This window comes from Streptomyces sp. NPDC006655, from assembly GCF_040703965.1.
In the GTDB taxonomy this organism is placed as follows: Bacteria; Actinomycetota; Actinomycetes; order Streptomycetales; family Streptomycetaceae; genus Streptomyces.
The window spans coordinates 1-57,671 of the sequence record NZ_JBEYJU010000023.1; the positions used below are offsets into that span (position 1 = coordinate 1).

Sequence of the window (57,671 nt, forward strand, 5' to 3'; positions counted from 1 at the left end):
GGAGCAGCTGCTCCGGGCCGACCCGCCCGCGTCTCAACAGGACGTCGCAGAGAAAGGGACCTGGGCGGGCACGTCGGCCGGCACGTCAGCGGGGGTCTCGGCGGGTTCGGCGGCGCTTCGGGGCTCGGCAGTTCTCATGTCACGGTCTCCGGGGCGCGGTGGTCGTCGGTTCGGTCCTGGAAGGGCAGGCCCGCAGGTGGAGACGGATGCCGTGGAAGCGGATCGCGGCCGACACGGCGAGGGTGGACCACGGGTGGCGCCGGGCCAGGCCGCAGCAGGTTCGGGACGGTCACCGGGCGACGGATGCCGTGGACGGGTGCCTTCAGGGCGCGGCCGTCGGCGCGGTCCGGGTGCAGGGTCAGGTCGAGCCGGGGTCCCGGTCTCGGCAGCCGCATGCGGTAGCGGCCGTCGAAGGGGAAGAACGGCGAGACGTAGAACTCCTCGTCGGCGCACACCGTTCCGGTCCGGGCGAGGAGGGCGTCGAGGCCCGCGGGGAGGGACGGCTGGTCACCGGTGAAGTGGTCGCGGAGTCGAACCGGGCCAACGGGCGCAGTGGGAGCGCCAGTCGGGGCGGACGGTCCCGCGCCGCAGATCGATGAGCCACATGTACGTGCGGTGGCGCAGCGCGCCCCGCCGGCCGAGGCGTGAGGGAGTGGATCACTCGGTGTCGGACTCCCCGCCCACGCCCAGGCCCTGGCGTACCCCACACCCCCCGGGCGGTGTACCAGCCGTCCCGCGCACTGTCCTCACGGCGCCACCGTCTCCGGGTTTCCCCCATGCGGATGACCGGCCGTCTCTCCAGAGGCGCAGCACCGCCCCGCGGGCCGGGCGAGGCGGGTCGCCGCGGCGGCGCGAGGTGCGCTGTCCGCGGGTCGGTCAGGTCACCGGGGTGCCGACCTCACCGGTCACGGCAGGTCTGGGCGGCTCGGCAGCCGCTGACGGCGAGTTCGTAGTCGCCGATCAGGTCGCCCAGCAGGGTGCCGGCGGTGAGGTCGCTGGGGAGGTGGCCGGCCATGTAGAGGCGGGAGTAGAGGACTTCGGCGCGCATCCACTCGTAGTCCTCGGTGCGGTGCGGGGACAGGGCGGAGAGGAGGGTGACGGCCGCGGCTGAGCGGGCTGCGTGGCGGGAGGGGTAGGAGTAGGGCCCCTTGGCGCCGGGCTTGATGTGCTTGTCCGGGCGCAGGGCGGGGTCGAGGACGAACGGGGCCGGCTGCTTGTCCTTGGCCGCCAGTTGGTCACTGATCGTCTTGGCCATCTTCAGGGCCGCCTTGAGCTCGGCTTTCTCCGCCGTGCCCTGCGTGGCGGGGATCAGCTCACGCTGGTCGTGGAGGTAGAGCTTCCAGATGTCCTTCTTGCCGTGGAGCTCCAGCCAGCTGGCAGCCTTCCTGCCTGCGGCGCTGCGGATCTTGGCGAGCGTCTGGACCTGGTGGAGTTCGGCGGTGCGCTGCTTCGCCGTCGGCGGGGCGGGGACCTGCTGCGCGGCCCAGCCGGCGAACGCCTTGTCGTCGCGCGTGGTGCCGTGCGCCGCCTTCCACTGCGCGAAGAGGGCATCGGCCTTCTTGCCCTGGTCCACCGCCTGCTTGCCGATCGTCGCGATCTCGGCGTCGGTGAAGAGAGCGGGCGGCGGGTTCTGCTTGAGCAGGGCCGTGGCGCCGGGCTTCTTCTTCCCCGAGGTGGCGGCGGCGGCCGGGATCAGCTGCGGTCGCAGGAGGCCGATGGCGGCAGCGGCGACGGCGAGCAGCGCGATGACGGCGTAGGGCCATGTGATGCCGCGCGGAGCGTTCATGCGGCTGAGGTCCTTTCGAAGAGGGGTGCGGTGCCCGTCTGGGCGGTGCCCGTCCGTGCGGTGAAGTGGGTGCGGGCGAGGTGGCGTACGTCGTTGTCGGGCAGGCCGGGTGTGAGCAGGGACCGGCCGACCACGTACTTGCTGAGGGAGACGGGCCTGCCGCCCAGACGCAGCAGCAACCGGTCGGCCGGGGCGGGACGAGCGCCCCCCTTGGTCTCGACGAGCACGTGAGCCGGGTCGAGGGCGGCGGTCCGGTCGCCGTGGTGGCAGGTGAGGGCGCCGTCGAGGGTCACGCGGGTGCCGTGGTCCAGGTCGGCGAGGGCCGCCCGGACGTAGCGGACCTCGGCGGCGGGGGCCAGTTCCTCGGCCGTGACCGCGATGCCGGCTTCCTCCAGCACTCCGTCCACGAACTCGGTTGCCTGCGCGTCGAGTTCGCCGTACGCGGGGGCCGGGACCTTCAGGGCGTGCTTGACCGTGGCGCCGCGGCCGTCCTTCGTCTTCACCTCCACCCGGCACAGTCCGTCCTCCGCGTACAGGCGGGTGCGGACCTTCCAGCGCCGGCGGCGGCCTTGGACGTGGGCGTGCCAGGCGGCGAGCTGCTCGGTGTCGAAGTAGGTGCTGAGGTAGCTCGTCGTACGGCGCCCCGCAAGGTCGAGAACGCGGTGGCTGTCGGCGAGCAGGCGGACGAAGGTGCGGGCCTGGTCGAGCGGGAGAAGGTACTTGCGGTCGGTGCGGTGCTGCAGAGCGGCCGCTGCGTCGACCTCGGCCAGCGTCGCGCCCCGCAGCGCCGACAGGCTCAGCCCGGCCGTGAACGAGAAGGCCGGCGTCATGCAGCCATCACCTGCTCGCGCGGTTCGGTCTCCGAGCCGGGAGCGGGCTCGTCCGGTGCCACCGGGTAGCGGGCGGAGACCCGAGTCGTCTCCCGTACGTAGTCGACCTCGTCGACCAGGACGGACAGCGGCGCCCGGCCGAAGCGGTGCTCGACGTCCTGGCGGATCAGGGACGGGTCGTCGTAGATCCGGTCCAGCGTGAGTTTCACGGTACGGGTCGGCGGCTCGTAGGAGCGAGGGTCGTCGACGACCAGCACCGCGACCAGGAGCACCGCGGACAGGGCGATGACGAGCCAGCTGTCGCGCTGCGGCAGCCCCGTGCACAGGGCGATGACCAGGGTGACGAAGGTGTAGGCGACATCCCGCAGGGTGAAGGCCGCACTGCGCAGCCGCACCAGGGAGAGGATGCCGAACAAGCCGAAACCGACCCCGGCGGGGAACTTTCCGGCACTGATGGTGCTCATCGCGGCGAACAGGCCGATGTTGAGCGCGACCAGGACCAGCGGCATCGCAGCTACGCTGGGCCGGCGCCGGTAGAGCCACCCGACCAGGAGCAGCAGGGCGACGACGTCGAGGCCGCCGCGGGTCACTAGGTCCATGGGGGCGATGTGGGTGATGAGGCCCTTGGCGGCGAGCACCGCGACCGCTGCGTGCATGAACTGTCCCTTCCGTCACGGCACGTCGACGGCGGACCGGTCGCGGCCCGCGGAGCACCGCGACGTGATCGACGGTAGGGATGTCACATGAACAGACCATGAAGCCTTCCCGGCGGCAGGGCCGGCCGCGCGGCCGGTTAGCCTGGCCGGCATGCACTACCTGGTCGTCGACGACGAGACGCGCCTCACGGACCTGGTCGTCCGCTACCTCACCGAGTCCGGCCACACCGCCGAAGGCCGCTACGACGGGCCGTCCGGCCTGGCCGCCGCCCGCGATCACCGCGTCGACGCGGTTGTCCTGGACGTCATGCTGCCCGGCACGGACGGCATCGAGGTGTGCCGCACGCTGCGCGCCGACGGCGTCGACGTGCCGGTGATCCTGCTGACCGCCCGCGGCGCGATCGACGAGCGGGTCGCCGGGCTGGACGCCGGCGCCGACGACTACCTGGTCAAGCCCTTCGCCATGGAGGAACTGCTGGCCCGGCTGCGGGCCATCTCCCGGCGCCGCCCCGACGGCTCCGGACGCCTGCGGGTCGGCGACCTCGTCCTCGACCCGGAGCAGCAGCGCGCCTGGCGCGCGGACACCGAACTCGACCTCGCCCGCCGCGAGTTCGATGTCCTGCGGGTGCTGATGGAGAACGCCGGCCGGGTCGTGACCCGCCTCCAGTTGCTGGGCGAGGTCTGGGACGGGGAGACCGACCTGCGCAGCAACGCCATCGACGTCCACGTGTCCAAGGTTCGCGCCAAGGTCGACCGCGCCTTCGACCGTACGACCATCACGACCCTGCGCGGACGCGGCTACCGCCTGGAGACCACCCCGTGAAGCTGCGGGAGGGGTTGCGGCGACTGCCCGTCGTCACCCGCCTCGTACTGGCCGTCGCCCTCACCATGTCCCTGGTCCTGGCCGGGGCCGCCGGACTGGTCTACTGGCGGGTCAAAACCGCCCTGGACCAGCAGCTCAACGACGACCTCACCACCTACCAACGCAGCCTCGACGAAGCCGTCCGCGCCAGGACGCCGCCCCCGCCGGGCCCCAGCGGCAGTCTCCAGCAGATCCTCGACGCACACGGCCGCATCCTGCACTCCAGCGACGCTCTGCGCCACCAGCCGCTGCTCACCTCCGTCGAGCTGGACGCCGTCGTGCACGGTGCCACCGTCCGACGAGACGTCGGCTCCCTGCTGCCCATCACCTTCGACACCCTGCGCCTGCAGGCCAGACGCGTGACGGCCGCCGGGGAGCCCCGGATCGTGATCGCCGCCGTCCGGCGCGGTCACCGCGACGAGGCGCTGCGCGAACTGCTCGCCCAGCTCGCCTTCGCCTCCGCCCTGACCCTGATCGCCGCCTCGTACGTCGGCTACCGCACCGCGCGCGCCGCTCTGCGCCCCGTCGAGCGCTACCGCAGGGGCGCGGCCACCCTCGCCGACGGCGCCCAGCACACGCGGCTCGACGTGCCCGCCGACCGCCATGACGAGATCACCCGGCTCGGGCACACCCTCAACCACATGCTCGACCGCCTCGAAGCCGCCGCCGAACGCGAGCGCCGGTTCGTCGCGGATGCCAGCCACGAACTACGCACCCCGCTGACCCTGATGCGTGCCGAACTCGACGTCGCCCTGCACCGCCCCCGCTCCGCCGGTGAACTCACGGACACCCTGCGGTCGGTGGACACCGAGGTCCAGCGCCTGATCGACCTCTCCAACGCACTTCTCGACCTGGAGGAGCTCGGCAGCAGCCAGCACCTCACCCGGGCCCGCGTGCGCCTGGCCGACCTCGTCGAGGCCGCCGTCGTCCCGCATCGGCGCACCGCCGAACGATCGGGGCGGGACCTGGCCGTCGACGTGCCCGACGTGGTCATCGAGGGCGACGCGCGCTGGCTGCAACCCGCGATCGGCAATCTGCTCGACAACGCCCTGCGCCACGGCACCGGCAGCGTCCGCCTCACGGCCGGCGTCCACCAGGGCAGGCTGCGGCTGTCCGTCACGGACGAGGGGCCCGGCTTTCCGCCCGAGTTCCTGCCCCGGGCCTTCGACCGGTTCGCCCGCGCCGAGGCCAGCCGCACCAGCGAGGGATCGGGCCTGGGACTCGCCTTCGTCCACGCCGTCGCCCTCGCCCACGGCGGCACCGCACAGGCCCGGAACACCGGACACGGCGGCGCAGTCACCCTCGACCTGCCCTGCTGAGCGACGCGCCGGCCCGGACGTGCGGCGCACGGCGCCAGTAGGCGCCGCCCCTGCCCGGCCCGCCGGCCCACGCCCGCCGGCCCCCCTCCCCCGCTGCTCGGCCCCACGGCTACGGGACCGTCGGCACCGTGGACTCCATCGAGGACTTCGTAGGCCATCGTCTGCTGCGGCACCGACACCAGAACTGACCTGACACCCGCCCCCGTTCACCCTTCGGCGCTCGGCCGGTGTGCGGGCGACACCGAGCGGCGGTGGACGAACGCCGCCACCGCGAGGGCCCCGGTCAGCGCGGCGAGCGCCCCGAAGCCGTAGGTGAGCGTGGCGTACGAGGCGACGGCGGCGACGAGCAGCGGGCCGCCCGCGTCGCCGAGTTCCCGGCCCAGTTCGGCGGCGCCCATGGTCTGCCCGAGCCGCTCCGCCGGGGTGCTCGCGGCCAGCGCGGCGAAGCCGAGCGGGGTGATCAGCCCCGTCCCGGCACCGATCAGGGCCGCGCCGAGGAGGATGCCGGTCAGCCCCGGCAGCATCGCGCCGGCCAGCCCCGCGGCGGTGAGCGACAGCCCCGCGGCCAGGCCGGTCCGGGTCGTCAGGCGCCCGTCGTCCAGAGCGCGCCCGGCACGCGGCTGGACGAGGGCCGCGCAGCCGGCGAGCACCGACACCGCCGCCCCGGTCGCCACCGTGCCCAGCCCGACGGCGCGGCCGGAGACCGGCAGGAACCCGACGCCGACCGACAGGGCCGCGGTCGCCGCCGCGAGCGCGGCCGTCGGGGCGAGGAAGACCGGATCAGCCAGTCGCCGGGCCAGGTCGAGGACCGTCTGCCGGGCCTTGGGCAGTGGCGGTACGGCGGGTACGGCGAGCGCGGCCCACACGGCGACCGCCGCGCCCAGCATCGTGAGGACGGTGAACAGCAGGCGCAGGCCGCCGGCCCACACCAGGACGCCGCCGAGCAGCGGGCCCAGGGTGTAGCCGATCGACTTGTAGAAGCCGTAGCTGCCGAAGGCCCGCCCGTGTTTCGCAGCTGGGTTCAGGCGGGCGACCAGCGCGGAGGCGGACGGGGAGAAGGCGGAGGCCGCGGCTCCCTGCCCAAGACGTGCGGCCCACAGCCAGCCCGGGCTGTCGGCGACGGCGTACAGCGCGGACGCGGCGGCGAAGGCCATCAGCCCGCCGAGCAGCACGCGACGGGCACCGATCCGGTCGGCGAGGGTGCCGAAGAGGGGCTTGAGGAGTACCTCGGCGCCGTCGTAGAGGGCGAGCAGTCCGCCGAGTACCAGCAGGGAGGTGACCGCGTCGTCGGTGTGGCCGCCCAGGTTGGCGGCGATCCCGTGCGCGCCGAAGGCGGTGGTGAACCCGGCCGCGTACAGCGGCCAGATCTGCCGGGCCGGGGCGGAGGGTGCGGTCACTGCTCTGCCTCCAGGGTAATTGCGTGCGCTCTTTCGGCAACGGTGGGTACCGTGCCGACCATGGACGTGACGTTCACCGAGGTGCCCGGGCGCCGCTGTCGGATGACCGTCGTTCGGGAACGCGGTCCGCGATTGGCGCCGCGACCGGGGCCAGGGTATGGCGACTGTCTGCCGCATGACGCCGTGCACTTCCTGGTCGAGGCCGAGGCGGGCCTGTCCGGTGGTGTGTTCGGCAGGATTGCAGCCGGACAGAGCAATGTCTTCTGGGCGGCCGACCCTGTGATCAGGAAGCGCCGGGCACGTCGGGAAGCGAAGCGGCAGCCGAGCACGGCCGAGCGCGCCGACATGGCTCGATCCGAGACATTGGCCTCCCTGTGTGAGCCGTTGTGGCAGGTGCGAGCGGGCCGACGGTCCAGTCTCCCTGATCGGTTCTCCTCGGTGGAGCCAGATATCGGCGAGTCGCCGCTTGTCGAGCGCATCCTGGGCCGCGTGGACGACTTCGCCGCGCACTGGCACCCGCTACCGGCGGGCGGCAGCGTTACGTTGCCGTGGCCGTTGCATGCTCGTTCTGCACACACCTCCCGGCTGCGGTGATCTCGCCGCTTCAGACGAGGTGGCCGCGTTCGTAAGGAGCGCCGGCGCGGAAAGACGGATCGGTTCCCGTTCTCAGTCGTGGCGGTGATACGCCTTGTTGGCGATACGCCAGTTGCCGTCGGCGAGGACCAGCAGGAAGAGGTCGGTGAACGTGTCCCCGCCGTGCCGGAGCGTCATGGTGGCGGTCGCGACGGTGCCGTGGACGTCGAGGGCGTCGATGCGGCGGGTGCGGGTCGGTTCGTCCCGGGCCGGCCGGCCCGGGAAGAGGGCGCAGTACTCGTCCAGGCGCCAGGAGACGAACGCGCCGTCGCGGATCCCTTCGATGTGGGCGGTGGGAAGGAACGCGTCACGGAAGTGGGTGGGGTCGCCGGTGGCGTGTCCGCGGATGTAGGCGCGGAGCGGTTCGAGTACGGCGTCCTTCACGGCGGGGACCGTGGCGGCGACGGCGATGTCGGCCTCGGGGGCGGCAGGGGTGTCGGCCAGGCCGGCCGCGCTGCGCAAGGGGGTGTCCGACGCGGCGGCCAGCAACGCCATGTCCTTGGCCGGCGCACCGATGGTGAATTCGGCCGTGGCAGGGGTCGGCTCATCGAGGAGGAAGGGCCGCTTGCGCGCCACGAGGGCGCCGAGCTGGCCGAGTTCGAGGACGTCCAGCGTCTGGGTGCGGGGCAGGCCGAGGGCGTCGGCCTGCCGCAGTGCGTCGCGCAGCGCGAGGACGGCTCCGGCGAGGCTGTTGTTGGCGATCAGCTTGAGCGCGGCGGCGGTGGCGGCGGCGGCCACGTGCCGGACGGTGCCCAGTGTTTCCAGAACGGGGCGGACCCGGTCGAGTGCTTTCTGGTCGGCGGCGAGGATCTGCAGGTCGCCGCCGGCGGCGGCAGGCACCGAGCCGAGCAGGGGCGCGTGGACGTAGGAGGGGCCGAACTGCCGGGCCAGACTCGTTGCTTCGGCGGGGGCGATGGTGCTGGTGTTGAGCACGATCGTGTCCGTGCGCAGCGAGTCACGGACGTCGTCGAGGACCTGCCGGCAGGCCGGGCCGTCGAACAGTGCCACAAGGACGAGGTCTGCCCGGGCCACGGCCTCGTTCGGGTCGCCGGTCGTCTTGACGGTGCCCGGTGTGCGCCCCGAGCGGGTCCAGGCGACGACGTCCCGGTCCTGGGCAGCCAGTCGTGTCGCGAGGGCGCTGCCCATGCGCCCCAGGCCGAGGACGGCGATCGTGTGCGGTGTGGTCATGCGCGCCACAGTGGTGCACCTCGAGGGATGCGACAAGCGCAGATTTCGCATGCCCGCCCTGCGGGACCCGCATACCGTGGGGGCATACTGCCGCCGTGGACCTGACTGTGTGGCGGACTTTCGTGACCGTGTGCCGGGTCGGATCGCTGTCGGCGGCGGCAGCCGAGCTGCATCACACGCAGTCGGCCGTCTCCCGGCAGATCGCCGGGCTGGAGCGGCAGTTCGGCGTGCCTCTGGTGGAGCGTCATGCGCGTGGTGTGCGTCCCACACCGGCCGGTGAGGTGTTCCGGCGCCATGCCCTGGCCACGCTCAACGAGGCCGACCGCGCTGTTCGCGCGGTACGAGATGTCCGCGACGGGGTGGGTGACCGGCCCCTGGCCGTCGGGGCGACGCCGTCCCTCGCCGCGGGGATCGTCCCTGAGGCCGTCCGGGGCCTGCTGAAGCAGGTCGGACCGGTCCGGTGGAGCCTGCTTCCCGGTCTGAGCGCACAGTTGCACGGCCGCGTGATCGCCGGTGATCTCGACGTCGCCGTCGTCACCGACGCTCCGCCGGGGCTGGCCGCCGACCCGCGGGTCGAACGCCGCTTCCTCGGATTGGACGAGATGGTCGTCGTGCTGCCCTCCGGTCATCCGCGGGCCGGGCGGGGGCCTGTGTGCATGGGGGCGCTGGCCGACGAGACCTGGGTCGAGGACAACGACGGCTCCGCGGCGCTGCTGCGCCGGCATGCCGCCCGTGCCGGGGTCAGCGCCCGCATCGACCTCGCCGCGGCCGATCTGCCCGGCAAGCTGGCCCTGGTCGCCACCGGTCACGCCATCGCCCTGATACCCGGGGTGCTGACGTGCGCGTTGCGGGCCGACGTCACCACCCTGCCCCTCGTCGATCCCCCGACCCGTGGGATCTACGCGATCACACCGCGCCGCGACCCCCACCCCTGCGCGGTGCCCCTGCTGGACCAGCTCACCACAGCCTTTTCCTCGGTCCGTCCGGGCCACGTCGAGCACCAGCCGGCCGGGGCGGACGCCCGTGCCGCCGCGTCGCCACTGCACGACGCCATCGGTGAAACGCCCCACGGCAGTTGCGAGCAGCGGCTGGATGCGCACCGCCCCTGATGCAGTCGAACCGCCTGCCTGCGTGCGCTGCCGGCCTCAGAGGTCGATGACGACCTTGCCCTGCACGTGCCGACCGGCCTGTAGTTCGACCGCTGCCCGGATCTGGTCGATCGGGAAGGCCGCCGCGACGGGCACCCTCAGTCGGCCTTCCGCGACGAGGCGGGCGATCTCCTCCAGGGCGCCAGGGGTGGCGTTCGCGCCGTTGGCGGCCGGCACTCCCTCGACCTGCGCGGCGATGGTGCAGATGCGGCCGTCCGGGACGCCGAGTTCTCTCGCCACGTCCACCGTGTCGGTTCCGTGGAGGTCGATGGCGGCGGTGATGCCGTCAGGAGCGAGGGCGCGAACCCGCTCGGCCAGGCCCTCGCCGTAGGTGACCGGCTCGGCTCCGAGGTCACGCAGATGGTCGGCTGACGCCGCTGATCCCGTCCCGATCACGCGTGCTCCCGCGATGCGGGCCAGTTGGACGGCGAACACGCCGACCCCGCCGCCGGCGCCGCCGATCAGGATCGTGTCGCCCGGACCGGGCGAGACCGCGTCGAGGGCGGCGGACGCCGTGCGGCCCGCGATCGTGAGGGTGGCCGCGGTGCGGTCGTCGACACCGTCAGGGGTGTGGTGGGCCTCGTCCGCCGCTGTCTCGCCGGACGAGTCGACCACCACGAAGTCGGAGACCGCCCGGGACAGGGCACCGCCGAACACCCGGTCGCCGATCGCGAAGTCGGTCACTCCGTCGCCGATCTGGTCGATCACGCCCGCGTAGTCGGTGCCGAACCCGGTCGGCAGCGTCAGGCCGAACCTGGCCGCGGTGTCCGCGTCGGTGGTCATGATCCAGTCCATCGGGTTCAGGCCGGCCGCAGTGACCCGCACGCGGACCTGTCCTGGCCCGGCCTGTGGTTCCGGGACCTTCTGGACGTCCAGGTTCTCAGGGCCTCCGAAGGAGTCCATCCGGACTGCCGTGCTGCCGGCTGCGGGCGATGGGGCGTTGTGCATCTGCTTGGCGCCTGTCTCCTCGACGGGGAAGGAAGCAACGAAACGGACTATGCTCCGTTTACATGAACGACCGTAATACAAACGGAGCGCGTTCCGTTTCGGATGAGGTGGAGAGCCGCACGCCGCGGGCGGACGCGGCACGCAACCGCGAACAGCTGCTCACGGTGGCGACCCGCGTGTTCATGTCGGCCGACGCGGAGCCCTCGATGCGCGCGATCGCCCGCGAGGCCGGGGTCGGCATCGCCACCCTCTACCGTCACTTCCCGACCCGCGAGTCGCTGGTCGACGCGGTGTACAAGGACCAGGTCGTACGACTGACGAGCGGCGCCCGCGAGCTGCTCGACCATCTGCCGCCCGCGGCGGCGCTGCGGCGCTGGATGGATTTGTTCGGGGATTGGATCGCGGCCAAGAACGGCATGCTCGACACGCTGCGCGCGATGATCGACTCGGGCCAGGTCGCCCATGCGCAGACCCGGGCCGAGCTTCTGACGGCCATCTCCACGATTCTCGACGCAGGCCGTACGGCGGGCGACCTCCGCGCCGACATCGCGGCCGAAGACATCGCCGCCGCCCTCATCGGCACCTTCACAGTGGCCCCCCGGCCCGAGCAGGAAGCCCAGGCCGGTCGCCTGCTGGACCTGCTGATGGACGGCCTCCGGCCCGCCCATCGGCCGTCCTGAGATCAGACCTGCCCCTTGGAAGGCCGTCACCCGAGCCGCCGTCGGAAGCACTGACCGGGCGGTGGAGTGGTGTCGACCGGATCCGGTGGCGGTCGGCCGGCCCGTCGCGGGGACCGGAATCGCGGTGGTCGACTCGATCACTCCGGCACGGACAAGCACTCGGTGAGCAGGGCGAGAATGTCGTGCCAGGCCCGCTGTGCGTGCCGTGGGTGGTAGCCGACGCCGGGCAGCACGGTGTGGTCGACCGGTGGGTGGTGGAAGGCGTGCAGGGCTCCGCCGTAGACCACGAGGCGCCAGTCGACGCCGGCGGCCTGCATCTCGGCGGTGAACGCGTCCCGTTGGGCGGGCGGCATGATCGGGTCTTCCGATCCGACCCCGGCCCACACCGGGCAGCGCATGCGCGCCGCCTCGCCCGGTCGGCCCGTGGTCAGTCCGTTGACTGTCGCGATCGCGCGCAGGTCGACCCCGTGGCGCCCGAGTTCCAGCGCGATTGCGCCCCCGGTGCCGTAGCCGACGGCGGCGATCCGGTCCGGATCGGTCCGCGGTTCGGCGCGGAGCACGCCGAGCGCCGCGTGGCCGATCCCCCGCATCCGGTCGGGGTCGGCGAGCAGCGGCGTGCAACGGGCCAGCATCTCCTCGGGGTCGCCCAAGTAGCGCCCGCCGTGGAGGTCGAAGGCCAGCGCCACGTATCCCTGGTCGGCGAGCGCATCGGCTCGGCGGCGCTCGACATCGCTGAGCCCTGTCCCCTCGGGCCCGATCAGGACCGCGGGCCGGCGGTCGACGCCGGCGGGGAGCGCGAGGTACCCGATCATCGTGAGGCCGTCGGCCGGGTACTCGACCGTACGCGTGGTCATCGTCACCATGAGACGGGACGGTATGACCGTCGAGTCAGGTCGGGCGGGCGTTCTGCAGTCGGCAGAACAGGCCGGGCGCGCTGGTCAGCGGGCGGGGTCGGGACGCCCGAGTGACCGTGCAGCCGCGTCGGTCGTCGCGAGCCCTGCGCTGTCGTAGGGGAAGGAGGCGGTGGGCGCGAAGACCTGGATGTCGCCGTTCCGGCCGAGGCGCTCGTCGCACTGCGGGCAGTCGGTGGGCACGTCCAGGAAGTTGCCGCGCATGCGGTCGGAACACTCGCAGGAGCCGGCGCGCTCCAGGTCGGAGTGGAGGACGACGGCGCGCACACCCATCGCCGGGTCGAAGCCGTCCGGCTGGCCGGTGATCTCGGCGTAGCGGAACCCGTGGAAGGTGAAGCGCGGCTCGAAGACCTCGATGCCCTTTCCGCGCAGGGTGAGTTGGAGGTGTGGCCGGAGATGACCCGCGCCTGGCGGATCGCCGCGGGCTTCCTCCCCGAGGCGACCGAAGCCACCGCCCGTACGGCTGCTTTCGTCAACCGCGTGGCCGAAGGCCGGGTCGTCGACGGTGCCGCCCTGCTCGGCGGTCCCGCGACCCTCGACGAGGTCTGCCAACCTGGCCGGACAGCACCGTGAGTTGGCGGCGTGGGCCAGGTCGGCAGGGTGCCGTACCTGGCCCGGCCTGTCAGTTCTGCAGGTGCCAGTGCTGGTTCGCTCCGCCCGTGCAGGTCCAGAGCTGGACCTTGGTTCCGTTGCCTGTTGCCTGGCCGCTGGCGTCCAGGCACAGCCCCGACTGGGCCGCTGTGATCGTGCCGTCGGGATTGACGTTCCACTGCTGGTCCGGCTGCCCGTCGCAGTCCCAGATCGCCGCCGGGGTGCCGCTGCCGGCAGACTGGCCGACGCCCAGGCACTTGGTGCCGTAGACCATCAGTTGCTTGGCGGCGGTTGGGGTCCACCGCTGGTTGGAGCCGCCGTTGCAGTCCCACAGCTGTGCCTGGGTGCCGTTGGCGGTGGTGGAGTTGTTGATGTCGAGGCAGCGCCCGGACTGCTGGCCGACGATCTCCTGGCTGCTCGACGGCGGGGGCGGGGGCGGTGGTGTGCTGGAGCCGAACTGGGTGAAGAACTGCCACACCGCCGCAGACGTCCACGTGTGCCAGCCGTCACCGGTGGAACCGTCTATGGGGCCGGGGTCGTGGCCGGCTCCGTCGAACGCGGCCCACACGACGGGGTAGCCCGACCGGCATCCGGAGTAGGTGGTGATGATGTGCGTCAGACTGCCGTAGGCCGGCTCGGGCGGGTTCTGCGGGGTGCAGCCGTTCGTCCGGACGAAGGTGTCGCGCAGGTCCCGTCCCGACTGGATGGGCAGCACGTTGTCCCTCAGGCCGTGCAGTCCCATGTAGGCGATGGGCTGGTTGCCGCCGCTGCAACCGCTGAGGTTGGCGCCGGAGTAGACCGCGACGGCCCGGAAGACGGTCGCCCGGGCGCAGGCGAGGGCGTAGGACATCGCACCGCCGTAGCTGAAGCCCGCGGAGAACAGCTGGGTGGTGTCGACGCACAGCCCTGCTTCGATCTGGCTGACCATGGCGTCGACGAAGGCCACGTCCTGGCCGCCGGGATTGGCCCAGCCGTTGCCGTTGCCCTGGGGCGCGACGAAGATCGTGCTGTTGTTCGCGTCCGCCAGGCGCCTCAGGCCGTAGTAGGACCAGTTGTATCCGTCCGTTCCGCCCGAGTCGACGTCGCCGGCCGTGCCGCCGCGCCAGTGGAAGCCGAAGATCAGCCGGTAGGGGTGGTTGCTGTCGTAGCCGGCCGGCACCCTCAGGATGTAACTGCGGGTCTGGCCGCCGGTCTGGATCGTGTGGGTGCCGCTCGTCAGCGCCGGGGCCTTGCCGCAGCCGGCGGTGGCCGAGGCGGCGGCCACGGCCGGACGGGGGGCAGCGTGGCTGTTGCCGAACGAGGTGCCGGCTGCCGACAGGACGAGAAGCAGCGCACCCGCGAGGGACATCAGGAGTGGTCTGCGTTTCATACGCGCTCCTTGTTGTGTGGTCGGGGAGGATTTCGATGGCACGGGCGGTTCACAGGGCGGTGACGGTCCACTCGTTGTTGGTGCTGGAGTTCGGCGTCCACATCACCGCGGTCGAGCCCACCGTCGTGCTGCCGCTGCCGTCGAGGGCGGTGCCCGTGCCGCGGTTGACGATCTGGTAGCGGTTGCCGCCGAGGCTGTTCAGCGACCACTGCTGGTTGTTTCCGCCGTTCCACGCCTCCTGCCGGGCGGGAGCGCCGTTGGCGGAGTTGCCCCAGCTGTCGGCGGCCATGCCGTTGGCGCGGTTCATGATGCGGTGGTAGCCGTTGCCGAGGTCGATCAGCTGCCACTGCAGGTTGGCGCTGCCGTCGTAGTTCCACTGCTTGAGGTTGGAGCCGGAGGCGACGTTGCCGCCGCTGTCCAGAACCAGACCGCTGGTGACGTTGGCGATCTTCACCCAGGTCGTGGAGCCGCCCGGTGCGCCCAGGACGGGGATCTCGCCGGAGAAGGTGAGCTTGACCGTGTAGGCGAGGGCGTTGAACGGCGGGTTCGCCGAGGGCATGGCCAGGTGCAGGCCGGCGGCGTCCTGAGTGGGTGCGGGCAGGTTGACGTAGGTGCCGGCGGCGTTGTTCAGCAGTTGGGCGCCGGTCAGGGTGCTGAGGTTGATCTGGTTGGAGTTCAGCGTGGTGATGGTCGTGGTGGCGCCCTGCCAGCCCAGTGTGGTGGCGTACAGGACCTTGTTGTCCTGGCTGCGGGTGAAGCGGACGTCCTGAGGCTTTCCTGCCACCGGTCCACTGAAGGAGCCTCCGCCCATCTGGGTGGGGCCCTCGCCGTAGCTGGACCAGGAGCGGGTGCCGTAGACCGCCTCGCCGAAGCGGCCGAGCCAGTCCCCCATGGCGAGCAGGATCGACTGCTGCCCGGAGGGGATGGTGCCGTCGGCCATGGGGGCGATGTTCAGGAGCATGGTGCCGCCCTTGCTGACCCGGTCGATCAACGAGTGCAGCAGCGCCTGCGTCGTGTAGTAGCCGATGCCGACCGTGTAGCACCAGCTGGAGGAGGAGATGCTGTCGTCGGTCAGCCAGTAGGGGGTGAGCAGTCCTGCCGGGCCGCCGCGCTCGAAGTCGAAGACCTCGCCCTGGTTGTCGAGCCCGTCCTTGTAGGTCGCGACCACGTCCTTGTTCCAGGCGACCGCCTGGTTGTAGTAGTGCGCGAGGAACTGCAGCCGATAGGACTCCTGGACCAGGTTGAGGTCGAAGTCCTGCCAGAGCAGGTCGGGCTGGTAGCCGTCGATGACCTCGACGAGCTTGTCGTACCAGAGCTTGTTCTCCGCCGCAGAGCCCTGTTGCCCGTAGAGGATGCGCAGGGCCGGGTCGGACTGGGACGGCACGTGGTCGTAGTAGCCGTTGAAGTGGTAGGCGTGGTGGAGGGAGGCCATGAACTTCAGGCCCTGCCCGCGGATCGCCTGGGCGTGCAGGGCGACCAGGTCGAGTCGGGGACCGTGCTGAACGGAGTTCCACGGGTTGGCGCGGCTGTTCCACATCGAGAAGCCGTCGTGGTGTTCGGCGACCGGGCCGGCGAACCTGGCGCCCGCCGACTTGAACAGCCGGGCCCAGGCGTCCGGGTCCCAGTTGCCTCCCTGGGACACCAGTTTCGGGGCGAACTGCACGAAGTTGCCCGCCTTGTCGCGGGCGCCGTCGAGGAAGTTCTGGTACGGCCATACCGAGGGGTCGCCGTAGGTGGCGATGTGGTGCCGGTTCTCGTTGGAGCCGCCGATGTACATGTTGCGCGGATACCACTCGTTGCCGTACGCGGGGACGCTGAAGGCGCCCCAGTGGTAGTAGATGCCGAACTTGGCGTCCTTGAACCAGGCGGGGGCCGGGGGGTGCTGGTCGACGGAGGACCAGGTGGCGGTGTAGCTCGCGGGGCCGTCGGTGGCGGCGGCCTGGGGGGCGAACCGCAGCAGGCCGGCGGCCGTGGCCGCGCCGGTCACCGCGAGCAGGCGGCGTCGGCTGAGCGGGTGGGGGGAGAACGTCATGTGGGGCCCTTCAGGGTCAGGTGACGGGTCAGGTGACGGGGTGGGCGGTCTCAGCCGGCGCCGGTCACTCGCGCGTCCACTTCTGGTTGCCGGCGCCGGTGCAGGTCCACAGCTCCAGCAGGGTGCCGTTGGCTGTTCCCGCGCCGGTGGCGTCCAGGCAGAGGCCGGACTGGGCACCGGTGATCGTGCCGTCGGCGTTGAGGGTCCACTTCTGGTTGCTGCCGCCGGTGCAGCCGGAGATGTCGACCTTGGTGCCGGGGCTGGTGCCGCTGCCCGCCGCGTCCAGGCAGGCGTTGCCGTAGACCCGCAGTTCACCGGCCGGTGTGCTCGTCCACTGCTGGTTGCCGCCGCCGTTGCAGTCCCACAGCTCCACCTGGGTTCCCGGGGTCTGCGACTGGTTGGGCACGTCCACGCACCGGCCGGAGGCGGCGCCGACGATCGGACCGGTCGTACCGCCTCCTCCACCGCCGCTGCCGGGGGTGAGGGAGAGGTTGTCGAACTGTGCCGTCTCGCCCTGGCTGGTCGCGTAGCCGACCTGTCCGCCGGCCCAGGTGCGGTCGGTGGCGGAGCCGACCGTGGAGCCGTCGATGACGGCGCTGATGGTGCTTCCGGAGAAGGTGAGGGCGAGGCTGTGCCACCGGTTGGTGCCCAGGGCCGTGGTCGTCCCGCGGGCGAGGGTGGCGACGTTGCCGTTGGTGCCCGAGTTCAGGATCGACCAGGCACCGGTGTCGCTCACCCTCAGGTGGTAGGCGTTCAGACCGCCGGTGCTGCTGTAGTCCTGGCCGTTCGCACGGCCGATCAGCTCGGCGTATCCCGGCTGTTCCAGCAGCACGTCCGACGAGACGGTGTAGTTGCTCCAACCCACGTCACCGAGCAGGGCGTGGGGATCGGACAGCGCGTCCCAGGTGATCGGCTTCTGCGGACTCATCTGGCGCACGCACTTGCCGCCGCGGCCACCGCCGCAGGCCGTCACCTCGAAGGCGCCCTGCCAGTCCATGAGGTACTTCGCCTCCGTGCCGGTGGTGTAGCCGTCGAAGGTGTCGCCGTACGGCAGGCTCATGGCGCCCTGCGCGGGGCTGGTGGCGGTGCCCTTGCCCTGCCCGGTGGTGGTGGTCAGGGTGTAGACGTGATGGGGCTGCACGGTCAGGCTGAAGCCTCCGCCGGAGGGGGTGACGTCGGCGGTGTGCACGAAGTAGTCGGCCGGGTTGGAGGAGTTGACGTCGGTCGACCAGACGTGGACGGTTCCGCCGGAGAGGCCACCGGTGACGTCGAAGTTCAGGGTCTGGGCGCTGCCGGCGTCCATCGTCTCGATGACGGTGGAGTAGTCGGAGTTGTTCGGGGACTTCAGCGAGACGTAGCTGCCGTTGTTCCGGTTGCCGCCGAGGTAACCGCTGGAGGAGTCGAGGTACTTCCACCCGGGGGCGGTGAACTGGGTGGTGTGCGCCATCACCCAGGTGTTCTTGCCGATCGCGTAGTGACCGGACCACGGCTGGGAGGCCAGGGCGAGGCCCATGGTGGGGTAGGGCAGGTTCGGGGTGATGGCGGCGACGACCGGCCAGTTGAGGTACGCGGTCATCCTGCCGTCGATGTATCCGCGGTTGATGCCGCGCGCCATGGCGGGGGCTCCCCCGTTGTAGTCGTCCGAGCCGTTCTCACTGGCCCACAGGGGCTTGCCGGACATCGTGGCGGCCGACGGCACCGAGCAGTTGGACTGGGAGGAGCGGTAACCGCAGGGGTAGTGCGTGCCGATGACGCTCACCGCGGCGGCGAAAGCGGAGTTGGAGTTGACGTCGCCTGCCACGGTCCAGTCCGAGTCGGCGGCGACGATCTTGACGCTGCCGTAGCCGTTGGAGTTGAGCGCGCTGCGCAGTTGCTCGTACCAGGAGACGTTGTAGCCGCGCTCGTTCCAGCCGCCGAGGTAATCGATGGTGAGGCCGTGCTGTTTGGCGCAACCCAGCCAGGAGACCAGGTAGTTGACCATGTCTGTGGACCAGAAGTTCCCGCCGCCGATCCAGCCCGGCGCACCCCAGGCGAGGCCGTAGAGCTTGATGTCGGGGTTGCGGGCCTTGGCCTGCTCCATGAGCCACCATTCGTAACCCCGGTCGCAGTTCAGGTCGGAGCGGGTGTGCTGGTGGCTGGGTTCGGCGCCGGAGGTGGAGTTGGTGTCCCCGCCGATCTCGGCCTTGAGGATCTGCAACGAGGCCCCGTAGCCGGGCTTGAAGAGGTAGTCGAGGATCTGACCGCGCTGGGGCTCGGGGTAGTCGATCAGGAGCCTGCTGTTTCCGCCGCCGCCGCTGATCGCGCCGACGCCGTCGAAGGTCCGGCCGCCGGACGCGCCGTCGATGGAGAGGGAGGTGGCGGCGTGCGCCGGGGCGGCGACGGTGCCGACAAGGCCGCCGACGGCCAGGAGAAGGCCCGTGAGCACGGCGGTCGAGGCGCGCAGGCGCCGCAGCAGCCGTCCGATTGCTGACACGGTGGTTTCCTTTCGCAGGTCGGTGGAGTCCGCGTCGGGTGCGGTCTCAGCGGACGATGAAGTTCTGGTTGGTGCCCTGCGCGTTCTTGCACTGCCACTGGTCCAGTTGCTGTCCCGCGCTGCTGCCGGCGCCGTAGACGTCCAGGCACAGGCCGCTGTTGCGGTTCTGGAAGGTGTACGAGCCGTCCGACTGGCGCACGGGCAGCCAGAGGGCGTTGGCGGCGGTGCCGGGGGCCTGCTGCACGATGTCCGGGGTGCCGGCCGTCGTGGAACCGCCCGCGACCGCCACGTCCTGGCCGGAGTGCTGGGCGCGCAGTTCGCCGTAGCCGTCGGCGGCCGGCACGAACAGGAAGCGCTGGTTGTCCTGCCCGTTGCAGGTCCACTGGTCGACGACGGCGCCCACGGCGGTGGAGTTGCCGTAGACGTCGAGGCACAGGTTGTCGTTCGCGACGACGAGTGGGTGGTAGCCGTCCGGGAAGCCCGTACCGTCGGAGGTAGCCGGGGTCAGGTAGACGGCGAACGCGTCGTGCGAGCCCTGGAAGGTGAGCGGCACGGTGACCGAGCCGGCGGATGCGCTGACGTTCTGGTCGTACACGGTCCCCGGCGCACTCAGCGGGGCCTGGTCCGGGATGCGGTGCACGGTGACGTGGACGTTGCCCGCGTTCGTCAGCCAGGGCACCGAGGACAGTCCGTCGAACGTGACGGAGGCGCCCCCGGTGTAGCCGTTGGAGTCGCCGATGAGCGCCACGGCGCGTTTGGCGGCGGAGTCCTCCGAGGCGGCCACGGCCGTGGAGCCGACCTGGCCGGAGGTGTCGACCAGGGTTCCGGTCATGTCGGCGTAGTCCCGCAGCGCCCACCAGCTGCCGGTCGGCTGCCAGGTGCCTCCGCTCTGGGTGAGCACGCCCGTCAGGTTCGGGGTGGTGCAGCACACCCAGTTGCCGCGCATGGCGTTGGTGTACCCGGACTGCGCGAACCGGGCGAGGTACCAGGCCGTCACGCCGGCGGTCTGGCGGTCGGCGGGCTGGTACTCGTTCGAGGACAGCGGCAGCGGACCGATGCCCGCCGAGCTCAGGGCGTTGCGCAGGCTCTGGGCGACGGTGACGGGGTCGTCGACGTCGCCCTCGTTGTGGTTGGTGATCATGTCGGGGACGGTCCCGGCCGCTTTCACGTGTGCGAGCCAGGTCCCCCACTCCCCCGGGTTACGCTGCGGGGTGAAGGCGAGGGACGGCCCCACGATCTTCGCCCCGGGGGCGATGCGCCTGATCTCCCGGTAGGCGGTGTCCCACATCTGGAAGTACTGGGCGCTGTTGACACCCCGGGTCCAGAACACGGAGATGTCCGGCTCGTTCCAGATGTCATAGGAGAACGTGAGCCCTGACCCCTGAAGGGCGCCCACCGTGGCGTCTATGAAGCTGATCCAGTTCGAGCAGTCGCCGTTGTCGCACGGGTATCTGGTGTTCGAGGGCTGGCCGCCGTTGGCGCCGTAGATGTCACTGACCAGCACCTGGTACTGCGCGTGGTACGGCGGCCGGGTGAGTCGCCGGGCCTGCGCGGTGATCGAGTCGAGGTCGGCCCGGGTCGCGGACCCGTACTGGTAGCCGTCCCTGATCCAGCCGCCGGAGAACCATCCGCCGCCGCGGAAGGCGTTGATGCCCAGCGGCTGGAGGAACTGGTCGACGGGCTGGGTGCCGTCCTGGCTGATGCCGTAGAGGAACCCCTCCCCCACGCCGGTCGAGGGGCCCCGGGTCGAGGCCAGGTCGACGCGCAGCGACGTGCCCGCGGCGGCCTGGCTCGGGGCCGTCGTCAGCAGCGCCATGACGAGTGCCAGGACGATGCCGCCCACCAGTGCCGCAAGTCCGGGTCTCGCTCTCATCCTCATCGGGTCCTCCTGGGTCGGGGCGGCGGTGGGAGCCGCCGCCCCGGGGTCGGGCGCATGGGCTCACGGGGTCAGTTCAGCGTCCATTTCTGGTTGGACTGGCCGTTGCAGGTCCACAGCTGTACGGGGGTTCCGTTGGCGGTGGCGGCGCCCGACACGTCCAGGCACAGCCCTGACTGGGCGCTGGTGACGCTGCCGTTGGCGTTGAGCGTCCATTGCTGGTTGCTCTGGCCGTTGCAGGTCCAGGTGATGACCTTGGTGCCGGGGCTGGTGCCCTGCCCGGAGGCGTCCAGGCACAGGCGGTTGCCTCCGAGGGAGACGGTCAGCTCACCGGAGGTGCTCTCGGACCAGGTCTGGTTGGCCCCGCCGGAGCAGTCCCGGATCCCCGCCTGCGTACCCGGGGTCGTCGAACTCCCGGGTACCTCCAGGCACTTGCCCGCGCCCACCGCGTGCAGCGCACCGGTGACACCGCCACCGCCGCCCGACGTTCCGTACCCGGCGGCGGTGATACTGGCCTGGACGGCGTTCTCGGTGGCGTCGGAGGGATAACCCGCCGTCATCGCGCCTTCGAAGAACTCGCCCTGTCCCGAGACGCTGTTGTCGCCGCCGGTACCCAGGAGGACGGAACTGTCGACCTTCATCGGTGAGTAGCCGTTGGGAAGGGGGCCGGAGAAGGTGGTGGTCAGCCCGCCGGCGGCGCCGTCGCCGTACTTCAGGGTGAAGTTGCTGGTGCCGTTGTTCTTCAGCCACGCGCTGACGAACGGGTGGTGCACGCCCTGGTTGTTCGGGTCCTTGTTGGAGCCGGTGTTGGTGTGGAACATGCCGTTCTCCAGGTCGGCCTCGACCCAGGGACCGGTGCCCGTGCAGCCGTTGAACCAGCAGGCGTTGCCCCAGTAGATGGCGTTCATGGTGGCGTTGCCGGTGTCGGTGTGGGAGTTCTCGCCGCTCCCGTAGTCGAAGCAGCACCACTGGTTGGTGTAGTTCGACGACGTCACCATGTAGATGCCTTCGGGCTGGGAGCCGGTGGCGACGCCGCTCGCGTGGTCGATGCGGTAGCCGACTCCGGGTGTGACCTTGACGCCGAAGACCTGGTGGCCGGCCGCGGTCACCGGCAGTGCCATGGCGTCGGCTCCCACGTCGGATCCGTTGGGGCCGGGGCCCTTCCAGTAGCCGCCCCAGGAGATCGGCAGGTCGTTGTGGCGGGTGGTCTGGTCGTAGATCTTCGTGATCGTGCACGAGGTGCCGGCGCAGAACGAGACCTGGGACGCGCCGTCGGCGTATCCGCCGGCGGCGAGCAGCCCGATGTCGCGGTAGGCGTGGTCGGAGGACCTCTGGATCTGGTACAGCGGCCCGTTGTACGCCGCGAAGAGCGCCCTGGTCGTGGAGTGAGCGGTCACACACGGTGTGCCGCCCGCGGCATAGAGGTCGCACGGCAGCTCCGCGGCGGCGGGCGCGGCCGGCGCTGCTGCTTGCGGGGGTGTTGCGAACGCCGGTGTGCCGAGTGCGGCCAGGGCCAGCACCAGGGCGATCAGGAACACGACCGGGAACCGGCTTCGCCGGTCATCGGTTGCCGATCGGGGCAAGGAGACCTCCTTGGTGAGGGTGCCGCCGCACGGCGGTACCGAAGCTGCCCGTGGGCGAAGCGGGAGGCGGTTCATCCCAGCGTCCATCGCTGGCTGCTGCTGCCGGTGCAGGTCCTGAGCTCGACGAGACTTCCGTCAGCGGTGGCCCCTCCGGCCACGTCCAGACACAGGCCGGACTGGACGCCGGTGATCGTGCCGTTGGAGTTCAGCGTCCACTGCTGGTTGCTCTGGCCGTTGCACTGCCAGATCTCCACCTTCGTGCCGGGCGTGGTCTGGTTGTTGTAGGCGTCCAGGCACATCTGACCGGTGCCGGAGTAGACGGTGAGCTGACCCGGGGCGGTGTGCGTCCAGGTCTGGTTGGCGCCGCCGTTGCAGCTCCAGATCTCCACCTGGGTCCCGGCGGTGGTGGTGGAGTTGGGTACGTCCAGGCACTTGCCCGCGCCGACCGCGTGCAGCGGACCGGTCACGCTGGTGCCGCCACCGCCGCTGGTGCCGCCCGAGACGCGGTACATCACGGTGCCGTGGGCGGGTACCGAGGCGCTGATCGTGCCGGAGGTCGCCGAGGACGCGCCCGACCACAGGTCAGTGAGGGTGTAGGAGGACGCCCCGGTCTTGCCGATGGCGGCCGTGTCGGTGGTGATGGTCGCGGTGGAACCCGTCTCGTTGAACAGGGCCACCGACACGTCCCCGTTGGCGAGCGGCTTGGCCAGCACGTCCAGACCGCCCGAGGAGGACACCAGGGTGCCCTGTTTGCCGAGGGGGTCCTGGTCGACCGCGATCACCCGGGAGTTGGTCAGGACGGACAAGGTGGCGGCACTGGCCTGCGGGATGTTGGTGCCGGCGATGAGCGGCGCGGCCATCTCCGCCCAGAGGCTGAACTCGCTGCGGTTCTCGGTCGCCGTCATCGAGCCGTTGCCGACCTCCAGCATGTCCGGGTCGTTCCAGTGGCCGGGTCCGGCGTAGGAGGCCAGCCCGACGTTGCTGTGGAAGATCGACAGCATGCTGGAGAAGGTCGGGCTGATGTCTCCCGTGGTGCGCCAGCTGTTGCCCACGTCGGCGCCCCAGGTCCACACGTTCTCCTGGCCCCAGTTGCACAGGCTGTACAGGATCGGCCGACCGGTGGCCGCGAGCGCGTCCCGCATCGCGGTGTAGCGGGTCCGGGCGGCCACGCCGGTGTTGTTGCAGTTGTCGTACTTCAGGTAGTCCACGCCCCACGACGCGAACGACTGCGCGTCCGTGCTCTCGTGGCCGAGGCTGCCCGGATAGCCGGCACAGGTGGCGGTGCCCGCGTCCTCGTAGATGCCCAGCTTCAGGCCCAAGGAGTGCACGTAGTCGGCGGTGCCCTTGATGCCGTCGGGGAACTTCGCCGGGTCAGGTACCAGGTGGCCGCCGGAGTCACGGCTGTGGGTCATCCAGCAGTCGTCGATGTTGACGTATGAATAGCCCGCCGCCTGCATGCCGTTGGTGTGCATGGCCTGGGCGGTGGATTTGATCAGCGCCTCGGATACGTTGCAGCCGTACGCGTTCCAGTCGTTGAAGCCCATCTGCGGGGTCGGCGCGAGTCCGTTGCCCAGAGCGGCGGCGGGGTGTGCCGTGCCGAGGGCGAGCAGGGGTGCCGCCACGGCGAGCAGCACGGCCGAGAAGGTGAGTGCCAGGATTCTGCGCAGGGACAGCGATGGGAGCGGCGGGGTGGTCGTGGGCATGGGGCATCTACTCCTGGACCGGATGGGGAAACTGACAGGCGTTCAGCGATAACCGGCGGCCGTGATGTTGGCCTGCACCGCGTTGTCGGTCGCGTCGGAGGGATAGCCCGCGACGACTGCTCCCTCGTAGAAGGTGCCGGCGCTCAGGTTGGCGCCACCGCCGGGTTTGCAGCAGTCGCCGCCGCTGCCGAGGACGATGGCCCCCTGCTTCTTCATGGGGCTGTATCCGCCGGGCAGGGCGCCGTCCCACAGGGTGGTCAGGCCGCCCGACTGGGCGTCGCCGCCCTTGAGGGCGAACCTCGACGTGCCGTTGTTCTTCAGCATCGCGGTGACGAACCTGCCGGTGAACGCCCGCTGGCCGGGGTTCCAGGACTGGCTGCCGCCGGGGTACAGCCCCCATTCGAGGTCGGCCTGCACCCAGGGGCCACTTCCCTGGCAGCCGCCGAACCAGCACTCGGTGCCGAAGTTGATGGCGTCCATCGCCCCGGCGGCGTCGGCCTTCCTGGTCGTCTCGCTGTTGCCGTAGTCGAAGCAGCAGCCGCCGTTGACATGGGTGCCGCTGGTCACCATGTACGCCCCTTCGGGTGCCGCACCGGTCGGCACGCCCGTCAGGTGACCGTCGCGCCAGTAGCTGTTCCCGGGGTTGATGTACAGCGAGTACTCCTTGGTGCCCCCGGCGGTCAGCGACTCGGCGGTCGCCTTGGCCGGGCTGCTCTGGCTCGATCCCGGGACCTGGGCGGAGCCCTGGTACCACAGGTCGTTGCCGTGCCCGGACTGGTCACGGACGACCGTGATCACGCAACTGGTGCCGGCGCAGAACGCGTCCTGGGCCGCGGCGTCGGCGAAGCCGCCCGGCGCCAGCACGCCGATGTCCCGGGTTGCGCTGTCCGAGCTGTGCCTGACCTGGTACAGCGGGCCGTTGTACGAGCCGTAGAGGGCGCGCACCGTGCTGTGTGCGGCGACGCACGGGGAACCGCCCGCGGCGTAGAGGTCGCACGGGCCCGACCCGCCGGGCGGGGGCGGAGGCGGGACGGCCGGTGCGGTCCACTTCTGGTTGCCCTGGCCGTTGCAGGTCCACAGGATGACCGCGGTGCCGTTGGCCGTACCCGCCCCACTGGCGTCCAGGCAGAATCCGGACGCGGCACCGGTGATGGACCCGTCGGCGTTCTGTCGCCACACCTGGGTCGACCGCCCGTCGCACGAGCGGATGACCGCGGGGGCTCCGGGTGTCGTCCGCCCGTCCAGGGCGTCCACGCACCGGGTGCCGTTCATCGTCCTCAACTCGCCGGCCGAGGTCGGCTGGAATGCCTGGTTGGCCTGGCCGTTGCAGTCCCAGATGTCCAGGGTCGTACCCGGTGTGTCGACGTCGCCCTTGACGTCCAGGCACCGGCCCGACGCCGAACCGACCAGGGGTGCCGGCGACGTCGGCGCGGACCACGTCGGCCCGTTCGCCAGCAGCACGGCCAGCAGTCCCAGCACGCACACGGCGGCGGCCGCCGGTAAGCGCGACGCGCGAGCGGTGGGGTGACAAGGCGGAGCGGATGAAGGCTGCATTCTGTGTCCTCGCGTATGCGGGGGACGGGGACGGAGAGTGCCGTGCCTGTCCGAGAGCGTTCGGAAGGGGTGTCGACCGCTCCCGTCTGCGCGCCCGCAAGCACGCACAGGGAACTCTCATACATCCCATGTCGCATAGTGATCTCACAGGCCCAACACCCTGTCAATAGGCCTCACTTGACGATTCTCGGCTCGATACATCCCATGTCTTGCACATGCTTGCGCTGTCTGAGGGCAGGCCGGAACCCGCGTCCGGCTACGACTGCCGTACCGGGCGCGGGTGTCCGCTCGGAGGGCCCCTACCGGGTGCCGATCACCTCACCCGAGCCTCCAGTGCTGGTTGGCGCCGCCGTTGGAGTCCCAGATCTGGACGGGGCTCCCGTTGGCGCCCTGCCCCGCAGGGACCTCCAGGGCGCGGCCGGAGGCCACGTTGATCAGGGTGTAGGAACCGTCACTGTTCTGGCTCGCCCGCCAGTGCTGGTTGGCGCCGCCGTTGTTGTCCCAGATTGTCATCCGCGTGCCGTTGCCGGTCTGGCCACCGGGCTCGTCCAACACCCGCCCGCTGGCGATGTTGGTCAGCGTGTACGAGCCGTCGCTGTTCTGGTTCGCCCGCCACTGCTGGTTCGCGGCGCTTCCGTTGGCGTCCCAGACCTGCACCGGCGTGCCGTTCCCGGTCTGCCCGCTCGGCACGTCCAGCACCCGCCCCGCGGAGGCCACGCTCACCTGGTACACCTGGCCCGAGACGATGCCGCCGCCCGGGGTCCCGGTGCCACCGCCCAGCGCGGTCAGCGTCGCGTCGTAGGCAGGCTTCTTGTTGCCGTTGCTGTCGAACAGCAGCGGGTTCTCGCCGCTGCGCCAGGAGTCGCTGTCGCGGATGCCCCACACCGTGATGCCGGTGCATCGCGCGACGTTCGTGCACGCCTTGACGGTGTTCGCGTAGGCGCTTGCCGGCGCCTGCGCGATGTCCAGCTCGGTGATCTGGACGTCCACGCCGAGCGCGGCGAAGTTCGACAGCGTCGTCTGGAAGCTCGCGGGCGGGCCGCCGGTGCCGAAGTGGGACTGGAAGCCGACGCAGTCGATGGGCACGCCGCGGGACTTGAAGTCCTTGACCATGGTGTAGACGCCCTGGGTCTTGGCGTCGGTCCAGTTCTCGATGTTGTAGTCGTTGTAGCAGAGCTTGGCCGCCGGATCGGCCGTCCGCGCGGTGCGGAACGCCTCCTCTATGAAGCCGTTGCCCAGCACGTTCTGGAAGACCGAGCTGCGGTGCTGGCCGCTGCCGCCATCGGCGAAGGCCTCGTTGACCACGTCCCAGGCGTAGATCTTGCCCTTGAAATGGGTCATCTCCTGGGTGATGTGGTTGTCCATCACACTGCGCAGGGTGGTGGGGTCGGTGATGGAGCTCACCCAGGACGGGAGTTGGGAGTGCCAGACCAGGGTGTGGCCGCGCATGCGCTGACCGTGGGCTGTGGCGTGGTTGACGATCTGGTCGGCGGGCCCGAAGTTGAAGCTGCCGCGCGAGGGCTCGGTGGTGTCCCATTTCATCTCGTTCTCCGGGGTGATCATGTTGAACTCCCGGTCGAGAATCGTGGAGTACGTCGAGTCACCGAGCTTCCCGGCGGCCACCGCCGTACCGAAATAGCGGCCGCTCTCGGCCGCTGCCGCGCCCAGCGTGCCGGAGGCGGCATGGGCCGCAGGGGTCGCCGGACCGGTGAGAGCCAGCGCCGTGCCCGCTGTCAGTCCGGCGGCCAGGGCCAGCACCTTGCGCAGACGGGGCTCTTCGTTGAGCCAGGACATGAGGGATCAGTCTCCTTGTGTGTGGGGGGAGATGGGGCACCATCCAGACGTCGGCACCCCGGTCGGGTCACTGGGCGGAGGTGACCGGCAGTGCGGTCCACTGCTGGTTGGATCCGCCGTTGCAGTCCCACAGGACCAGTTGCGTACCGTCGGTGGCAGACGCACCGGGGTCGTCGAGGCAGCGGCCGGAAACGGGGTTGCGGTAACCGCCGTTGTAGGCCTGCCACTGTTGGTTGGATCCGCCGTTGCAGTCCCAGATCTCGATCTTGGTGCCGTTGGCGGTACCACCGCCCGTGGCGTCCAGGCACCTCCCGAGCGCCCGCAAGGTGCCGTCCGAGCGCGCGGACCACAGCTGTGCGTCGCCGCCGTTGCAGGACCAGATCTGCACGGCGGTTCCGTTGGCGCTGTTGCCGCCGTTGACGTCAAGGCATTTCCCAGCGACCCCGGAGCGAACCGGAGCGCCCACGGAGACCGGCGGCTTGATCCAGCCTGCCGCGTCCGCAGCCTGGACCCCGGCGTTGAAGGCGTCGGCCATCTTGCCGAAGCCGTTGTCGTTGGGATGCAAGGAGTCGGACAGGTCCGCGGTGGTCAGAGCGCTCATGTCCACCAGGCGTACATGCTTGCCGGCAGCCTGCTCGGCCTGGACGATGCCGGGGAGTTCGGCGTTGAACGCGGGGCGGGTGGCCTCCTCGGTGCTGCTGGTGGAGACGATCACGCTGCCGACGAGGACCGTCGCGTCAGGGGCGTCGGCCGTGATCTGGTCGATGAGTGCATGGAGCCGTTCGGCGGCGGGTCCGGCCTGGGAGCCGCCGTTCAGATCATTGGTGCCGATCTCCAGGGTGATCACGTTGGGCCGGTACCGGGCCAGCACGGAGTCCGCGATGCCGGCTATCTCGCTGATGTGCCAGCCGGAGTGGCCTTCGTTGTCCGGGTCTGACATCGTGCCGTTGCGGCCCGATCCCACGAAGTCCAGGGCGTGCCCCTCGTTCGCCAGCCGGTTCCACAGGAAGCCCCGGTAGCCGTTCCCCGACGGGCTGCCGACGCCCCAGGTGATGGAGTCGCCCAGCGGCATCAGCCGCAGGGCGGTGGGCGCGGCGGCGGCCCGTGCGGTGGAGGCCCGTGATCCGGTGCCGGTGGCGGCCGCCGCGGGCAACGCGGCGCCGATGCCGACCGCTGCCGTCAGTGCGACGGCCAGGAGTGCCGTGGACTTCTTCTTCATCTGTGCTCCTCACTGGGTGCGGGACAGTGGGTGACGGTGAACGAGCGGGTGGGAGTCGGTCAGCGCGGGGTGAAGTCCTGGTTGCTGCCCGCCGTGTTCTTGCAGGGCCACTGGTCGAGCTGTTGGCCGAGGTTGCTGCCGCCGCCGTAGACGTCCAGGCACAGGCCGCTGTTCTGGTTCTGGAAGGAGTACGAGCCGTCGGACTGCCGTACCGGCAGCCACTGCGAGCCGGTCGCCCCGCTGGGCGCCTGCTGCACGACGTCCGGCGTCCCGGCGGCCGTGAGGCTGCCCGAAACCCCCACCACGAGGCCCGAGTTCTGCGCCTGCAACTGCCCGTAACCGCCGGCGCCCGGCACGAACTGGAACTGTTGGTTGGCCTGGCCGTTGCAGGTCCACTGGTCGATCGCGGCGCCCGCGCTGCCGGCGTTGCCGTACACATCCAGGCACAGGCTGTTGCTGCCGATGACCAACTGGTGGTAGCCGGTGGGGAATCCGCCACCGCCGCCCGAGGACTGTACGCCCGCCTGCTGGATCACCTGCTGGGCGCCCGACGGCCAATTGGTACCGCTGACCTGGACGTTGCCGGTGAGGACGTTGTTGTGCGGAGGTCCGGTGGCCACGTATGCGTTGCCGCCGTTGTACCAGTTGCCGGAGAAGGTGCTGTCGTCGGTGTGGTTGTTCGCGTTGGCGTTGGTGAGCGACCAGTTGCCCGCGTCCTGAACCACGTTGTGCGACACCGTCAGATACCGGGAGCCCTCGTCGAGGTACAGCGCGGTGGTGCGGTTGTTGTCGTACATGTAGTTCTCGGAGATCACCGAGCCGGGGTTCGCGGACAGGTTGTAGATGCTGCCTCCGTCGAACATCGCGTTCTTGGTGTCGTAGATCAGGTTGTGGGTGACGGTGTTGTTCTTCAGCGTCGTGGGGGTGCTGTACACGGGCTGGTAGTTGTACGTGCCCCGGTTGACGTAGTCCTGGCTGCCGCCCGGGTCGTTGGCGCCCCAGCCCCAGCCGATGTCGATGCCGTCGTAGGGCAGGTGGTCGCACTGGTTGTGGGTGATCGTCGCGTTGGTGACGTAGGTGGACAGGATGGCGGCGGTCTCCTTGTAGTCGGTCCCCACCCCGCTGATCCTGTTGTTGCTGATGGTGATGTTCTGGTTGGTCATCTGCGGGTTGCTCGGGTGGTGCGCGTCCGGCTGGATCCCGCCGACCTGGATGCCACTGCCGGCGATGTCGGTGAAGGTGCTACCGGTGACGGTGATGCCGCTCGCGCCCAGACCGGTACCGGAGGCCGTGGCGACACCGTCGTTGCCCACTCCCAGCCCGGCCTGCCCGAGTTCGGAGAACGTGTCGCCGGAGAACGTGATGCCGGTGGCGGCGGAGACCTGGACGGCCGCGGGCATCTGCGCCCAGTGGTTGCGGGTGGCCTCGAACTGCTGGCATCCCGACTTGCAGGTGCTCAGCCAGTTGGCCGGCATCGGGTAGGCGCCGGTGATGTGCGCGCCGCTCTGCTGGTCCGCGTAGCCGTCGGGTCCGCCGGGGCCGAGCCAGGAGGTGCCCGTGAACCGGATGCCGGTGAAGCTCAGACCCGTCACCGGTGAGCCGTAACTGCCGCTGATGCCGAGGAGGTTCTGCAGCCCGGGCAGCTCGACGTCGAGGGCGTTGGGGTTCTGCCCCGGCTGGGCGCGGTAGTACAGGTCACCGCTGGACGAGTCGAGATACCACTGGCCGGCCTGCCGCAGGAACGCGTAGTTGTTCTCCAGGTACATCGTCCCGCCGGCGAACGGCGCGTTGATGGTGTCGTAGCCCCAGGAGTTGTTGTTCCACGCGGGCTGCCGCATGGTGAGGGTCCTGCCGCTGATCGACTGGACCGGCGCGTAGCGGTCGGTGAAGGAGTCGATGCTCTCGACTTCCATGTGGTTCTGGTCCGAGAGGCCGGCCAGGTAGTCGAGCGAGGAGTCGGTGACGGTCAGACCGGTCGGGGTGAAGGTGAAGGCCGAACGGGGTACCTGGATCGCCGCCCGCGGTGCCTCCTCGCCGTTGACATAGAGCTGGCGGGTGGTGACGCCGGTGCCGACATGCGCCGACCAGATGTCTGCCGACTGATCATGCACCTGCCAACTGGTGATCTGCTGGGCACCGGTCACGACCGGCTGCTGACCGGGCGCGCCCTGGTAGGTGATGGTGTGGTTGTTCTGGCCTCCGTCGGCGGAGCCGAAGACCAGCGGCTCGGACAACCGGTAGGTGCCGCCGGCCAGATGGACCACGACGTCCGCGTCGGCCGACATCCGGTGCGCGGGCTGCCGTGCCTGGGCGATGGTGGCGAACGGATGCTCGGCGGTGCCGTCCCCGCCGGGCGATGCGTTCGGCGCCACGTACAGATCGGCGACTGCCGCCTGGTGCTGAGCCGGTTCCGCGTACGCGACCGAGGCGGTGGCCGGGCTGCCGGCCAGCAGGGCGAGCAGAGCCGTGGGAGCGGCCCACCGGCCGCACAGCGCTCTGACTCTGGACATGGTCCTCCTCCGGTGGTGGCGCGTGTCGTCCTGAGCCTGCCGACGGGGACCGCGGCCGGCCGTGGGCCGGCCGCGGACCCGAGCCGTTCAGGTCAGTTCAGACTCCACTGCTGGTTGGATCCGCCGTTGCACGGCCACAGTTCCGCCAGGGCGCCGTTGGCCGTGGAAGCGCCGGTGACGTCGAGGCACAGCCCGGACTGGACGCCGGTGACGGTGCCGTCCGAGTTCACCTGCCACTGCTGGTTGGCGCCGCCGTTGCACGGCCAGGTGATCACCTTGGTACCGGCGGACGTCTGGTTGTCGTACGCGTCGAGGCACAGCTGGCTGCTGCCGCCGTAGACGGTCAGCTGGCCCGAGGAGGTGCGGGTCCACGTCTGGTTGGCGCCTCCGCTGCAGTCCCAGATCTGCAGTTGTGTGCCGGCCGTGGTGGAGGAGTTCGGCACGTCCAGGCACTTGCCCGCGCCCACCGCGTGCAGCGCGCCGGTACCCGTCCCGCCGCCCGCGGAGTTGGCGTACCCGACCGCGGTGATGTTGGCCTGGACGGCGTTCTCCGTGGCGTCGGACGGGTAGCCGGAGGTCATCACACCCTCGTAGAAGGTGCCTTGGGCGCCCTTGCTGTTGTCGCCGCCGGTGCCCAGGATGATGGCGCCCTGCTTGCGCATCGGGTTGTATCCCGAGACGTTGGGGCGTACTCCGTCGTAGAAGGTGGACAGGCCGCCGGACTGCGCGTTGCCACCACGGATCGCCCAGTGGTTCGGGCCGCCCTTGATGATGGCCGTCGTGTAACGGTAGTTGATGGTGGGATCGTTGGCGTTGTAATGCTGGTTCACCCCGGAGAAGAGACCGTTCTCCAGGTCGGCCATGATCCACGGACCGTTGCCCGAACCGTAGCCCCACACCTTGATGTTGCCGAAGTAGATGGCCTCCATCGTGCCGTTGCCGTCGTCGTTGCTGTTCGTCTCGGCGTTGCCGTAGTCGAAGCAGCAGCCGCCGTTGTAGTGCGTGCCGTCGAAGATCGCGTACATGCCCTCGGCGTTGTCTCCGGTGGCGATGCCGTTGGTGTGGTTGTTGCGGTAGCCCGTACCGGGCGCCACGAAGACGCCGTAGGCCTTGTGTCCGCCCACCGTGGTGGGCGCTGCGGTCGCGTTCGCGAGGTTGTCCGGGCCGCCCGCGGCGCCGCCCCCGGGTGCCTGGGTGAGGTTGTTGTTGCGGCCGGACTGGTCGTAGATGACCGTGATCAGGCAGGACGTCCCCGAACAGAACGAGTCCTGGGCGGCGGCGTCCGCGTACCCGCCCGCGCTCAGGACGCCGATGTCACGCGTCGAGTTGTCCGAGGCGCGCCGGACCTGGTAGAGCGGCCCGTTGTACGAGGCGTACAGCGCTCGTGTGGTGCTGTGCGCCGCCACACAGGGCGTGCCGCCTGCCGCGTAGATGTCACAGGGCCCGGACGTGGCGGCCCGAGCCGTGCCCGCCGTGGCCGTGGCGCCGACCAGCGCGCCGGCGACGAGCGCGGCCGCGGCCCCGATCCGGGCGAACGTCTGCCACCGGGAACGGGCCGGGCCCGCCGCCGGGGGGAGATGTGTGCGAGGCGGCGCGTTCCGGGGCGCGCCGCGGTGGCGTAACGACGCGAGCAACCGCCCGACGCTGTCGCGCCCGGGCAGCAGACCGCGTCTCGTACGTGTGGTTCCCATCTGGACTCCCTACCGTGCCGGTGCAACCCGGTCGGGTCGCGATGGTGGCGGTGGTTGCGGTGACACATGCCGAAGTGCCTGAGCGTGCCGTCGTGCAGTGGGATTGCCGGGAGATTTCGGGACGGACGGTGTTGCCGGTCCCTCAGAACTGCCAAGGGCGGGCAGCCCCGTCCTGAGGACCGTGTTGCGGGCTTTGCTGCGGAATCGATTCGACTGCTGATTGACGCGGTTCGCAAGCCGTTGGGTGTCACGAAAAGTTGCGATGGAACGGCTCCGCACCGCGGGCAGGCCCCGTGCCGCGACGGAGCTGGGAACCGTGCGAGTGCGGCCGGCGGCCGGTCACCGACCCTCCGGATGCCCCGTCGTCACGCACCTGAACAGGACCGTTTCCGAGTCGACCTGGATCACGGAGCGCCGGACCGAACGCCGTTCGCCGAAGCTGAGGCCACTGAACCGGGATTCGCGCCGTTTGCGCTTCGCGACCTGCTCGCGCAACGCCGTCGCGAGGCGGGTCGAAGCGCTTTCGTCGAATCGGTTCGCCCTGAGCCCGGGAACGTCATGGGACCTGCAACGGACCCGCAGCCTCAGCCCGTTGCGTACGAAACCGTACTTCCTGCCGCTGTCCGAAACCGTACGGCTGCGCCGTCCTCGCCTGATGTGCCGCCAGGTGGTCGCAGGAGGGCCGTCAGGACGACTCCCGGACAACCAGCTCCGTACGGAGAATGACATGGCGCCAGGCCGCGGACTGCTCCTCCATCTCCTCCAGCAACAGCCTGATCATGGCCCGCCCCATCTCCTCGAGCGGCTGACGCACAGTGGTCAGCCGCGGCTCGGTACGCTGGGCCAGCGGGAAGTCGTCGAAACCGATGACGGCTACGTCCTGGGGCACCCGCCGCCCGGCCGCGCGCAGAGCGTGCAGCGCCCCTGCCGCGGTGGTGTCCGACGCGGCGAGGACGGCGTCGATCTCGGGATGCCGGTCGAGGAGTTCCGCCATGGCACGACGACCGCTCTCCTCCGAGAAATCACTCTCCGCCACCCAGGACCGCGACCTCTTCAGGCCGGCCAGGGCCAGCGCATCCTCATAACCGCGCAGCCGGCACTGCGCGACGTACATGTCCAGTGGCCCCGTGATGGTGGCGACCGCTGTGCGGCCCTGCCGCAGAAGATGGGACACGGCGTCGCGGGCGCCGCCCATGTTGTCCGCGTCGACGTAGCTGACGTACTCGTCGCCCGAGCGGCGCCCCAGCAGCACGGTCGGCAGCCGGGCCTCGGCGAGCATGTCCGGCAGCCTGTCGTCCGCGTGCACCGACATCAGCAGGACCCCGTCGACCCGGCCGCCCCGCGCGTACTCCAGGAATCGCTGCCGCTCGACTTCCGAGCGGACCAGAGTGAGCAGCAACTGCATCCCGGTGTCCGCCAGCGCGTCACCGAGCGAGCGGACGATCTCCGAGAAGAAAGGCTCCGCGAACTGCCTCCAGTCCGGCTCGGTCAGGACGAGGGCCACGGCGTCCGCACGCTGCCCGGCCAGTGTGCGGGCCGCGAGATTGGGCACGTACCCCAGTTCTTCGATGGCCCGCTGGACGGCCCGGCGCGTCGTCTCCTTCACGCCGGCCGCGTTGTTGATGACCCGGGAGACCGTGCCCCGTCCCACCCCGGCGTGGGCGGCCACCTCTTCCAGCGTCGGCGCTCCAGGTCGTCGCCTGGCCATGACCACCTCCCCCACCCGCGAGATCACCGATCTTACGGGACGGGGGACCCGGGCACATGCCCTCCGCACATGATCGACCGGGCTCGGCGCGAAGGGGGTCGACAGCGATGGTGCGCTCCGGCCGAGCCCGCCGGGACCCGGGGAGAAGCCGCGGATCCGCCCGGCCGAGCAGAAACGTCGGCCGGGCGGATCCGCGGTGCCGGAGCACGCGGTCGGGCGCGGGCGGCCTTCAGGGCGGCCGGGATCGGACCGCCCGTTCCGACGGCCTCAGGCGCTGGTGCAGGACGTGCCGTTCAGACTGAATGCGGCCGGTTTGGCGAAGGCGCCGTCATAGGTGCCCTGGAACCCGAAGGAGACCTGGCCGCCCGGTGCGATGGACGCGTTGTACGCCATACCGCCGGCCGTCACGGCTCCCGACGAGGAGGAGAGCTCGGCGCTCCACGCACTCGTGACCCGCTGCCCGGCTGGCAACGTGAACGCGAGCTTCCAGGCGTCGACGGGCGACGAGCCCGTGTTGGTCACGGTGACCTCCGCCGTGAACCCTCCCTGCCACACGTTCGTGCCATAGGCCACCTTGCAGGCCGACGAGCCGCCGGTGCCGCCACCGGTGCCGCCGCCAAGGTTGACGGCCGAGGAGAACGAGGTCACCGCCAGCCCCGCACCGTTCTGCCAGGGTTCGAAGCCGGCCTGGACGCTCGTCAGGTACCAGTTGTCCTGCGCCAGTCCCCGGGCCACCGCCTGGCGGACGAACTCCATCACGTCGAAGTTCCAGCTGTCGATCGCCGACGGAGCGACGAAGGACAGCACGTCGTTGGTGCCGTTGTTGCCGGACCACACCTGCCAGGAACGCCCGGCCACGGTGGAACTGCCGGTCAACGAGCCGACCGGCTGCACGGGCCCCACACGGTTGAGCCAGATCATGATTTCGGTGCGGTTCACACCGTCGGTGCGCGGCGTCGGGTCCAGCCAGATGTCGTAGGCGGCGTCGTACTGCGCACCGCTCACGTAACTGTAGGAGATGCTCGTGGGCGCGCTCGCGATGGAACTGAGCCGAGCGGGGAGGTTCGTTCCGGGTGAGCAGTTGGTGTAGTGGCAACCGTTGTACACGGACGGGTACGACTTCGGCGCGCCGTTCGTCGGGACGGAGCCGTCGGCCTGGGCGATCCTGAAGCCGGAGTCCGTGGCCGTGATGCACTGGGTGGCGTTGGTGCCCCAGCGGTTGTTCTGGACGACGTACCGGCCCTGGATCGTGGTGGAGCCGAACTGCTCGCAGATGGTCGTGTCGGCGTGTGACGCCGGAGCGGCGGTGATCAGCGCGGCCAGCGCGACGAGTGAGGCGAGCAGCGCGGCGAAGAGAGTGCGCACCGTGCCGTGGTTCTTCAACTGTTGCATGCGGGTCCTCCGCTGGGGACGTGTGGGGAGCGGGAGCGGCGCCTACGGATTGGGAGCGCTCCCAATCCGGCTCGGCGTGTGGTGCTCGGACTTCAGCGGGTGCTGTACGAGGAGTTCCGCGGTGCAGAAGGACCGCAGCGAGGCGAACGCCGACGACGGGTTGATCGCGCCCCCGTTCGGTGTCGTGCCACCAGGCTGTCCTGGTGGTGGTCCCACACGCCGTCCAGCGGGGCCTTCGCCGTCGTCTTGACGTACGCGGCCGCCACGCCGACGTCGTCGAGGTGGTCCGAGGGGTCCTTGCCGGTGCCGGCCGGGCAGGTGGACGGGCCGACGCGGTTGCCGATCTTCTTGCAGTACTCGTCGTACCTGGCGTGGCGCAGGGAGTCGCCCGTCTTCGCGGCGGCGGGAGTCGCGCCGGTGGCGTGCATCGACAAGGGCGGGGCCGACGCGGCCGCCACGGCGGTCCACCACCGTCTCACGGCTCTGAGCTTGCATCCTGAATCCACGTTTCTGGTCCTCCTTGCGGAGTGCGGCTCGGTGGGGGGACAAGGCTTGAACCAGTGGGAGCGCTCCCATATTGGGGATGACGGCCGACCCCGTCAAGACGTTGAGGAGTTGAATCGTTTTGAGCTGAACCTGCCGAAGAAAGTTGGGCAACGACCCTGTGAAAGCAGCTCGGTTGGCGCTAGCTTCGTCGGCACCAGTGGGAGCGATTCCATCAGTCGACGCGGCCGTGCCACGCCGCCCAACTGCAAGGATCGCTCATGCGACACCCCCCGCGTTCAGTACTTCCAGCCGTCACCGGTGCGGTCGCGCTCTGTCCGAGCGCTGTCCCGGCCGGGGCGCGACGGTGCCTCGCGGCCGGCCGTGCCATCGCCTTCTGACGGCAACGCGCCTGCCCCGCCCGTCTCCTGTACCCAGCTCGTGGGCGTCGAGGGCAGGCCCCGCCGACCACTCGGCATCGACACCCCTGCTCGATCGAGGACCTTGGGACTGCCTTCCGGGACGTCCCTGATCCTGCGCGCCCTCACCTCGTGATCACCTCCGAAGGAGAAGGAACCCGCACTCATGAGTCGTACCAGAATGTCGCTTGTGGCAGCCCTGGCGCTGGTCGCCGGAACCTCGGGCACGGCACTCCTCGCATCACCGGCCGGTGCCACCGCCTCCTCGGTGCCCTGCACCGTGGACTACAAGGTGCAGAACCAGTGGGACACCGGCTTCACGACTGCCGTCACCATCACCAACAACGGCCCTGCGAAGTCGAGCTGGTCGCTGCAGTGGTCGTTCGCCGGCAACCAGCAGGTCACGAACGGCTGGAACGCGAAGGTCTCGCAGAGCGGTGCCGCCGTGACGGCCGGCAACGAGAGTTACAACGGCTCCCTGGCGACCGGCGGTTCGGTCAGCTTCGGCTTCAACGGCTCCTACAGCGGCACCAACGCGGTGCCGACCGGCTTCACCCTTGACGGTGTCACCTGCAACGTCGACGACGGCGGTACCGGTGGTGGCACGGGCGGCGGTACCGGTGGTGGCACGGGCGGCGGAGGCGGCGGTGGTGGCACGGACGGCCGGGCCGACAACCCCTATGCCGGGGCCAAGGTGTACGTGAACCCCGAGTGGTCGGCCAAGGCGGCGGCGGAACCGGGGGGCAGCCGGATCGCCGACCAGCCCACCGCCGTCTGGCTCGACCGGATCGCCGCGATCAACGGCGTGAACGGCGGCATGGGCCTGCGCGACCACCTGGACGAGGCGCTGAAGCAGAAGGGCTCCGGTGACCTCGTCGTCCAGCTGGTCATCTACGACCTGCCGGGCCGTGACTGCGCCGCACTCGCCTCCAACGGCGAACTCGGCCCGAACGACCTCGACAAGTACAAGAGCCAGTACATCGACCCCATCGCGTCCATCCTCTCCGACCCGAAGTACGCGGGCCTGCGGATCGCGACGGTCATCGAACCCGACTCGCTGCCCAACCTGGTGACCAACTCCGGCGGCACGCCCACCACGACCGACGCCTGCGTGACCATGAAGAGCAACGGCAACTACGAGAAGGGCGTCTCCTACGCCCTGGGCAAGCTCGGCGCCATCCCCAACGTCTACAACTACATCGACGCCGGCCACCACGGCTGGCTCGGCTGGGACAGCAACCTCGGCCCGGTCGTGCAGGAGTTCGCCAAGGTCGCCACGGCCAACGGCGCGAGCGTGAACGACGTGGCCGGCTTCATCGTCAACACCGCCAACTACGGCCCTGTGAAGGAGCCGAACTTCAAGGTCACCGACACGGTGAACGGCCAGACCGTGCGCCAGTCGAAGTGGGTCGACTGGAACCAGTACGTGGACGAGCAGTCGTTCGCCCAGGGGCTGCGCGACAAGTTGGTCGCCGCCGGTTTCAACTCGGGCCTCGGCATGCTCATCGACACCTCCCGCGACGGCTGGGGCGGCGCCGCCCGGCCCACCGGTCCCGGGCCGCTCACCTCCGTCGACGACTACGTCAACGGCGGCCGCGTGGACCGGCGCGTGCACGTCGGCAACTGGTGCAACCAGACCGGCGCCGGACTCGGCGAGCGGCCCACCGCCGCCCCGGCCGCCGGCATCGACGCCTACGTGTGGGTCAAGCCGCCGGGCGAGTCCGACGGCTCCAGCAGCGCCGTCCCCAACGACGAGGGCAAGGGCTTCGACCGCATGTGCGACCCCACCTACGGCGGCAACGCCCGCAACGGCAACAACCCAAGCGGGGCCATGCCGAACGCACCGCTGGCAGGGCACTGGTTCTCCGCCCAGTTCCAGCAGCTCATGCGGAACGCCTACCCGCCCCTGCCGTGACCCTGTGACACGGTGAGTGGCCGCCGGGGCCGGTCGTCAAGTGACCGGCCCCGGCGCAGGCGTCCAGGATCGCTCCGGTGCCGGTGCGCGGTCGCCGGGGTGGGTGGTCAGGTGGGCTGAGGGCGGCCGAAGAGCAGGTCGTAGCCGGAGGGGAGCTGGAGCAGGATCTGTTGGAGCAGGCCCTCGCCGACGGCGTCGGCGACTGTGGACAGGACGGCGCTGACGTCCCAGGCCGCGGTCTGTTCGGTGGCGCCCTCGATCCAGGCCGCGGTTGCCCGCACGAACCGCTCCGGGGACAGCGGCTCGGCGCTCTGCAACGGGTTCAGCAGGATCAGGGCGAAGCCTTCCGGCAGACGCGCCGCCAGCTGGGCTCTCACCTCGCCGAGCACATGCGCTCCCAACAGGGCGAGCACCACGCGAGTCGCACGCTCGGCTTCCTGCAGGGTGGGGTATTCGCCGCGTTCCTTCACGTGGTCGAGGAACGCCTCTCGTCGCACGGTCACGTCGGCAACCTCCCTTTTCGGCACCCGGATCGCGGAGGACGGGCCGGGGTGGGAGATCGATCGCCCGTCCTCCGCCGCCGAGCCTCGGCGGCCCCGGCTCAGCCGGAGATCTCCTTACGGCCGGATCCGACACCGATGGTGACCTTGCGGGGCTTGGCGCGCTCCGCGATCGGAATGCGCACGGTGAGCACGCCCGCGTCGTAGTCGGCCTGGATGTGCTCGGTGTCCAGCGTGTCGGCCAGCACCAGCTGGCGGGAGAAGACGCCCAGCGGCCGCTCCGACAGTTCCGTCTGCACATCGTGGGCCTTCGCCGTGGGCCGGCGCTCGGCCTTGACGGTCAGCATGTTCCGTTCGACGTCGATGTCGATCGCGTCCGCGCTGACACCGGGGATGTCGAAGGCCACCACATAGGTGTCGCCCGCGCGGTAGGCGTCCATCGGCATCGGGGACAGCCGGGACCAGGAGCCGGTGCCCACCGGATGCTGCGCCAGCCGGTCGAGCTCACGGAAGGGGTCAGTGCGCATCAACATCGGAAAACACCTCCAGAGGGTTCTGACCTGTTGCTGCCAATGCGCCTCACGGAAACCGTTGTACCACGTCATCCTTTGGATGACAATCGACGCGTCATCCAAGCGTTGACAAATGGGGGGTGCCCATGCCTCGCCGGCCGCCAGGCCGCTGAACGCCGCCTACCTGCGCGGTCCTCCCGCCGTGTGGCGCCCGTGGTGCATGGGGTCGGCGTGGTCATGGCCGGTGTCGGGTGAGCCGCCCATCATGCGGAGCATGGCCATGCCGCCGGTGCGCCAGAAGCGCACCAGCAGCACCCCTGCCAGGAGGAGGAAGGCGATGTTGAGCCAGGTGGTGTAGTTCCAGCTGAGGCCTTCCATGGGGACCTTCGCGTCGGCCTGGTCAGGGATGAGGCCGAGCCCGCCGAAGACGAACTCCACGATGTATCCGGCGATGACCATCGCCAGGTAGAAGGTGCCGAGGAGGAAGGCGGCCGTCTTGGCGCCGTAGTACTTCCGGTAGATGTTGAGGATCGGCAGGATCAGCAGGTCGGCGAAGATGAACGCCACCACGCCGCCGAAACTGATGCCCCCCTTCCACAGCACCACCGCCAGCGGCACGTTGCCGATGGAGCACACGAACGAGGCGATCGCCACCAGCGGGCCGACGACGGGCCCCCACAGCTTGGCGGCGAGCGGGTGGCCCTCGAAGAAGAAGGTGTGCCAGAACGAGTCCGGGACCCAGGCGGCGATCGCGCCGGCGATGAGCAGCCCGACGACCAGGTCACGAAGGATCGCCGCCCATTCCATGACGAATACGTGGCTGGTGGCGGTGAAGCCGTCGCGGGAGAGGAGCCGGCGGATGAAGGAGCCTTGGCGCTGTACGGACATGTCCATCGCGGCGTGGCCCTCCATCGACCCGGCAAGCCCCTGTTCTGCCTGCTCGCGAGCCTGACGCAGGAGCCTGTCGCGCAGGAACAGCCTGAACAGGACCGCCAGCAGGATGATCATGATGGGGCCGCCGACGAATTCGGCGGCGGTGAACTGCCAGCCCATCAGCAGCGCGAGGATGACGCCGAGTTCGACGACGAGGTTGGTGGAGGCGATCTCGAAGGCCATCGCGGCGGTGAAGTTCGCACCCTTGCGGAACAGCGAGCGGGCCAGCGCCACCGCGGCGTAGGAGCAGGACGAGGACGCCGCGCCCAGGCCGGCGGCGACGGCAAGGGTGCGGGGGCGGTCGTCGCCGAGCAGGGAGACGACGGTGGACTTGCGGACCACGGCCTGGACGACGGCGGACAGGGTGAAGCCCAGGATCAGGGCCCAGGTGATCTCCCAGGTCATGGAGCCGGTGATCGACAGTGCGTGCAATACGGCGTGCATCTGAAAAGCCTTCCTCGCACGAAACGGCGTACGCCCCAAGGACGCGGGGTGAGGGGGCGGGTGTGGCGGCCGGGTGCGGGGCGCCGCCGCAAGCAAGGGCGGCGCCCCGCTCGCGGTCAGCCCACGCGCAGGGTCAGGGCGGCGGTGTGGAGTGTCCCGCCGGTCCGGAACTGCAGGAACAGCCGCCAGTTGCCGGAGGTGGGCAGCTCGGCGTGGAAGGCGAGGTCCGGGCCACCGTGGTCGCCGGTCACCTTGGTGGTGGGGTGGAGGTGGGCGAAGGCGGCGTCGCCTTCGTGGAAGGCGGTCAGGTGGGCGTAGGTGTCCAGGTAGGGCTGGAGGTCGGTGACGGGCTTGCCGTCCCTGGCGAGGGAGACGGTCAACGGGTGCGCCGTCTCAGCCATGAGTTCGCCCTTGACGGTGACGGTGTACCCGTCGACCTGGGTGCTGGTGGAGGGGGCGGGCAGCGGGGTGTCGGTCGCGGTTCCGGGCACGGTGACGGTGCGCGAGAGCACGAAGTCCTTGCCCTTGCCGGGCCCGCCCCCGGGCGTGAAGGAGGCGAACAGGCGCCAGGATCCCGGGGTGAGGGAGGCCAGATCAGCGGTCCAGGTGCCGTCGGCGGCCATGGCGGGGTGGATGTGCTGGAAGCCGGTCAGGTCGGAGCGGATGGCGTAGAAGTGCATCCGCTTGGTCTGGTCGAGGGCGAAGCCGGTGACCGCCTTGCCGTCCGGGCCCGTGACCGTGAACCGGTAAGGGGTCCGCTTGCCGGACGGCAGGGTCGCCTCCTCGGAGGTGAGGCGGTAGCCGTCCTGAGTGTCGGACAGGCCGTTGCCGGAGGCCATGTGGTCCATGCCGGGCATGTCGCCCATCGCTTGCGGCGCGCCGGCCGAGGAGGAGGCGGAGGACTTGCCGCCGTGGCCCGTGCCGGGCATGGACGAGGAGTCGCCGGAGGAGCCGCAGGCGGCAAGCGTCAGCGCGAGAGCGGCTGCGGCGCCGGCCCCGAGGGTGCGGCGGCGGACGGTGAGACGGGAGGAGGTGGCCATCGAGGTGAGTCTTTCCGGGTGGCGCGCCACACCGGTGGCGCGCGGAGACGAACAGGACGCGGTGCCGGCTCCGGCCCAGGGCCGGGATCCGGTGCGTGTCTGTCACGTCCGCGCGATGCACACCTGAAGCAGAAGATCTCGCCCGCCGCCCGGCGGCCCGCGCCGCCCCGTCCCGCCGACTGCCGCCCGCAGGCGGGCCGGCGACCACGCGGCGAGCACTGCGGCGCCTGCCACGCCGAGCAGGCCGGGAGCCGGCAGGGGGGTCCGCTCGTGCGCCGCGGTCGACACGCACTGCGTCCCCGACATCCCGGAGGCGTCGGCGGCCCGGACAGCGGGGCCGGTGCCGTGCGCGGCGGGCGTACGAGTCGCGAGGAGTGCGGCGGGGTCGTGAGCGCCGGTCATCGGCGAGGCCGCCCTCGTGGACATGGCGCCGTGGCAACCCTCTGCGGCCGCGGCCGGGGCGCCATGCATGAGGAACAGGCCGAACAGCACCGCGCACAGCGCCGACAGCCGGGCGACGCCCCGCCTGCCCGCATGTCCACTGCCCACGTTCCGTCCCTCTTCGCCCCATCGTTCGGCGTGCCGCCTGGACCGCCCACCCCACCATACCGGGGCGGGGTATGCAAGGGTGGGTCGCCGCCCGGCGGCGGAATGAACACGTTCGCCCATTGTTGAAAGCGGTATGAAAAAGATCGGGTTCCTGTCCTTCGGACACTGGGCGCCATCGCCGCACTCCGCGACACGCACGGCATCGGACTCGCTGCTGCAAGCGATCGACCTCGCCGTCGCCGCGGAGGAGCTGGGCGTGGACGGCGCCTACTTCCGGGTCCACCACTTCGCACGGCAGCACGCCTCACCGTTCCCGCTCCTCGCCGCCATCGGCGCGCGCACCAGCCGGATCGAGATCGGTACGGGGGTGATCGACATGCGCTACGAGAACCCGATGTACATGGCGGAGGACGCGGGCGCGGCCGACCTGATCTCGGGCGGCCGGCTCCAGCTCGGCCTCAGCCGGGGCTCACCGGAGCAGGTGATCGACGGCTGGCGGCACTTCGGTCACCGGCCGCCGGAGGGCGGAACCGACGCCGACCTGGCGCGCGCCCACACCGAGGAACTGCTCCAGGTGCTGAAGGGCGAGGGATTCGCCGAGCCCGACCCCCGGCCGATGTTCGCCAACCCACCGGGGCTGCTTCGCATCGAACCGCACTCCGAGGGCCTGCGAGAGCGCATCTGGTGGGGTTCCGGCTCGAACGCGACCGCGGTCTGGGCCGCCGGGCTCGGGATGAACATGCAGAGCTCGACTCTCAAGGACGACGAGAGCGGTGAGCCGCTCCATGTCCAGCAACGCAAGCAGATCGAGGCGTACCACGACGCCTGGCGAGCCGCGGGCCACAGCCGCACACCCAGGGTGTCGGTCAGCCGCAGCATCTTCCCGCTCGTCGACGACCGGGACCGCGCGTACTTCGGCCGCGACCGCGACTCCACGGACCAGATCGGCTACATCGACGCCCACACACGGAGCGTCTTCGGCCGCTCCTACGCCGCCGAACCCGACGCACTCGTCAAGCTGCTCGCCGAGGACGAGGCCATCGCCGCCGCCGACACCGTGCTGCTCACGGTGCCCAACCAGCTCGGCGTCGACTACAACGCGCACATCCTCGACGGCATCCTGACCCACGTGGCACCCGAACTCGGCTGGCGCTGACGACCAGGACAGCGGCAGACGGCACCCAGCCGGACGGAGACCCGCACCGACTCCGGTCGAACCAGTCCGGCTGGGACCGTGCTGCCAGGAAGCCGGACGGCGCCGGGGACGCCCGACGGGAGGCAGGCCGGGCTCGCCGTTCAGCGCGGTGAGTTCCGCTCGCACCCGGTCCGCCGTGGCATGCCTGCCGAACCGTGCGAGGTGTTCCTCGATCACCTCCCTGCTGCGCCGCCCGCTGAAGCCGTCGAGCATGTCCTCCCCGCACTCGACGCCGTGGCCGGCGAAGAGCCGTCGCCACAGTGCCCGGCTCCTGGGTTCGGAGTCGATCAGTGTGCCGTCGAGGTCCAAGAGGGCGGCTCTCGCCGTGGCGGCTGTGCCGACGTCACCGTGGACGGGCATGCGGCTCCTCGGGGCGTCTTCGGCTCCGGGAGGGTTCCGGAGCCGGGTGCGCACTCGGTTTCGTGTCTGGTCCGGTGCGGCCTGTGTGCCCGGTCCTGGGGTGCCGCTCGCCACGTGGACAAGAGGGCGCCGCCGAGGGGTTCGAGGAGGATCTTCACGAGTGGCCCTTCCCCGAGGAGTCCGAGGGGACGTCCGACGGGACGGCGTCCGGTGGAGTGCCGGCGGGGCCGGAGGGAGCGTTCCGGGCCCTGGCCGGTGCCGGGCCATCCCACCGGGTACGGCAGCCCGTCAGCAGGAGACGGCCCACTGCCGCGGCGGCGACCTGGCAGGCGGCGGTGCCCAGGACCAGCGGAACAGCGCCCAGGCCGCTGAGCGCGCCGGCCGTGGCCGCCCCGGCGGCGGCGAACGTGCTCTTGAGCCCGGCGCCGAGGGTGAAGACCTGGGTGCGGACGGCCGCAGGCGCGTACCGTTCGCGGCTGGCCAGCAGCGCACTGAACAGAGGGCCGGTACAGAAGCCGGCGGCGGCGAACAAGGCCGTGACCACCAGGACATGGCCCGACCAGGGCACGGCCGCGAGTGGGACAGCCGTACCCGAAAGGCCCCACAGGACCACCCGTTCCGGCCGTTCCTCGCCCACGGGGCGGTACGCGTAGCTCAGTGAGCCGGCCAGGGCGCCCACGGCGAACGCGGTCATGAGGCCGCCCGTCGCCCACGGAGCGTCGTACCGGCGGGCGAGCAGCACGCTCACGACGGGCAGCGCCCCGACGCCCAGCTGGCCCACGCTGCTGGCCCAGGTGACCGACCGGAGCGGGCGGTCCCGGACGAGTACGGCCGCCCCGCTCAGCAGGTCGGTGGGCCGGGCCCGGCGCGGCCGCGTACCGGACCTGGGGGGCAGCCGCAGCGCGAACAGCAGCAGGCCGCCCGCGGTAGCTCCGGCGCCCAGCACGGTCAGGGCGGGGCCGGCACCCGTCGCCGTGCCCAGGGCGGCGGCGGCAGCGGGCCCGCAGATGCCGGCCATGTTGTAGGAGACCGCATCGACGCTGAACGCCCGGGTGAGCCGGTCCTTGGGCAGCAGTTCCCCGAGCAGACTGGTCAGTCCACCGGTGAGGAGGGGGGCGACGCATCCCGCGGCGGCGGCCAGGACGAGGACCACGAGGTCGCCGGCCCTGCCCACCAGGGCGGCGAGCACGGCGAGGGCGACGCCGTACAGGGCGACTCCGCCGCCGTGCAGGAGGCGGCGCCGTCTCACCGAGTCGGCCAGGGCTCCGGCCACCGGCGCCGCCGCGACGTGCGGGACCATCAGGGCGGCCACGAGCGCGCCGCCCAGTGCCGGGCTGTCGGCACGCTGCACGGCCAGCATGACGAGCGCGACGCGGGCTCCCTCGTCGGCCGTGCGGGCCAGGGCGGCGGCGGTGAGGTAGAGGGGCAGTGTGGCCGGGCCGCCCGTGCGCGGTGCGGAGCCGGTGACGTCGCTCATGGGCGCGGGACGTGCTGCCGGCGCGTCGTCTCCATCACCGTTCACTCCTGACGGCTCGCCGGTTGCCGAGGGCTGAGAATGAGGCGACTTTCCCATCCGGGCAGAAAAACGGATGAGCCGCCACGGGCCCCCTCCAGGCGTTCAATGAACCGGCACGACAGGCTAGCCCGTTGATGTCATTTGAACGGTCACCTTGCCTTCTGTCAAACAACCTCACGCACAGGCCAACGGTCCCGATTTCCCTTCCTCGGGCACGTCAAGCCCGATTCCCGGAGAGTGGCCTGATCGCGACGACAGGCCATTGAGCGCCCTTGCGGCGACGCGTCAACCGTCCGCTCTCATCGGGCCTTTGCAGCGACCCTTGCAGCTCAACTGCGTACTGCACCCGTCGACCGTCCGAATGGAGTGATGTGCGCCACATGCCATCAGCGTGCAGAACTGGCCATCCCCTCCTCTGCCGACGCCGGACAATCAAGAGCGCGGGAAAAAAGCCCATCCGGCTGGCCAATTGAATAACCAGCCTTCTTTAAGTGGCGATCCCCGGGCGGAGTCCACCCCGGATCTCGTCGCCGTCCTCGTCGTCCTCCGCTCAGAACGCGCGGAACTCCTCGAAGGAGGGCTCAAACGGAGCATCGGGCAAGCGGTAGGCCTTGCATCGGGCGCCGTTCTTGCCCTGCGGCCCGACGCCGACCGCATCGCCGGGGAATGCGTCGGGGATCACCGCCCATCCCAGGTTCTTTTCGTAGTACTGCACGGCGGTGTGCACCGACGGCCACCAGTCGTCGTCGATGACGATCAGCCCACCGGGCCGGACGATCTTGCGCAGGAAGTACAGGTCGACGAAGACTTCATGGAACCGGTGGCTGCCGTCCACGAAGGCGGCGTCCGCGACGAAGCCCCCGATCAGCAGTTGGGGAAGCACGAGAGAGGAAGGCGCGGCTACGAGCGTGGCGATCGTCTCGAGCCCCGCCGAGCACAGCAGGTCCCAGCCGACGTTCGAGAACTCGCGCTCCTGGAACGGATCGATGATGATGTGCCGGGGGTCGGGACGATCGATGGTGACCAGCGCCTCGCCGATCGCCAGCGCGGAACTGGCGTAGGCGAGACCGACCTCGACGACCGTCGCGGCTTTCTCGGCGATCAGGAGGTCGCGCAACTGGTCGCAGTGGCGCTCGGGCACCGTGACGGTCTCGAAGTCCGCCTCCGGATCGCGCGTGCGCGGCGGACCGTCCTCCACGAGCCGTCGGCGTACCTCTCGGACTTGCGCCGCACGTTCACCTGTCTTCGTCACCCTGGCGTCTCTTTCGCTGCGACAGCACCTCGGGCTTCACCATAAGCACGGAGGGGGATCTTCGATGCCCACGTCGGTCCCGGTACGGCTCGGACATGAGCGATACGGAGGGCATCCCTCTCTTTCGGCGCGGAGAGACAAGCAGATCCCCATGGTCAAAGGCGCGGCGCCGAGATCCGCTCGCAGTGCTACCGCACTTGGCAGACCGTGACCGGCAAGGACGCTGAGCGGACCGACGGGCGAGAACGTGCCTGAAGTCACCGACCGCTGAGGCAACGCGGACCGAGCGAACCCCGGGACAGACGGCTGTCCTGGGTTCCTACCGTTCCTGTGGGCTGCGGTCGCCGTGGTGCCGGTCGTCTCGGGGGCTCTTCAGGGTCGGGGGCCGGGGTTTCGGCGAAGGGGGTGCGGCGGCCCCCCCTCGCACCGGCCTACGCGTGCACGTACTACAGCGGCGACGCGCTGAGGTCTACGGCGACACGGGCCCACGGGTCCAGCAGGCGCAGCGTCTGCTGCCCCACTGCCGCTACCTGACCGTGAGCGACATCGACGGGAATTTCGGCGACCACACCCTGCAGGCGGTGCGGAGCTTCCAGTCGGATCACCACCTGACCGTCGACGGGAAGGTCGGCGTTCACACCTGGGCCGCGCTCTACGGCACCTGACCGCGGGCCCGCGCGGTCGCCGGTCCCGACGACGCGCCGGGGGAACAAGGGACCCGGGCCCCGGACACGAGTGTCCGGGGCCCACTGCGGTCAGGGGCTGTCCTCGCCGCCCTCGGTGCCGCCGTTGGCCAGCCACTGCAGGTAGGCGATCGCGGCGAGACGGGCCGAGAAGGCGTTGTCGCGGGCTGTGGCCGTCGTGACGGCGGTGGTGCCGGCGGTCGCGGTGAGGCCCGCCGCCGGTGTGTACATCGCCTCGTTGAAGGACGACCCGCTGGGGGCGGAGGCCACGGCGAACACGGGGTGCGCCGTGCCGCCGGAGAACGACGTCGAGATGTAGTCGCCGACCATGGTCCCCTGCGTGGTGCTCGCCAGCCAGGAGTGGGGCATCGGACCGGCCAGCTGGGTCGGCGTCGTCCAGGTGCTGCCGCCGTCGGTCGAGGAGACGTACCCGACGTCCAACTGGCAGGTCGCGGCGGTGCAGTTGGCGACCGGGTGGTAGTAGTACGTCAGCGCCAGGTGCGCTGTGCCGCCCGAGGTGGACGGGTCGACCGCGAGGCCGGGGATGAAGTGGTCGACGGTGCTCGTCGTCGCGTCGATCGGGATGCGGGTCACCGACGACCAGGTGGTGCCGTTGGTGGTCGTCGCCATGACGATGTCGTTGGAGGTGCAGGAGCCCCCGCTCGCGCGGAACCGGCAGTCCTGCCAGACGACGTACACCTTCCCGGCGGAGTCGATCTCGGCGGAGGGCAGCGGGCCGCTGCGCAGGTTGCCGCCCACGGTGAAGGAGCTGACGGTGGCGACGGTGGTGGCGCTCGTCCAGGAGCTGCCGCCGTTGGTGGAGGTGAAGGCGCGGATCGCGGTCTCCGAGGCGTTCGCGATCGGGACCACGACGGTACCGTTCGGCTGGACGACCGGCTGCCCGCCCAGGCCGGTGGCGTTGTTGCCGGTGTTCTTCGAGGCGCCCCAGGTGAGTCCGCCGTCCGAAGAGGTGGTCATCTTGATGCGGTCACTGTCGCCGTTGTTGTCGTACTCGGTGTAGCAGTTGCCGTAGAACGCGCTCGTGGTGGTGTTGTCGCAGACGATCCAGTTCTTGTCGAGGCTCGAACCGGTCGCGGTGACGACGGGGTTGCTCCAGGTCAGACCGCCGTCGGTCGAGCGGCTGGTGTACACCTCGGGCACGGCGACGGACGAGGTGATGGGGATGGAGGAGATCAGCCAGACGTTGTGCTTCGCGTCGTAGGTCACCGACGCGTCGCTGACCCTCTGGAAGGTGCCGCCCGCCTGGGTGGTGATCCCCGGCAGGAACCCCTTGGTCCAGGTGGCGCCGCCGTCCTTGGAGGTCGCGAAGCCGACGTTCGAGCCGCCGCCGTCGGTGAACCGGCCGACCTGGAAGGCGGAGACGATCGTCGAGCCGTAGGAGAAGGTGTCCGGTTCGACCTCGGTGGCGTGCTGGCTGGTGGAGTTGGTGTAGGGGTCGGCGCTGATCCGGGTCAGGGTGGGAGCCGCGGTCGCGGAGGTCGTGGTCAGGGCGAGCGCGCCGGCCGCGAGGGCCGCCGTCACCAGGCCGGGTCTCGCCAGGCGGTGGAGCAGGGACGCGAGGGACATGATCCGTTCCCTTTCGGAGAAGGGGCACGTCCGGCACCGCGCCGACGCAGAGCGGGGCGGGCGCACGCCTCGTACACGTCCGCGCCAGGAGGAGCGGGCGGAGCCCGGCCGGACCGAACATCGTGCAGGACGTGCTGCAGGACGCCGACACTCTGCTGGGATTAACATGCCCATGTCAACCTCGTCCGGTACAACACCATGCGAACCACGGGGAATTGACCAGCGCTTGACCCGCTCCGGGCGCCCGCGCCCCGGCTGTTTCCGCACGACCCTGCCGGAACCGCCCGCCCTCTGCGGTCGTCTTGTGCGCTGACTGTGCGCGAAGCAGGACGACGGGGGACGTGGTGAAGCGAAACGTGATGAAGACCGGTCTCATGGTGGTGACCATGGCGGCGGCGCTCGCGGCCTCGGCCTGTGGCCGGGAAGCCGGCGTGGCCTCCGGCGGAAGCGGCGGGACGATCCCCGCCCGCGGGTCGGGGCAGTCCGTGCCGGCGTCCACCGTGGGAACGCTGTCCGGTGTCGCGCAGGCCGCGGAGTCATCCGTCACCCGGCGCGTGCCATGGAACCTGGACGTTCTGGACCAGCGGTCGCGTCCCCTGAACGGGAGGTTCACCACCACCGCCACCGGCAAGGGCGTACACGTCTACGTGATCGACACCGGGCTGGACATCGGCCACAAGGAGTTCGGTGGACGCGCCCGTCTCGGCGCCGACTTCGTGGGCCCCAGGGACTCCGGTGACTGCTTCAGCGAGGCGGGAACGGGACACGGCACGTTCGTCGCGGGCATCATCGGCGGGGCCAGGTACGGGGTGGCGCCCGAGGCGGAGCTCGTACGGGTCCAGGGCATCCTGTGCGACAGCGAGGGCGGCGGCTCCCCGGCAGCAGCCGAGGCAGCCCTGGTGAAGTCGGTGAAGTGGGTCACCGCCCATGCCCGGAAGCCCGCGGTGGTGAACATGTCGCTCAACCTCGACCACCGTTCGGCGGCCCTGGAGTCCGCCGTGAAGAAGATGGTCGACGCCGGGATCCCGACGGTGGTGTCGGCCGGCAACTTCCACGACGACGCATGCGCACACTCACCGGCCGGCGTCCCCGGCACGATCGTCGTCGCGGCCTCCACCCCCGACGACCGCCCATGGAGCGACGGCGGCTCCTACGGATCGGGCTACGGGCGGTGCGTGGACCTGTACGCCCCCGGCCAGAAGGTGACCGCCGCCCTGGCCGGCGGCGGCACGACCACGGAGAACGACGGCGCCACGTCCTGGGCCGCGCCGCACGCGACCGGCGTGATCGCGCTGTACCTGTCGGCCCACCCGCACGCCACGGCCCACCAGGTCCACGTGTGGCTCGACCGCACGGCCACCCGTGGTGTCCTGCGCGGCATCCGCTCCGACACACCTGATCGGCTGCTCAACACCGGCGGCCTCTGACGACTCGGCCAGGCTGGTCGCCCTGCGCCCCGGCGGCGCGGGCCGCACCGGTGACGAGCCCCGCCGGTGTCTCAGCGCCGGTCGACTCGGGTGACGGCGAGCAGCACCAGAGCCAGCACCTGGATGGCGACGACGACCGTGATCAGCACCGGGATCGAGTAGCCGTACAGGCCACCGGTCAGCGCGCCACCGGCCAGGCTTGCCGCGCCGACCACACCCGCGAACAGCCCGTAGGCGGTGGCCCGGCGTCCGCTGGGCACCAGGTCGGCGACGGTGGCGCGCAGCGTGGACTCCTGGATCCCCGTCGCCGCGCCCCATACCAGCGACCCGGCCACCGCCACCGCGACCGTGTCGGTGAACGCCAGCGCCACCACCCCCGCCGTGAGGACGGGCAGGGCGACCAGCACCCGTGGGCCGTACCGGTCGTACAGCCAGCCCGTGGCCAGCGCCGCGACAGCGTCCACCGCCATCGCCGCCGCGTACAGCACCGGAACCCAGGCGGTGCTCAGCAGGTGCCGCTGGACCAGGTGGTAGGAGAGCACGCCGAAGGTGGCGAACCCGGTCGTGGTGGCCGCGGTGAAGGCGGCGTACGTCCAGAAGGCCCTCGGCAGACGCCCGCCCCGCGCGTCCGGTGCCGTGGGCGCCGAGGTTGCCGTCCCGCGCTCGTAGGCTTCCGGGTCCGGCATCCGGGCCCGGAGCCAGAACAGCAGCAGCAGTACGGCGATGCCCGGGACGGCGAGGACACCGAGCGCGGGGCCGTAGTCGCCGCCGGTCAGCGCGAGCACACCCGCCACCAGCAGCGGGCCGGCGATGGCCCCGATCTGGTCCAGCGCCTCGTGGACGGCGAAGCCGCGTCCTCGTCCCGTGGCCGCGGTGGCGTGCGAGAGGAGCGTGTCCTTCGCGGGCGAGCGCACCGCCTTGCCCACCCGTTCGGCGATCACCAGGACGCAGGCGGCCCACAGCACCCCGGCCACACCGAGCAGCGGCACCGAGGCGACCGTCAGGGCGTACCCGCCGATCGCCAGCCCCCAGAAGCGACGCGTCCGGTCCGCCAAGGGGCCGGAGACCAGCCGCAGCACCAGCGCCGCCGACTCCCCGGCACCGGTGACCACCCCGACGACGAGGGAGGACGCTCCCAGGGAGGCCAGCAGCGGGCCGGTGATCGAGCGGGCACCCTCGTACACGACGTCCGCGAGCAGACTGATCGTGCCGAACCACACCACGAACCGCCACGGCCCCATACGCCACGACGCCGGCTCCCGCGGGCCCCGAGCATCGGGCATCGGTCGGTTCACGCCCACAACACCTCCGCGAAGAACCCCGCCCCGTCCTCTGCCAGACGCAGCGTCTCGTACGAGAACGTCACGTACGTCGTCAACGCACCGCACGGCGGCCACGAGGTCGACCTGGGATGCGGAGCAGTCATGAAAAACGCCGATCTGCCGGGGGCTGCCGGGGAGGGAGGGCCGTCGGTCAACCGAGACCGATCCAGCCCAGGACCGTCTGGACGAGCAGGATCGTGGACATGGCCGCGACACCTACGACCACGACGGTGGCGGCGACCCGATAACGCGGGCTGTTCGCGGCTTCCCCCAGGACCGAGCGGCGGTTGGTCAGGACCAGGAGGTACACGAGGACGACGGGGCTGATCAGGCCCTGGAGGACCTGGGTGCCGATGAGCAATTGGATGACGTCGACCGGGGTCATCGCCACTGCGGCGCCGAGAACGATCTGGGCGGTGAACAGGCCCAGGAACAGCGGGGCGTCGCGGAAGCTGCGGGACACCGAGCGTTCCACACCGGCGGCCTCGCCCATGGCGTAGCTGGCAGAGAGCGGCACGACCGCACCGGCCAGCGCGGAGGCGCCGATCAGGCCGAGCGCGAAGAGGAGTTCGGCGTTCTGGCCGGCGACCGGCTTGAGGGCCTCGGCGGCCTGGGCGGCGGAGTCCAGCGGGCCGCTGCCGCCGATCGCCGAGGCCGTGGCGATGATGATGGTCAGGCTGATGACGCACGCGAACACCGCACCGATGACGGCGTCGGCTCGGATCAGCGGGTAGTCGGTGGGCTTGGCACCGCGGTCGACGACGCCGGCGGCGGCGTAGAACTGCATGTACGGGCTGACCGTCGTACCGATCAGCGCGACCGCCAGCAGAATGAAGCTCTTGTCCGGCTGCATGTGCGGGACGATCAGATGGTGTCCGACATCGGCCCAGTCGGGGTGGCCGAGGATCATGGCGATCGGGTAGGCGAAGAACGCCAACGACATGATGAGGAAGATGCGTTCGGCCCAGTGGTACGAGCCGAAGAGCACCAGGGCCCAGAGCAGGATCGCGGCGGGCGGGATCACCGCCCACTTGGGTGCGCCGAGAAGTTCGAACGCCGCGCCGATGCCCGCGAACTCGGAGACGACCAGGCCGGTGTTGGCCAGCAGCAGGCAGAAGACAGCGAGGGCTGTGAGGCGAAGGCTGAACTGTTCGCGGATCAGCGCGCCCAGGCCCTTGCCGGTGTGGGCGCCGAGGCGGACGGCCATCTCCTGCACCATCACCAGGGCGATGGTGACGAGCACCATGAAGAACAGGGTGCCGTAGGTGAACTGGGAGCCCGCGGAGGCGTACGTGGCGATGCCGGCGGCGTCGTTGCCGGCGTTGGCGGCGACCAGGCCGGGGCCTGCGATCGCCGCGATCACGGTGATGCGGCGCCAGCCGGTGCGGCGCGCGGGCGAGGGCGCGGGGGCCTGCGGAGCCGCGGGGGTGGCGGTGTCGAGGTCGCGGGTCACTGCAGGAACCTCCGGAAGTGCAGACGCCCGCGTTCGGGCAGCATCGCGTCGAGCAGGTCGTCGGCCAGGATCCGGCCGATCGGGCGGCCACTGTCGTCGACCACCAGGAGTGAGGAGGCGCGGGCGGCGACCAGCTGGTCGGCGGCCTCCGGCAGGGAGGTGTCGGCCTGCACGGTGGCCGGCGGCCCGAACTGCGCTCGCCAGGCGACCAGGTCGGCGATCGGGGTTCCGTCCTCGGCCACAGCCAGGTCGAACAGCGCGAGGTCGCACAGCAACCGGTCGCCCCCGTCCACGACGGCGACCGCGTCGATCTCGGTACGGTGCTCGGCCTGTTCGGCCAGCCGGGCACGCACCTCGGCGACGGTCTCGTCCCGGTGGGCGGTCAGCAGCAGAGTGGTCATGGCACCGCCCGCGGTGCCTTCCCGGTGGTTCAGCAGCCGGCGCAGCTCAGCCGCCTCGTCCTTCGGCATGCGGGTGAGCAGGGCCTCGCGCTCCTCGCCGGTGAGGTCGCGCAGGGCGTCGGTGGCCTCGTCCGGCTCCATCTCGTCCACGAGGCGGGCAGCGTGCTCCGGATGGGCCTCTCGGAGCAGGTTCTCCAGCTCGTGCGGTTCCATCTCCTCCAGTGCGTCCGCCGCCTGCTCCGGCTCCAGCCAGCCCAGCAGCTGCTGGCGCTCGGCGCGGCCGAGGTCTTCGAGGATGTCGGCCAGGTCGGCGGGGCGCAGCCGGTGGAGCGCCGTCCTGGAGGCGCGCAGCCGCACCTCCGGAGGTCCTTCGGTCGCCTGCTCGGCAAAGGGTGCGACCGCCTGCCAGTCCAGCACGCGTTCCGGTGTGGGACGGGCCTGCCAGCGGCGCGGGCCGAGTCGGCGCAGCAGGGTGGGCAGGGAGACGTCGACGCCGACCAGGACGACCTGGTCGACCAGGGGCGCCAGGTAGAGATCGGCGGCACGTGTGACCTGCACCCCGTCGACGTCGACCAGTTGATGGTCGAGCACGTCCTTGGCCAGCAGGACCTCGCCGGGCCGGCGGACGAAGTCGCGCAGGTCGACCCGCGCGGTCCGCAGCCGTACGTGCCCGGCGCTCACCTTGCCCAGGGCGTCGGCGGGCAGGAACGTGCGGCGCCGGCCGATGCGCAGGATCAGTCCGGTGACGGGCGGATACGGCTCGGTGCCGTAGAGCCGGGCGACGACATCGACGACGCGGCCGACCTCGTCGCCGGTCTGGTTGGTGGCCGGGCTGCCGATCAGGCCCGCGAGCGAGACCAGTGAGGTGCGGACCGCCTTGGAGGCGGTGGCCCGGCGCTCCAGTTGGACCCGGCGGTCCCGCAGACGGGCCGAGGTGGACATGAGCAGAGTGTGGGCAGCCAAGGTGAACACCCCCTTGCCCCGGTATGACGGGGCAACGGGCGACCCACGTCGGCAGCGCCCTTCCCGGGCAGGGGGCGTCGGCCACGCAGGGAGGCCGCCGCTCGACCCGACCAGGCCGGTGCACCTGGCGGATCAGGGAAGGACGGGCTGTCGCGGGCCGCGGAAGGACGGCGGGGACAACGCGGAGAAGGGCCGACTGTGACCCGGACTACTGTCCATGTCGCCTCCTCCCGGTCCCGGCCGCGCAACTGGGCGTCACGGCCACGCGGCAAAGGGCAGCCGGGACGAACGGTCCCGGTGCACCCCAACTCGTCAGAGCTTTGGCACTCCACGGCGTGATCCCACTGCGGGGAAGCCACCTGGGGTCACCCCTTGGGCCGGGGAGACCTGTCCTGATCCGGAGCGTCTCTCGACGGGTGGGATCAGTGGCCTGTGTCCGTGAAGACGCCTCACCGAACGAGGTGTCCTCTACATCCGCACCAAGAGTACGCCCGTCCCGGACCGGCTTGTGCCCCCATGACCAGCCCTTGACCTGCGCACTGAAGAACAGTCACCCAGGTCGGCGGGCAGGACGCCGTTCGTCACGAGCAACGCGCGCTCCCTGGAAACGGTGCCGCTCGGTCCTGTGGCCTGCTCGCGCGCCATGAGGACCCGGAGGAGGCCGCGCACCAGGCGCGAACGCGGCCGGGGGCAGCTGTGTCGACACCGTCGCCCTCACACCGCGTCAGGTGGCCGCGATGCGGTCGGTGCCGTGGGTGGCGAAGAAGGCCGCAGCCCGGTGCAGGAAGGCGGCGCAGGTGTCCCTGAGTCCGCCGTCGCCCTCCGCGGCCGCCGGCCGTGAACGGTCAGGCGTCCGTCACGGTGGGACGCGAAGGCCTCCGTGCGGTGAAGGTTCGACACCTCCACCCGCACGGGGGCCTTCGCCATGACTTCGTGATCAGTACGCCTAGCCCAGGAGATGCGACAGCGGCTCGTCGCCCTTCGCCTGGGTCGAGTTCTCGGTGCACTGCTGGTTCTGCGGCGCCGACAGGACCGGCACGTCCTGGAGCACGGAGACCGGCACGACGCCGACGACGGAAGCGGCGTCGACCTTGACCGGCACGCCGGCACAGAGCTGGTTCAGCGAGCCCTGCACCAGGGCCAGCTGCGGGCTCTTGGCCCCATCGGTCTTCGCGTTGCCGAATGCCGTCTCGGCGCCGTTGCCGCTGAGACTCGTCGTGCCACTGTCGTTGTCGGAGGCCATCGCCTGGGGAGCGATCCCGAACAGGCCGACTGCGAGCACTGCTGTGACGATCATGTTTTTCATGGTCCGTTCTTGCCCGGTCGAGGGAGCCACTGCCTCCCAAACTCGTCGACATCACCCGATCGATGGGGCGCGGGGCCCTGACCCTCGACAGATCCAGCTCCGTAACCTGAGCGTCGGAAGCCCACGCACAGCGGCCCCGCAGACAGGAGGAGCAGGGTTCCACTGCTGGGTCCGCGGGGCCGGTGCATCACTCACGTACCCTGCAATGCGTCCGATACGCCCCATCCATCCCGGCCGCTCACACAGAAGACCCCTTCTTGCGCGAGTGGGGCCCGGCCGTATTCGGCCGGGCCCCACTCATTCCTCGTCGGGTGGCGCGTGTCTCGCGCCGGGTCGTGTCCGTCTACCAGCGGTACCAGCGGCCCTTGCGGCCGCCGCTGTCCACCGTACGGACGACAAAGCCCAGCAGCCACACGACGAGCACGACCACCGCGATCCACCACAGTGCCTTCAGTGCGAAGCCCGCACCGAAGAGGATCAGAGCCAGCAGAAGAACGAGAAGCAGGGGAACCATCGTTATCAACCTCCTGGCCACCGCATGCCCTTACTTCAGCCCTACAAGCACGCAAAATATGAGTTACTTCCACGGGATGAAGGGCATGAGCGCGCCGCACGCCACGAAGGTGTCCCCCGTTTCTCGCGCCTCACGCACTGAACTGCTGTGGCGACCTGCGCTTCATCGTTCGGCGGTGTCGGGTCACTCAGCGTGCGCGACGGCCTCTCGCTGAAGCTGCACCGCCGCGAGCAGGCTCAGCGTCGGCTCCGCCTGACGCAGCGCCTTCACCGCGGCGACCGAGCCGACGTCTCCGGTGAAGCCGACGGCGGCCAACCGGGAGCGGACCCAACGGGCGCGCAGCAGGACCTCGGTGGCGGCGGCGGTGGACTCCACCAGTGCGGCGGCGCGTTCCAGGCCGGGGCGTTCCTCCGGCGAAGCCTGCGCCAGCGCCAGGCGCAGGGCAGCCGCGACCTCGTCTGTGTCCCGGATGGTCAGCACGAAGGTGTTCTTCCTGCCCAGAGCCGTGATACCTGTCATGGAGGTCAGCCTGATGGCCATGGCCGTGCGCGCCAAGCGACTTGAGGGACCTCAGAGGTGCGGCCCGGCCGGCGTTGGCGCACCCGCGGTCAAACGACGCCCGTCGTGTCGTTGATCCGGAAGGTGATGACGTCGACTTCGTCGGTTCCCGTCAGATCTGGGTAGTGGCCTTTGAGGGCTTCCCGGAGTTCGGCTGCGGTCGTCAGACCCTCAGCTTGGGCGTCCTGGTGGGTGAGGTCGTCGACCAGGCAGTGCCTGATGCCGGTCACCTCTGCCGACAGGACGACTTCAGGGTCGCTCTCGAACACCAGCCGTACCGGGCCGAGCTGCGCCGGGTCCCGGAAGCGGGTGGTCTTGATCTTGGCGCCGGAGCGGACGGCTTCGAGGTAGCGGGGGTTGAACCGAATGATCGGGGGGCCGGCCGTCTCGGGGTCCTGGTAGAGGGAGGGATCGAGACCGTTCATGCCCGCCTCCGCGGTCCATCGCTGAGCCAGCGGCATCAGGTCGGCGGCGAGAACGGATCTG

General features: G+C 70.6%; 44 protein-coding genes, 4 pseudogenes and 1 riboswitch (1 of these 49 running past the window's edge). Of the genes and pseudogenes, 9 read left to right on the forward strand and 39 right to left on the reverse strand.

Annotated elements, in window-relative coordinates:
- Window positions 1-139: 139 nt before the first annotated feature.
- The 4 genes and pseudogenes from AB0958_RS15770 to AB0958_RS15785 all read right to left on the reverse strand — a co-directional run bounded on the left by AB0958_RS15770 (window position 140) and on the right by AB0958_RS15785 (window position 3,272).
- Window positions 140-624, reverse strand: a pseudogene (locus AB0958_RS15770) (DUF1365 family protein).
- Window positions 625-898: 274 nt separating this feature from the next.
- Window positions 899-1,786 (reverse strand): phosphatase PAP2 family protein, encoded by an 888-nt coding sequence (locus AB0958_RS15775; protein WP_366890992.1) that lies wholly within the window; start codon window positions 1,784-1,786, stop codon window positions 899-901.
- Entirely contained in the window at window positions 1,783-2,616 is an 834-nt protein-coding gene (locus tag AB0958_RS15780) for a polyphosphate polymerase domain-containing protein (protein ID WP_366890993.1), read from the reverse strand. Before AB0958_RS15780 ends, AB0958_RS15775 begins: the two co-directional genes overlap by 4 nt.
- Window positions 2,613-3,272 carry a DUF4956 domain-containing protein gene (locus AB0958_RS15785; RefSeq protein WP_366890994.1) on the reverse strand — a complete coding sequence of 220 codons (660 nt, stop codon included), beginning with the start codon at window positions 3,270-3,272 and terminating at the stop codon, window positions 2,613-2,615. Before AB0958_RS15785 ends, AB0958_RS15780 begins: the two co-directional genes overlap by 4 nt.
- A gap of 151 nt (window positions 3,273-3,423) precedes the next feature.
- Here AB0958_RS15785 and AB0958_RS15790 point away from each other — a divergent pair, with 151 nt between their 5' ends.
- Entirely contained in the window at window positions 3,424-4,095 is a 672-nt protein-coding gene (locus tag AB0958_RS15790; RefSeq protein WP_366890995.1) for a response regulator transcription factor, read from the forward strand.
- A complete protein-coding gene (locus tag AB0958_RS15795) occupies window positions 4,092-5,453 on the forward strand; it encodes an ATP-binding protein (protein WP_366890996.1) in 1,362 nt (453 codons plus the stop codon). The genes AB0958_RS15790 and AB0958_RS15795 overlap by 4 nt, the downstream gene beginning before the upstream one ends.
- A 206-nt stretch (window positions 5,454-5,659) precedes the next feature.
- On the opposite strand, the gene AB0958_RS15800 is transcribed toward AB0958_RS15795, so the two are convergent.
- Window positions 5,660-6,850, reverse strand: a complete 1,191-nt coding sequence (locus tag AB0958_RS15800) for an MFS transporter (protein ID WP_366890997.1) — start codon at window positions 6,848-6,850, stop codon at window positions 5,660-5,662.
- A gap of 60 nt (window positions 6,851-6,910) precedes the next feature.
- On the opposite strand from AB0958_RS15800, the gene AB0958_RS15805 reads away from it, so the two are divergent.
- The gene (locus tag AB0958_RS15805) at window positions 6,911-7,444 is read left to right on the forward strand and encodes a hypothetical protein (protein WP_366890998.1); all 534 of its coding nucleotides are present in this window, start codon (window positions 6,911-6,913) and stop codon (window positions 7,442-7,444) included.
- 72 nt (window positions 7,445-7,516) lie between these two features.
- Here the strand turns inward: AB0958_RS15805 and AB0958_RS15810 are convergent, their stop codons facing one another.
- Window positions 7,517-8,671 carry a nuclear transport factor 2 family protein gene (locus AB0958_RS15810; protein WP_366890999.1) on the reverse strand — a complete coding sequence of 385 codons (1,155 nt, stop codon included), beginning with the start codon at window positions 8,669-8,671 and terminating at the stop codon, window positions 7,517-7,519.
- Window positions 8,672-8,766: 95 nt separating this feature from the next.
- Between AB0958_RS15810 and AB0958_RS15815 the strand changes: the two genes are divergently transcribed.
- Window positions 8,767-9,780: a LysR family transcriptional regulator gene (locus AB0958_RS15815; RefSeq protein WP_366891000.1), complete on the forward strand. Its 1,014-nt coding sequence runs from the start codon at window positions 8,767-8,769 to the stop codon at window positions 9,778-9,780.
- 36 nt (window positions 9,781-9,816) lie between these two features.
- Here the strand turns inward: AB0958_RS15815 and AB0958_RS15820 are convergent, their stop codons facing one another.
- Window positions 9,817-10,722 carry an NADP-dependent oxidoreductase gene (locus AB0958_RS15820; RefSeq protein ID WP_366891001.1) on the reverse strand — a complete coding sequence of 302 codons (906 nt, stop codon included), beginning with the start codon at window positions 10,720-10,722 and terminating at the stop codon, window positions 9,817-9,819.
- A 107-nt stretch (window positions 10,723-10,829) separates the two neighbouring features.
- Here AB0958_RS15820 and AB0958_RS15825 point away from each other — a divergent pair, with 107 nt between their 5' ends.
- Window positions 10,830-11,447 (forward strand): helix-turn-helix domain-containing protein, encoded by a 618-nt coding sequence (locus AB0958_RS15825; RefSeq protein ID WP_366891002.1) that lies wholly within the window; start codon window positions 10,830-10,832, stop codon window positions 11,445-11,447.
- 137 nt (window positions 11,448-11,584) lie between these two features.
- Here the strand turns inward: AB0958_RS15825 and AB0958_RS15830 are convergent, their stop codons facing one another.
- The 16 genes and pseudogenes from AB0958_RS15830 to AB0958_RS15905 form a co-directional block, all read right to left on the reverse strand.
- A complete protein-coding gene (locus AB0958_RS15830) occupies window positions 11,585-12,310 on the reverse strand; it encodes a dienelactone hydrolase family protein (RefSeq protein WP_366891003.1) in 726 nt (241 codons plus the stop codon).
- Window positions 12,311-12,439: 129 nt separating this feature from the next.
- Window positions 12,440-12,730: pseudogene (locus AB0958_RS15835) on the reverse strand (family 78 glycoside hydrolase catalytic domain); the annotation flags it as partial.
- 250 nt (window positions 12,731-12,980) lie between these two features.
- Entirely contained in the window at window positions 12,981-14,297 is a 1,317-nt protein-coding gene (locus AB0958_RS15840) for a ricin-type beta-trefoil lectin domain protein (RefSeq protein ID WP_366891073.1), read from the reverse strand.
- 70 nt (window positions 14,298-14,367) lie between these two features.
- Window positions 14,368-16,350, reverse strand: a complete 1,983-nt coding sequence (locus AB0958_RS15845; protein ID WP_366891004.1) for an alpha-L-fucosidase — start codon at window positions 16,348-16,350, stop codon at window positions 14,368-14,370.
- A gap of 64 nt (window positions 16,351-16,414) precedes the next feature.
- Window positions 16,415-18,823 carry a ricin-type beta-trefoil lectin domain protein gene (locus tag AB0958_RS15850; protein WP_366891006.1) on the reverse strand — a complete coding sequence of 803 codons (2,409 nt, stop codon included), beginning with the start codon at window positions 18,821-18,823 and terminating at the stop codon, window positions 16,415-16,417.
- A gap of 46 nt (window positions 18,824-18,869) precedes the next feature.
- A complete protein-coding gene (locus AB0958_RS15855) occupies window positions 18,870-20,702 on the reverse strand; it encodes an RICIN domain-containing protein (RefSeq protein ID WP_366891007.1) in 1,833 nt (610 codons plus the stop codon).
- A 68-nt stretch (window positions 20,703-20,770) separates the two neighbouring features.
- Window positions 20,771-22,282, reverse strand: coding sequence for an arabinofuranosidase catalytic domain-containing protein (locus AB0958_RS15860; protein ID WP_366891008.1), 1,512 nt, complete (start codon window positions 22,280-22,282; stop codon window positions 20,771-20,773).
- A 71-nt stretch (window positions 22,283-22,353) separates the two neighbouring features.
- On the reverse strand, window positions 22,354-23,985 hold the full coding sequence (locus AB0958_RS15865; RefSeq protein ID WP_366891009.1) for a ricin-type beta-trefoil lectin domain protein: 1,632 nt from the start codon (window positions 23,983-23,985) through the stop codon (window positions 22,354-22,356).
- Between the two features lie 42 nt (window positions 23,986-24,027).
- Window positions 24,028-25,461 (reverse strand): arabinofuranosidase catalytic domain-containing protein, encoded by a 1,434-nt coding sequence (locus AB0958_RS15870; protein ID WP_366891074.1) that lies wholly within the window; start codon window positions 25,459-25,461, stop codon window positions 24,028-24,030.
- Window positions 25,462-25,857: 396 nt separating this feature from the next.
- Window positions 25,858-27,333: an endo-1,4-beta-xylanase gene (locus AB0958_RS15875; protein ID WP_366891010.1), complete on the reverse strand. Its 1,476-nt coding sequence runs from the start codon at window positions 27,331-27,333 to the stop codon at window positions 25,858-25,860.
- Window positions 27,334-27,400: 67 nt separating this feature from the next.
- On the reverse strand, window positions 27,401-28,552 hold the full coding sequence (locus AB0958_RS15880) for a ricin-type beta-trefoil lectin domain protein (protein WP_366891011.1): 1,152 nt from the start codon (window positions 28,550-28,552) through the stop codon (window positions 27,401-27,403).
- Between the two features lie 59 nt (window positions 28,553-28,611).
- On the reverse strand, window positions 28,612-31,062 hold the full coding sequence (locus AB0958_RS15885; protein WP_366891012.1) for an RICIN domain-containing protein: 2,451 nt from the start codon (window positions 31,060-31,062) through the stop codon (window positions 28,612-28,614).
- A gap of 92 nt (window positions 31,063-31,154) precedes the next feature.
- A complete protein-coding gene (locus tag AB0958_RS15890; RefSeq protein WP_366891013.1) occupies window positions 31,155-32,753 on the reverse strand; it encodes an arabinofuranosidase catalytic domain-containing protein in 1,599 nt (532 codons plus the stop codon).
- A 685-nt stretch (window positions 32,754-33,438) separates the two neighbouring features.
- Window positions 33,439-34,461 (reverse strand): LacI family DNA-binding transcriptional regulator, encoded by a 1,023-nt coding sequence (locus tag AB0958_RS15895; RefSeq protein WP_366891014.1) that lies wholly within the window; start codon window positions 34,459-34,461, stop codon window positions 33,439-33,441.
- Window positions 34,462-34,728: 267 nt separating this feature from the next.
- Window positions 34,729-35,853: a cellulose binding domain-containing protein gene (locus tag AB0958_RS15900; RefSeq protein WP_366891015.1), complete on the reverse strand. Its 1,125-nt coding sequence runs from the start codon at window positions 35,851-35,853 to the stop codon at window positions 34,729-34,731.
- 281 nt (window positions 35,854-36,134) lie between these two features.
- Window positions 36,135-36,359 (reverse strand): annotated as a pseudogene (locus AB0958_RS15905) (glycoside hydrolase family 48 protein); the annotation flags it as partial.
- 562 nt (window positions 36,360-36,921) lie between these two features.
- Here AB0958_RS15905 and AB0958_RS15910 point away from each other — a divergent pair.
- Window positions 36,922-38,670 (forward strand): glycoside hydrolase family 6 protein, encoded by a 1,749-nt coding sequence (locus AB0958_RS15910; RefSeq protein WP_366891016.1) that lies wholly within the window; start codon window positions 36,922-36,924, stop codon window positions 38,668-38,670.
- Between the two features lie 107 nt (window positions 38,671-38,777).
- Here the strand turns inward: AB0958_RS15910 and AB0958_RS15915 are convergent, their stop codons facing one another.
- The 5 genes from AB0958_RS15915 to AB0958_RS15935 form a co-directional block, all read right to left on the reverse strand.
- Window positions 38,778-39,173, reverse strand: coding sequence for a DUF2267 domain-containing protein (locus tag AB0958_RS15915; protein ID WP_366891017.1), 396 nt, complete (start codon window positions 39,171-39,173; stop codon window positions 38,778-38,780).
- A gap of 98 nt (window positions 39,174-39,271) precedes the next feature.
- Window positions 39,272-39,703, reverse strand: coding sequence for an Hsp20/alpha crystallin family protein (locus tag AB0958_RS15920; RefSeq protein ID WP_366891018.1), 432 nt, complete (start codon window positions 39,701-39,703; stop codon window positions 39,272-39,274).
- Window positions 39,704-39,862: 159 nt separating this feature from the next.
- Window positions 39,863-41,059, reverse strand: a complete 1,197-nt coding sequence (locus AB0958_RS15925; RefSeq protein WP_366891019.1) for a permease — start codon at window positions 41,057-41,059, stop codon at window positions 39,863-39,865.
- A gap of 116 nt (window positions 41,060-41,175) precedes the next feature.
- Entirely contained in the window at window positions 41,176-42,099 is a 924-nt protein-coding gene (locus AB0958_RS15930) for a hypothetical protein (RefSeq protein WP_366891020.1), read from the reverse strand.
- 102 nt (window positions 42,100-42,201) lie between these two features.
- The gene (locus tag AB0958_RS15935; RefSeq protein ID WP_366891021.1) at window positions 42,202-42,648 is read right to left on the reverse strand and encodes a hypothetical protein; all 447 of its coding nucleotides are present in this window, start codon (window positions 42,646-42,648) and stop codon (window positions 42,202-42,204) included.
- Window positions 42,649-42,781: 133 nt separating this feature from the next.
- Here AB0958_RS15935 and AB0958_RS15940 point away from each other — a divergent pair, with 133 nt between their 5' ends.
- Complete coding sequence (locus AB0958_RS15940; RefSeq protein ID WP_366891022.1) at window positions 42,782-43,804, forward strand: LLM class flavin-dependent oxidoreductase; 1,023 nt, start codon at window positions 42,782-42,784, stop codon at window positions 43,802-43,804.
- 553 nt (window positions 43,805-44,357) lie between these two features.
- Here AB0958_RS15940 and AB0958_RS15945 read toward each other — a convergent pair.
- Both AB0958_RS15945 and AB0958_RS15950 read right to left on the reverse strand, forming a co-directional pair.
- Window positions 44,358-45,680 carry an MFS transporter gene (locus AB0958_RS15945; RefSeq protein WP_366891023.1) on the reverse strand — a complete coding sequence of 441 codons (1,323 nt, stop codon included), beginning with the start codon at window positions 45,678-45,680 and terminating at the stop codon, window positions 44,358-44,360.
- A gap of 589 nt (window positions 45,681-46,269) precedes the next feature.
- Window positions 46,270-46,971, reverse strand: coding sequence for a class I SAM-dependent methyltransferase (locus tag AB0958_RS15950; RefSeq protein ID WP_366891024.1), 702 nt, complete (start codon window positions 46,969-46,971; stop codon window positions 46,270-46,272).
- 437 nt (window positions 46,972-47,408) lie between these two features.
- Here AB0958_RS15950 and AB0958_RS15955 point away from each other — a divergent pair, with 437 nt between their 5' ends.
- The gene (locus AB0958_RS15955; RefSeq protein ID WP_366891025.1) at window positions 47,409-47,636 is read left to right on the forward strand and encodes a peptidoglycan-binding domain-containing protein; all 228 of its coding nucleotides are present in this window, start codon (window positions 47,409-47,411) and stop codon (window positions 47,634-47,636) included.
- 90 nt (window positions 47,637-47,726) lie between these two features.
- Here AB0958_RS15955 and AB0958_RS15960 read toward each other — a convergent pair whose 3' ends face one another.
- A complete protein-coding gene (locus AB0958_RS15960) occupies window positions 47,727-49,241 on the reverse strand; it encodes a sialidase family protein (RefSeq protein ID WP_366891026.1) in 1,515 nt (504 codons plus the stop codon).
- Window positions 49,242-49,582: 341 nt separating this feature from the next.
- Between AB0958_RS15960 and AB0958_RS15965 the strand changes: the two genes are divergently transcribed.
- Window positions 49,583-50,668: a S8 family peptidase gene (locus AB0958_RS15965; protein WP_366891027.1), complete on the forward strand. Its 1,086-nt coding sequence runs from the start codon at window positions 49,583-49,585 to the stop codon at window positions 50,666-50,668.
- Between the two features lie 71 nt (window positions 50,669-50,739).
- Here AB0958_RS15965 and AB0958_RS15970 read toward each other — a convergent pair whose 3' ends face one another.
- From AB0958_RS15970 to AB0958_RS16005, 8 genes and pseudogenes are all read right to left on the reverse strand, one after another.
- Complete coding sequence (locus tag AB0958_RS15970; protein ID WP_366891028.1) at window positions 50,740-51,963, reverse strand: MFS transporter; 1,224 nt, start codon at window positions 51,961-51,963, stop codon at window positions 50,740-50,742.
- 14 nt (window positions 51,964-51,977) lie between these two features.
- Window positions 51,978-52,055: pseudogene (locus tag AB0958_RS15975) on the reverse strand (fluoride efflux transporter CrcB); the annotation flags it as partial.
- 86 nt (window positions 52,056-52,141) lie between these two features.
- Complete coding sequence (locus tag AB0958_RS15980) at window positions 52,142-53,443, reverse strand: divalent metal cation transporter (RefSeq protein WP_366891029.1); 1,302 nt, start codon at window positions 53,441-53,443, stop codon at window positions 52,142-52,144.
- Entirely contained in the window at window positions 53,440-54,786 is a 1,347-nt protein-coding gene (locus AB0958_RS15985; RefSeq protein WP_366891030.1) for a CBS domain-containing protein, read from the reverse strand. The genes AB0958_RS15980 and AB0958_RS15985 overlap by 4 nt, the downstream gene beginning before the upstream one ends.
- 317 nt (window positions 54,787-55,103) lie before the next feature.
- Window positions 55,104-55,275, reverse strand: a riboswitch (M-box (ykoK) riboswitch).
- Window positions 55,276-55,753: 478 nt separating this feature from the next.
- Window positions 55,754-56,113 carry a rodlin gene (locus AB0958_RS15990; protein WP_366891031.1) on the reverse strand — a complete coding sequence of 120 codons (360 nt, stop codon included), beginning with the start codon at window positions 56,111-56,113 and terminating at the stop codon, window positions 55,754-55,756.
- 343 nt (window positions 56,114-56,456) lie between these two features.
- Window positions 56,457-56,627: a hydrophobic protein gene (locus AB0958_RS15995; RefSeq protein WP_366891032.1), complete on the reverse strand. Its 171-nt coding sequence runs from the start codon at window positions 56,625-56,627 to the stop codon at window positions 56,457-56,459.
- Window positions 56,628-56,810: 183 nt separating this feature from the next.
- Window positions 56,811-57,146: a hypothetical protein gene (locus tag AB0958_RS16000; protein ID WP_366891033.1), complete on the reverse strand. Its 336-nt coding sequence runs from the start codon at window positions 57,144-57,146 to the stop codon at window positions 56,811-56,813.
- Between the two features lie 89 nt (window positions 57,147-57,235).
- A protein-coding gene (locus AB0958_RS16005) for an ASCH domain-containing protein (RefSeq protein WP_366891034.1) crosses the window boundary here: on the reverse strand, window positions 57,236-57,671 show its 3' portion. Its footprint extends 320 nt past the window's final position; the window shows 436 of its 756 coding nt (coding positions 321-756); the start codon falls outside the window, past its right edge — the gene reads right to left on this strand; it ends in the stop codon at window positions 57,236-57,238.

What these genes read in the sequence shown, in the direction of transcription:
- AB0958_RS15920 (WP_366891018.1), bottom strand. Translation starts at nt 39,703, where the DNA reads ATGTTGATGCGCACTGACCCCTTCCGTGAGCTCGACCGGCTGGCGCAG.
- AB0958_RS15960 (WP_366891026.1), bottom strand. Translation starts at nt 49,241, where the DNA reads ATGTCCCTCGCGTCCCTGCTCCACCGCCTGGCGAGACCCGGCCTGGTG.
- AB0958_RS15855 (WP_366891007.1), bottom strand. Translation starts at nt 20,702, where the DNA reads ATGAGGATGAGAGCGAGACCCGGACTTGCGGCACTGGTGGGCGGCATC.
- AB0958_RS15825 (WP_366891002.1), top strand. Translation starts at nt 10,830, where the DNA reads ATGAACGACCGTAATACAAACGGAGCGCGTTCCGTTTCGGATGAGGTG.
- AB0958_RS15875 (WP_366891010.1), bottom strand. Translation starts at nt 27,333, where the DNA reads ATGTCCTGGCTCAACGAAGAGCCCCGTCTGCGCAAGGTGCTGGCCCTG.
- AB0958_RS15925 (WP_366891019.1), bottom strand. Translation starts at nt 41,059, where the DNA reads ATGCACGCCGTATTGCACGCACTGTCGATCACCGGCTCCATGACCTGG.
- AB0958_RS15830 (WP_366891003.1), bottom strand. Translation starts at nt 12,310, where the DNA reads ATGGTGACGATGACCACGCGTACGGTCGAGTACCCGGCCGACGGCCTC.
- AB0958_RS15930 (WP_366891020.1), bottom strand. Translation starts at nt 42,099, where the DNA reads ATGGCCACCTCCTCCCGTCTCACCGTCCGCCGCCGCACCCTCGGGGCC.
- AB0958_RS15890 (WP_366891013.1), bottom strand. Translation starts at nt 32,753, where the DNA reads ATGGGAACCACACGTACGAGACGCGGTCTGCTGCCCGGGCGCGACAGC.
- AB0958_RS15810 (WP_366890999.1), bottom strand. Translation starts at nt 8,671, where the DNA reads ATGACCACACCGCACACGATCGCCGTCCTCGGCCTGGGGCGCATGGGC.
- AB0958_RS15785 (WP_366890994.1), bottom strand. Translation starts at nt 3,272, where the DNA reads ATGCACGCAGCGGTCGCGGTGCTCGCCGCCAAGGGCCTCATCACCCAC.
- AB0958_RS15895 (WP_366891014.1), bottom strand. Translation starts at nt 34,461, where the DNA reads ATGGCCAGGCGACGACCTGGAGCGCCGACGCTGGAAGAGGTGGCCGCC.
- AB0958_RS15845 (WP_366891004.1), bottom strand. Translation starts at nt 16,350, where the DNA reads ATGACGTTCTCCCCCCACCCGCTCAGCCGACGCCGCCTGCTCGCGGTG.
- AB0958_RS15885 (WP_366891012.1), bottom strand. Translation starts at nt 31,062, where the DNA reads ATGTCCAGAGTCAGAGCGCTGTGCGGCCGGTGGGCCGCTCCCACGGCT.
- AB0958_RS15865 (WP_366891009.1), bottom strand. Translation starts at nt 23,985, where the DNA reads ATGCCCACGACCACCCCGCCGCTCCCATCGCTGTCCCTGCGCAGAATC.
- AB0958_RS15940 (WP_366891022.1), top strand. Translation starts at nt 42,782, where the DNA reads ATGAAAAAGATCGGGTTCCTGTCCTTCGGACACTGGGCGCCATCGCCG.
- AB0958_RS15900 (WP_366891015.1), bottom strand. Translation starts at nt 35,853, where the DNA reads ATGCAACAGTTGAAGAACCACGGCACGGTGCGCACTCTCTTCGCCGCG.
- AB0958_RS15790 (WP_366890995.1), top strand. Translation starts at nt 3,424, where the DNA reads ATGCACTACCTGGTCGTCGACGACGAGACGCGCCTCACGGACCTGGTC.
- AB0958_RS15910 (WP_366891016.1), top strand. Translation starts at nt 36,922, where the DNA reads ATGAGTCGTACCAGAATGTCGCTTGTGGCAGCCCTGGCGCTGGTCGCC.
- AB0958_RS15780 (WP_366890993.1), bottom strand. Translation starts at nt 2,616, where the DNA reads ATGACGCCGGCCTTCTCGTTCACGGCCGGGCTGAGCCTGTCGGCGCTG.
- AB0958_RS15805 (WP_366890998.1), top strand. Translation starts at nt 6,911, where the DNA reads ATGGACGTGACGTTCACCGAGGTGCCCGGGCGCCGCTGTCGGATGACC.
- AB0958_RS15880 (WP_366891011.1), bottom strand. Translation starts at nt 28,552, where the DNA reads ATGAAGAAGAAGTCCACGGCACTCCTGGCCGTCGCACTGACGGCAGCG.
- AB0958_RS15945 (WP_366891023.1), bottom strand. Translation starts at nt 45,680, where the DNA reads ATGAGCGACGTCACCGGCTCCGCACCGCGCACGGGCGGCCCGGCCACA.
- AB0958_RS16000 (WP_366891033.1), bottom strand. Translation starts at nt 57,146, where the DNA reads ATGACAGGTATCACGGCTCTGGGCAGGAAGAACACCTTCGTGCTGACC.
- AB0958_RS15995 (WP_366891032.1), bottom strand. Translation starts at nt 56,627, where the DNA reads ATGGTTCCCCTGCTTCTCGTTCTTCTGCTGGCTCTGATCCTCTTCGGT.
- AB0958_RS15820 (WP_366891001.1), bottom strand. Translation starts at nt 10,722, where the DNA reads ATGGACTCCTTCGGAGGCCCTGAGAACCTGGACGTCCAGAAGGTCCCG.
- AB0958_RS15840 (WP_366891073.1), bottom strand. Translation starts at nt 14,297, where the DNA reads ATGTCCCTCGCGGGTGCGCTGCTTCTCGTCCTGTCGGCAGCCGGCACC.
- AB0958_RS15775 (WP_366890992.1), bottom strand. Translation starts at nt 1,786, where the DNA reads ATGAACGCTCCGCGCGGCATCACATGGCCCTACGCCGTCATCGCGCTG.
- AB0958_RS15985 (WP_366891030.1), bottom strand. Translation starts at nt 54,786, where the DNA reads ATGTCCACCTCGGCCCGTCTGCGGGACCGCCGGGTCCAACTGGAGCGC.
- AB0958_RS15990 (WP_366891031.1), bottom strand. Translation starts at nt 56,113, where the DNA reads ATGAAAAACATGATCGTCACAGCAGTGCTCGCAGTCGGCCTGTTCGGG.